Below are 57,671 nucleotides of genomic sequence, written 5' to 3'. Positions count from 1 at the left end.
AAATATAGGAAGCAACAAACTAAACTTACTTACTATGGATACGCCTAATAAAATAAATATTAAACGTAATACCATGGCTCCTATAACACCATATAGTAATACCCGTTCCTGATATTCCTCTCTTATTTTAAAACTTGAAAACACCATTAAAAACAAAAATAAATTGTCTAAACTTAATGACATTTCAACTATATATCCACCAAAGTATTCAATAGCTGCCTTTTCACCCTTTGTATAAAATATAAAAATATTAAATAATATTGATAGTATTATCCAAAAAACTAAATTAAGTAAATATCTTTTTGTTTTCAAATTAAATCCCTCCATACATAGTACTCTCTGGCAAATAAAATAACAGAACAAAATTAAACTCTATATTTAGTTCGATGTCATTCGTCCCCTGAATGAGTTCGATTAAATTCAGCTGAAATATAAAATCTCACCTGAAAAGTTTCACTTTATGTTTTAGACAAGATGGTAATTTTTGCTCATAGCCAGTTATTAACGAAAATTTCCACCACAGTATGACATAATCTAGACAAGCATATTAGTCTGTTATTTTTTGATTGTGCCTAAATTATGTATATTAATATTTATTCTGTTATATCCTTACTTAATAAAATTTTTCAATTAAATACCTTTATTATTGCTCTATGCTCAAATTTAATTTATTTTAGTAAATATTTTTAATGTAGTGATTTAATTAGAACTTATATACTAATTTTTATTCTATTATTAAAATATCTTTAGAACTATAAACAAAAAAGACATTACTAGAATCATTATTCTAATAATGTCTTTTTCTACTTATAATCTATTTAGTTTAATGCTTCAATTCTAACTTTAACAGCTTCAAGCATTTCAACATATTTTACTCTCTTTTCTTTTTCTGCCTCTATAACTACTGCAGGAGCCTTAGCTACAAATCCTTGATTTCCTAGCTTTTTATCTATTCTATCAATTTCACCTTCTAATTTCTTTAACTCTTTATTTAATCTATCTAATTCTTTTTCTTTATCTACTAAATCTAAAAGTGGCATAAATAGCTCTCCACCTTTAACTACTAAAGATACAGCATTTGTTGGAACATTGTTCTTATCAGCTATAAATTCAACTTCTGAAGCTGAAGCTAATTTTTCAATATATATACTTCCTGCATTAAATGCTTTTTTCGCATCTTCTGCTATATAGCAAATTACTTTAGCCTTTCTTGAAGGGGGTACATTCATTTCAGCTCTTACATTTCTTAAACCTTTTATAGCTTCAATTACAAATGCCATATCATTTTCAGCTTCTTTATTTACTAAAGCTTGATTAAACTTAGGCCAAGCTGAAGTAGTAATTGTTTCTTCATCACTTAAATGAGTGAAAATTTCTTCTGTTATAAATGGCATAGCTGGGTGTAATAATTTCAATCCTGTAATTAAAACAGTATTTAATACATTGTAAGCTATTCCCTTAGATTTTTCATCCTCACCATAGAATACTGGTTTCACAAGTTCTATATACCAATCGCAGAATTCAGTCCACATAAAGTCATAAACTTTTTGCATAGCAATTCCAAGTTCATATTTTTCCATATTTTCTGTAACTTCTTTAACTAAAGTATTCATTTCAGATAAAATCCACTTGTCTGCTAAAGAATATTCTTTGTTATCTTTATACTTATTCATTATATCCTTATCAAGGTTCATCATAACAAATCTTGAAGCATTCCAAATCTTATTAGCAAAGTTTCTTGAAGATTCAACTCTTTCAGGATAATATCTCATATCATTTCCTGGAGCATTACCAGTCGCTATCATAAATCTTAAAGCATCAGCTCCATAAGTATCTATAACTTCTAATGGATTTACACCATTTCCTAAAGATTTACTCATTTTTCTACCTTCTGAATCCCTTATAAGACCATGAATAAGTACTGTATCAAATGGAGTTTCATCCATACAATGAAGTCCTGAGAATATCATTCTTGCAACCCAGAAGAATATAATATCATGCCCAGTAACTAATGTACTTGTTGGATAGAAATAGTCTAAATCTTCTGTTTTATGTGGCCAACCAAGTGTTGAGAAAGGCCATAATGCTGAAGAGAACCATGTATCAAGTACATCATTATCTTGTTTTAAGTTAGTACTTCTACATTTAGTACATGATTTTGGAGCATCTTCAAGTACCATCATTTCGCCACAATCTTGACAGTAGTAAACAGGAATTCTATGTCCCCACCATAATTGCCTTGAAATACACCAATCTTGAATATTTTCCATCCAGTTAAAGTATATCTTATCAAATCTTTCAGGAACAAATTTGGTTTTTCCACTCTTAACTACTTCTATAGCAGGCTTTGCTAGTTGTTCCATCTTAACATACCATTGTTTAGATATTATTGGTTCTACAGTAGTTCCACATCTGTCGTGAGTACCAACATTGTGAGCATGGTCTTTGATTTTAACTAAAAGACCTAATTCTTCTAAATCTTTAACAATAACTTTTCTTGCTTCATATCTATCTAATCCTTGATACTTACCACCTAAATTATTAATAACTCCTTTATCATCCATAACTCTTATGATTTCAAGGTTGTGTCGCTTTCCTACTTCAAAGTCATTAGGATCATGAGCTGGAGTCATTTTTACTGCACCAGTTCCAAATTCTAAATCAACATAGTCATCTCCAACTATAGGAATTTCCCTGTTTACTAATGGAAGCATTACAGTTTTACCAATAAGATGCTTATATCTTTCATCATTAGGATTAACAGCAACACCACTATCTCCAAGTAATGTTTCAGGTCTTGTTGTTGCAATTTCTATTACTCCAGAACCATCCGTTAATGGATAGTTAATGTGCCAGAAATTACCTGATTGTTCTTCATATTCAATTTCTGCATCTGACAATGCAGTTTGACAATGAGTACACCAGTTAGTAATTCTATTTCCTTGATAAATTAAACCTTCATTATAAAGCTTAACAAATACGTGTTTTACAGCAGCACTAAGATTTTCATCCATTGTAAAAGCTTCTCTTGTAAAGTCAGCTGATACCCCAAGTCTTTTAACTTGATTTCTAATTCTTGCTCTGTATTCATCACTCCATTCCCAAACCTTTTCAAGGAATGCTTCTCTTCCCATTTCTTTTTTATCTAAGCCTTGTTTAGCTAATTCATTAGCTACTTTAACTTCGGTTGCAATAGATGCATGATCTTCTCCTGGTAACCATAATGTACAATATCCTTGCATTCTCTTAAATCTAATAAGCATATCTTGAAGAGTATCATCAAATGCATGACCTAAGTGAAGCTCACCAGTTATATTTGGTGGCGGCATAATTATTGTATAAGGCTTTTTGTTTTTATCTATTACTGGTGTGAAATAGCCTTTTTCTTCCCAATTTTTATAAATCCTATCTTCAAATTCTTTTGGATTATAAGTAGTTGATATGTTTTTAATTTCTGACATTTTCATTCCTCCAAGTTAATTCAGTTAATAGTTAACAGTGAACAATTAACAGTTTGAAAATAATATTTTTTAATTGTTCATGTTGTATCTTGAAAGATACAACTTATTAACTATTTATTGAAATTTATTTTAATTATAAATTTTTACATTAGTAATTTAAAATTTCATATAATTCTTTTATGAATTTAGAAACTCAGCAAGTTTTATTCATAACTGCTGACTGTTAATTGATAACCGTTAAAATGAAACCCGACTCACATACGTTCGCTGGGGGCTTTCGAATAACCAAATACAAGATTTGGATTCTCAACGCCAAAAAAGAGCCTTCATCACAAAAAGGACGAAGACTCGCGGTACCACCTTTATTTCCACATAAGCACACATACAGTCATATTTTTTGCTTTAATGGACTCTTAATTTGAATAACGATTTAGACAAACCGTCTTTAGCTACTATTAATTTCACTAAAGAAGCTCAAAAGCTACCTTCAAAACCTTCAACATAAGGGTTTCCAGCAATCCCCTCTCTCTTACTAGCTCTTTTAATAAAAAAACTGTACTTCTCAACTCATTTGTGTGAGTTTCCTATAATGTCTCCGGATTTTTACTCCTCTTTTTCATTGCTTTTAATATATCAATAATATGAAACTCGACTCACATACGTTCGCTGAGTAAGTTCAAGTGGCCAAATTAAAATTTGGACTTTCACTTATAATATCTTATTGTATAAATTTTGTCAATAATAGATTTTTTATTCTAGTTACATTTACTTTTATCATATATTCTATTATAATCAGCTTTTTATTGTTATTTGAAATATATGATCAAAATCTTTTCTTAATTCATTTTTCTAATGTTTTGAAAGATGGATTATATTGTTTTAATTTTTAAAGTTCCTATAGTTAAATTATTTATATCAGATTGTAAATAATTCACTTTTTAGTTAATTAATACATAGTTTCCGTATTTTATTTATATCCATCAAATAAAGCTTCAATTTTAGATTTAATTTCATTTTCAATGGTCATATTAATTTTTCCAACTTCATTTTCTAGATTATCAACTTTACCTTCCATATTATCAAATCTAGTTTCTAAAGTATCAAATCTTTCATTAACATCAGATTTCATACTTTGAAATTCAGAATACATCTTAGTAAGCAACTCAAACATTTCATTATTATCTGCCACAAATACCATCTCCTTTTGCTTTAGTAAATCATATGTTAAATTATATATTGCTTGCAAAAACATTATACTCAATTTTACTAGACTTATTACAACATTGATTTAGTTACAAGCGTTAATATAATCTATTATGTAATTATTACCAAATACAATAAATAATTTACGTATTTATGTTCTCATTATTTTGTTAATATGCCTTACTATTTTCTTTCATATTTCTATCCTATTTTTACAATGACCTTATAATATGAAATTTAAATTTCAGAAAAGGTTCATATTATTTCATGTGTATAAAAATATTCCTAATATCAATATAAGTTTCCTCTTGAATACACTTATTTTCTATAATAATTTATTAAACAGCCAGATAAAATAATATCTCTTTCTTCTTTAGATAGCCCTTTAAGTTGAAGGGTTAAATCTTTCTTGCCATGATTATTAATAAGTTTTGCAGTTACTTCCTCTTTTCCCTCAAAAATATCATCTTTAATTCCTTCAATCACTATATAATTTATTAAAATTTATATTTTCTGATGAATCAATTGTAAAAGGTAACATTTCCCAATTAATTAGATTGCTTCTGTATCTCTTAGTTGCATATTCAAAGGCAATATTAGCACTTCCCCCTAAAACTATCTCCTGGTTTTCTTGCAATATAGCGAATTATTTAAATAGTAATAATCTCTTTACTCGATAATTAAAGGAGTGTATGATTTTGAATTATGACTTTTATAAAACCTTTGTAACTCTTTCAGAAACTAATAATTTTTCTAAAACAGCTAAAAAACTAAATATTGTACAATCAACAGTATCGACTAGAATACAAGAATTAGAAAAATATTTGCAAACTACTCTACTTGAAAGGACAAATAAAACAGTTTCTTTAACTCAAGCAGGGTTTAATTTTTTTCCTTTATGAAATTACTAAATGAAGCTATTTATACTAATATTTTATTTGAATCTTAATTTCTTATACAAATAGCGAAATAATTGTATCTAAAACTTAGAACTATTAATTTTAATACATATAAAACTTTAGTCTATTTCATAATTGCATTTTATGCAGCTTAACTCGTAACTTTATACATTTTTACAATTTCATATACTAAAGTAATAAATATTGTACCTATAAAAAGAAATAATATTTCACTGTTTACTCCATTGACCTTACCCAATGCAGTTTGAACATTTTCCCATATTAAGAGACTAAATAAAAATGAAATTTCTAAATCTATTAAAAGCATTAGTTGTTTACCAATTTTATATAATGATTCTACATTTTTTTCTGTAATAGACACTGGATAATTATAATATTTAGGTACTTTACTTAACACTGCTAATAATATATGAAGGCTTATAGTAATTATTATAATGATAAACAAACTGCTTTTACTTCCAAAATCATCTGGAACTCCAGAAAATCCAAAATGAGTTGGAATAATTTCTGGGATTTCACTCCAAACCATTTTTAAATATACTAATACAAATATTATTGGAACCGTTGCTATTAAGATTATAACTTTATCTTTCCATGTTAATGAAATATTTAAATCAGGTCTTTTTTTATGATTCAAAGAGTTCACCCCATTCTATTATTAAAAATATATCATATTGATTAAAATTCACATAATTTTGCTTCTATTAACAATATATTAATATTATCTATAGCATTTTTTTACAGCTTCCAGCAATCTATATAACGCTTCTTCTAATATCTTTTTAGGACATGCTAAATTTATTCTTTCAAAACCTTGTCCTCCGGTTCCAAATATATATCCTTCATTTAGGAACAATTGTGCTTCCAGTTTCATAAACTTTTCTAAAGCTAAATGGTCATTTTCTAATTCTCTGAAATCTAACCATTGAAGATATGTACCTTCTAAATTTATAACTTTAACTTGTGATAAATTTTTCTTCATGAAATTCTCTACAAGTTTTTTATTTTCATCTAATACTTTTATAAGTTCATCAAGCCATTCTTCACATTCATTATACGCAATTTCACAAGCTTTATATCCAAAAATATTTAATACTGAATAATCTCCATAAGCCTTTCTATGTTCATGTATAATTTTCTTTCTAATATCCCAATTCGAAATAATTATGTTAGAGACTTGTAAACCTGCTAAATTAAATGTTTTACTTGGAGCTGTACAAATCACTGAATTATTTGCAAATTCTTCTGATATGTTAGCCAAAACAGTGTGTTTAAATTCAGGCATTATTAAATCAAAGTGAATTTCATCTGATACCATAATTACGTCATTATCTATGCATATTCTTCCAATTCTATTTAATTCATCTTCTGTCCAAACACGTCCAACTGGATTATGTGGGCTGCATAATATCAATACCTTTGTATTTTCTAATTTTGCTTTTTCTTCAAAATCTTCAAAATTAATTTCATAATGACCATTTGAAAGAACTAATTCTGTGCTAACGACCTTTCTCTTATTCTTTTCAATAGCTTTATAAAAAGGATAATATACTGGAGTCATAATAAGTATTCCATCATTTTCTTCCGTAAGTGCTCTAACAATAGTAAATAAAGCCGGGACTACTCCTGGAAATTCAACTATCCATTCTTTATTTATCTTCCAATCATGTCTTTTTTCCATCCAACCACATACTGCTTTGCAGTATTCATATGTAGGTTCCGTATATCCTAAAATACTTGAATTTATATATTTTTTAAGTCCTTCAACAATTTGAGGCGGACTTTTAAATTCCATATCTGCAACTGAAAATGGTACTATATTGTCACTAATATTAGCATTAACCTTTTGCATTAAATTCCACTTACTCGAACCTACATTCTTTCTTGATATCAAGCTTTCAAAATCATATTTCATTAGTCTTTCTCCTAATCTTCTTGCAATTTAGTTATCTGACATATTCATTATATCAATCCTCTATTTAATTTCAACTTTTCAGTTAAATTAAGCTGCCGTTGCGCATTTTTATGTAGATTGTTTTATAATATAATATATATTCAACTTTACATATGTATCTATATTCCTATAAAAATAGATACATAGTTAAATATTCATAGCAAAATCAAGGCTTTAAAGGTAATATATGTAATTTAACTATTGCTTAAAACTATGCAAATGCCAACTTGAAGTCCTGCTATCAAATCGAAATGTTGTGGAATGATTTTGATTGCACTTAGTAAATTCCCAATTGTGCTTTGCACTCCTTTTATATGCGAAAAGTTCCAATTGTGCTTCCCACTCCTTTTATATGTGCATATTTTTTATCATTTTAAGTTTAAATTTGGGGGTATATTTTAATATAATCCCTAAAAAATTATAGATGAGATTATCAACTTATAGTACTTAATATTTTAGAATACTGCATCAACCTATTTTAAGCCAATCTAAGAAATGCTTCAAAAAAATAAATGCAACAACACTCATTTATACTACTACATTTCAATTTACTCATATATAACTAACAAATTGGAATTTGACTCCTTTGTGATATCCGAATAATCTGCAGAATCAGTTATGCAAAAAACACCATCTAACGCCAAACTTGTCAATAAAATTTGCACACAATGGACTAAAATGGCAAGAACCTAAGGGAAATAAGATTTCACTTCCCTCTTTAAATATCTTATAAGCCTGTTTAACCATATCCTCATTTCCTTCACCGTAATAAAGTCAAAGCTCTACATTGTATTGCCTATAATCCTTTTATCCATGCCATCATTTTCCTTTTCATGCTGTACTTCCTTTACCACATTTAAACAATCTTATATTTCAAATTCCTGCTTACAAATCGGAATTTGTCTAATTAGCAACTTAATTTGTATATTACCTATATTCAATAAAGTACCTTTAAGCTTGTTTTTTAGCTATATAAAGAGAATTTATTAATTTGCTGTTATACTCATGATCTAATATTACATTGAGAACTTCGGAATATATTATTCAATTATATACGCACTTATAATTTCTCCATAGTAAGCTGTGTGAAAATCCCTGTTTGCACCATGAAAGGAGCTTTCAACATCTTGGGGATAAAATTTATTTTTATTTTCTTCTTTAATCTCGCTCTCATCTTGTTTTTGTTTATATATAACCCTACACTCAAGTGTAAGTGGGATTTCCTTAATAGCTGGAACTAAAATACTATTAGGTGATTCCAGTGTCAAGTTTAGTTCCTTAATTTTATCACTAAAATGACCAGATTTTGTGCCACAAATTCCTAATATCTTTTTATCAAACTCACCAAACGGTACATTTATAGTAAATTCAGGATTCTTTTCAAGTTGATATTTTGTAAAGCGGTTTTCTCTCACGAAAACTGTAAAAATCGGCTTTCCCCATTCTATTCCTAAAGTTCCCCATGAAATGGTCATTGAATTAACTTTATCATCTACCTTTGTTGTTAATAAAATGCCTGTTTTAAGTGCTTTCATAATCACACTGGCATAATCAAATACTTGTATTTCTTTTTTCATAATATTATCCTCCTTGAATATTTGTTGTCTCTATGATAAATTAATATATAATTAGTAGCAAGTATGCACTTTTTTGTTAGATACTATCCAAAAGGAGAGCAAACATGTATAATGAAGCAAATACTAGGCCATTTGCTTATGCAATGTCTTTGCTTTATTGTAAATGTACATACTTATTTTAGCTTTGGAAAAAACAAATTCTGATATATGGTGAGTTAAAACGTTCTCTTGGAATAATTACTTATAAAATGGTCAGTGCACAGTTAAAAGAATTAGACGCATATAATTTAATTGTCCGAAAAGAATATCCTCAAGTTCCTCCAAGGGTAAAATATTTTCTATCTCAAAGAGTTTTAATCATTATGCTTGTTTTGCGATGCTTATATGAATGGTGCTATAATCATATTGATGATTTATAATACTTAACTTTAATTGGAATTTGAAAACCACATAATAATTTACCTAATTATCTCAAATCTGTTTCCTTTGATTCTCTTTTTACTTTCCTAGAGAACTTTTGCTCAAATATTTCTAATTCATTTTCATCAACATCAAAACAAGTATTAAAATCATATATTCCAGAAACATTATTAAGATATCCTTCTTCTAATTCCTTTGCCATAAAATACACAGCTTCATCATCTTCTGACATTCCAGGCAAATAAATACTATATCTGCTAGCAGATTCAAACCCTAAAGGATTATAATAATTATTATTTCCTGTGATAAGCACTGCCTTATAGCCTAATTTTTTCGCTTCATTTAAGGTATATTCTATCATTTTCTTTCCAATACCTTTTCTCTGAAAATCTGGATGAACGCTTATTGGACCAAAGCCAATTACGTCATTGCTCATCTTTCGTTCTAATCCAACGAACATTTTACTATAAACAATATTTCCTACTATCTGATTATTCTCAATCAAAACATAATCTAATTCCTTAATAAAAGAATCCGATTGTCTTAAATTGTGAATGACAAGATGTTCATCGCACCCTGGACGATAGACATTCCAAAATGCATCTCTCGTTAGATTTTCAACTTCATAATAATCCTTTTCATTTTCTAATCGCAGTTCCATATCATACACTCCATATTTTACTTATCTTACTGAATAAAATTGTTAGTTAAATAATAAATTACTATTTATAATACTCAACCTTAAATTGGTTTTCATTTCCTTTTGTCTTTTTATTGTTAGCGACAAAAATACATAGAAAAGTAGCACCTATCTCAATCCAAAATACAATATTTATTTAAAAATCTTCTCTCAAATTACTATTTATCTTTCAATAAATTATAACATATTTTGTAAATGTTACACTGTTCAATTTTTATTATTTAACATTTATCATAACATATTTTTAAAAATTTCACACGTAACATACATATAATGTTTTAAGATATAGCTTAAGTCTAAATAATAAAAATATAACAAGAATTATATAAATACAATTCCCGTTATATTTCAATTATTCACTATAATGCTTCACCTAAGTAAGCTTTTTTAATTTCATCATTGCTAAGTAATTCTTTACCTGAACCACTTAACGTAATTTTTCCAGTCTCCATGATATAACCTATATCAGCTATTTTTAAAGCTGCATTAGCATTTTGTTCTATTAAAAGAACTGTCATACCTTCTTCGTTGATTTTCTTTATGATTCCAAATAATTCTTTTACAACTATTGGAGCAAGTCCGAGTGAAGGTTCATCCATCATTATTAATTTAGGTCTAGACATAAGCGCTCTTCCTATAGCCAGCATTTGCTGCTCACCACCTGAAAGTGTACCTGCTGCCTGCCAAGTTCTTTCTTTAAGACGTGGAAAAAGTGAGTATACATTTTCTAAATCTTCTTCTATTCCTACTTTATCATTTCTTGTATAAGCACCTATTTTTAAATTTTCGAGTACTGTAAGGTCAGCAAAAACTTTTCTACCTTCTGGTACTAGTGCTATGCCTTTTTTAACCATAAGCTCTGTATTAAGCTTTGTTAAATCTGCACCTTCATATTCTATACTTCCGCTCTTTGGTTTAACAAGACCAACTATAGATTTCAAGGTCGTACTTTTACCTGCTCCATTAGCTCCAACTAAAGTTACTATTTTTCCACTTGGCACTTCTAAACTTACACCTTTTAAAGCTTCAATACCGCCATAAGCTACTACTAAATTATCTATTTTAATCATCTTCAGATACCCCCAAATATGCATCGATAACCTTTTTGTCATTTTGTATTTCAGAAGGTGTACCTTCAGCTATAGTAATTCCATATTCAAAAACTTGTATTCTATCTGATAACGTCATAACCATATTCATATGATGTTCTATCATAAATATAGATAAGTTAAACTTTTCTTTTATTTCTTTAATAAAAGCTGTAAGTTCATCTGTTTCAGTAGGATTCATACCTGCTGCTGGTTCATCAAGAAGAAGAAGCTTAGGATTAGTTGCAAGAGCTCTTGCTATTTCAAGCTTTCTTTGCTTTCCATATGGAAGTGAACTAGCTTTTTCATCCATTAAATCTTCAAGTCCTAATTCTTTTAAAAGAGAAATAGACTTTTCAACCATTTCCTTTTCTTCTTTTCTATACTTAGGCAATTTAAACATTGCTTCAAATACATTTGATTTAATATGAACATGATTTGCTATTAATACATTTTCAAGTACAGTTAAATCATTAAACAATCTTATATTTTGGAAAGTTCTAGCTATTCCAGTTTGAGTTATTAAATCTTGTCTCATTCCAGTAACATCTGTGCCATCAAAATGTATTTTACCTTTAGTAGGTGTATAGACATTTGTGATCATATTAAAAGCTGTAGTCTTACCTGCTCCATTAGGTCCAATTAAAGAAACTATTTCACCTTCGTTAATTTCAAGGTTAAAATCATTAACAGCTGTAAGGCCACCAAATTGCATTGTTGCATTTTTTACTTGTAATAATGCCATTATTTATTCCCTCCTTCTTCTAGAGGTTTTTTACTAGAATATTTAAATATTGATTTCCATGAAAATTCCTTTGATCCCATAATTCCATGTCTGAAGAATAATACTATTACCATAAGTAATATAGAGAAAATTACCATTCTAAGACCTGGTATTCCAGAAAAACTGAAAATTCCTAAATCAAATTGCTTTTCCATATCTAAAAATCTTAAAGCTTCTCCAAGTATAGTTACAATGAAAGCTGAAATTACTGTACCAGTAACGCTTCCCATACCTCCAATAACTATGATAAGAAGTATATTAAATGTAAGACTGAATTTAAACATATTAGGATCTATAGTTCCCATTAAGTTTCCAAGTAATCCTCCACCCACTCCAGCAAAGAAAGCACCAACTGCAAAACCTATAGCCTTATGTTTAAATAAGTTTATTCCCATACTTTCTGCTGCTATTTCGTCTTCTCTTATAGATTTTAATGCTCTTCCATAAGAACTGTTTATTAGTGATATAAGAATAATTATAGTTACAATTGCTATACCAAAACTCCAATATAGGTTTGTAGTACGAGGAATCCCTCTAAGCCCTAAAGCACCATTAGTTAGACTTTGCGTATTAGTAATAATTATTCTGATTATTTCTGCAAAACCTAAGGTGGCAATAGCTAAATAATCACCTTTAAGTCTTAAAGCTGGAGCACCAATTAAAAAAGCTAAAAATGCTGATAAAAGTCCTCCTATAATTAATGCTACAACAAATGGCACTGATATATGATTAAATGGTGCCATTAAAGGTTCCATAAAGAAATTTTGAGTTTTAACTTTTTCACTCATTGTAAGTAATGCAGTTGTATAAGCACCTACTGCTATAAATCCTGCATGTCCTAATGAAAATAGTCCAGTAAATCCATTTATTAAGTTTAAACTTAAACCAAGAACTGTATATATTGCACATAAATTTAAAATTCTAATTTTATAAGAATCTAAGCTACCATTTGCAACAAACAAGAGTAAAAAAACAATTGCAATAAGAGCTATATTCAAAAATTTGTTTTTATTGTTCATTTTTACACCTTCTCTGTTAAATTTTTGCCCATTATTCCAGTAGGCTTAAATAATAATATTACTATTAATAATATAAATGCTAATGCATCTCTATATCCAGTTAAACTTGGGAAGAAACCAACTAACATAATTTCAGTCAATCCAAGGACAAAACCTCCAATAACGGCTCCTTTTATATCACCAATACCACCTATAACAGCAGCAATAAAACATTTTAACCCAGGCATCATTCCCATAAGCGCACCTATTTGTGGATATTTAACACACCACATCATAGCCCCAACTCCAGCTAGTCCAGATCCTACAGCAAAGGTAAAAGAAATTATTCTATTTACATTTATGCCCATAAGCCTTGCTGTTTCAACATCTTTTGATGCTGCTCTCATTGCCATACCAACATTAGTATTATTAACTAAATGTAATAAAGCAAATAATAACGCTATTGTAACAATTGGAATTATAAATGTAAGCTTTTGAATAGAAACCCCACCTATAACTACTACGTCTGTAAATAATTTAACATCCGGAAATGCTTTTGGTCTTCCACCAAATAAAACAACTGCTAAATTTTCAAGTAAGAAGGATACCCCAATTGCTGAAATTAAAACAGAAATCTTGGGTGCACCTCTAAGTGGTCTATAAGCTGTAAATTCAATTCCCACTCCTAGTAGTGCTGTTATAGCTATAGCTATTATAAAAGCAAAATACCAAGGAAGTCCAAAGGTAGCTACTCCAAAAAACGCGAAGTAAGCAGCCATCATAAATATATCTCCATGTGCAAAGTTTATAAGCTTTAATATTCCATAAACCATAGTATAACCTATAGCTATAAGTGCATATAAACTTCCCACTGAAATTCCATTTGCTAAGTTTTGCATGAATGTAGTTAAGTCCATATTTTCACCGCCTAATTTAATTTTGTTCTGGTTTTATTGTATCAAGATAAGTAAATTTACCATCTTTAACTACTTTTAAAACCGCATCTTTTACTGCATTATTGTTTTCATCAATTGTAATTACTCCAGCTGCGCCTGGAAAGTTCGTTGTCTTTGCAATTTCATCCCTTATTTTAACGGGATCTGCAGTACCTGCTCTCTTTATAGCATCTAATATCACTATATAAGCATCATAAGATAAAGCTGAAACTGCTGCTGGTTCTTTATTAAATTCTTTTCTATATGCATCTAGGAAAGTCTTTGACTCTGAAGTTATAGGAGTTTCACTTGCAAAGAAAGTTGAGAATACTGTGCCTTCTACTGCTTCTTTACCTATATCTATAAATTCAGGTGTTTCCCAAGTATCTCCCCCTATAATAGGTACTGTTATACCAAGCTGTCTAGCTTGTTTTACTATCATAGCTCCTTCTGTAAAATTACCTGGAGCAAATATTACATCTGGATTATTACTCTTTATATTTGTAAGCTGAGCTGTAAAATCTTGATCTCCTGTATTGTAGTTAGATTTAGCTACAATAGCATTTTTATCTCCTGTAATTTTAATAAATTCATCACTGAAAAATTTACTAATACCTACTGAATAGTCACTAGAAACTTCTTGAAGAAGAGCTACCTTTTTTGCTTGCAATTTACTAGCTGCATATTTTGCCATAACTGTTCCTTGAAAAGGATCTATAAAGCAAACTCTGAAATAATAATCATTACCTGCTGTTACTAGTGGATTTGTACATGATGCTCCAACTGCTGGAACCTGTGCTTCCATTACAATATCCCCTGCTGCCATAGAGTTTCCACTACCCCAGCTTCCTATAATAGCATTAACATGTTCCTGTTCAATAAGGTTTGCTGCTGCGCTTGCAGCTTCAACTTTATCTGACTTATTGTCAGCAAAAACTAATTCTACCTTCTTACCAAGAACTGTTGGATAAAGTTTATTTGCAAGTTTTGCCCCGTCAACTTCAAGCTGACCACCAGCTGCATTTGCCCCTGTCATTGGTTCAAATACTCCAATTTTAATAACATCACTTTCTATATATGCTTTTTTATTTGTTTTAACATTACTGCACCCTGCCAGCATAATCGAGCTTGTCATAGCCAGTACCAAAAGCAAAGAAATTTTCCTTTTCATAAAAATAGCCCTCCCGTTTTATTTCAATTTAATGCGTCATAAAAAGAATCTACTAATACAAAGTGTATTTTTCACTTAGAATATTAAAAAAATCACATCTTAACTCTTGCAGTCACTTTTTTATTCTTTAAATTTCTCCATAAAATTATTTATATTAATTAATAATTTCACTCTATAATTAATAATCTATCAATAGAAATGTTACTTATTGACGAATTCTATAGTATCCTATATTCCTCCATATGTCAACCTACGGAGGACATATGTATTTCTTCATATTTTGTTATTTCCACCTTGAAATACTATTTTAACCTTATATATGTACAATTATGCACAATATTAATTAATCTGTAATTTTTTATATAAAAATTTTAAAACTTCTTTTCTAGATGGAAATGGAACCACTAGCCAAAAAGTTTTTCAATTATATTTATTAATTATTGGGGAATAAACTAATTGATATTAACTTAAAACTTCTACCCTAATATCTATAATTTTCTCATATTATTTTTATAATTTTTCTAAATTGTTAATATATTCAATTAAATTTTCACATTATACTTTATAAATATAATATTATATATGAAATATTATATTTATATTGACTTTTTTTTAATTTACCCACATAATTATTTATAAAATAACAAGTAAATAACTTAGGTAGAGGTGCGAAACTTAATAGTAGTATTATGGAGGTAAGATCAGTGAAGTAATACGAAAGGATTTTTCGCCGAAGTGAATAGCAAATTTCTTTACTGCTGTTTACTGGGCTTATGTAAAATATGCATAAGACTGTCACAATTTATTTTGTGGAGAGCTATTTTCAATAAACATATGCGGATTTCATATATTTATTTATAAATATATTTCGTATTTTATGTCATGAATATGCTTTCATGGCATTTTTTTATTGGTTAAATCTTTATATTATCTTAGTTAATTACTTATGGAATTTTAAAACCATAAGGAGGATAAATAAAATGAGTGAAAAAAATCACGAGTTAAAAAGAGGTTTAAAAGCAAGACATTTAAACATGATTGCTTTAGGAGGTTCTATTGGTACAGGTATATTTGTTGCAATGGGTGATACTCTAGGACAAGCCGGTCCTGGAGGTGCATTATTAGCCTATGGACTTGTAGGTATTATGGTATATTTCTTAATTACAAGTCTTGGAGAAATGGCAACTCATATGCCAATTTCAGGTTCGTTCAGTTCTTATGCAACTAAATTTATTGACCCAGCTCTAGGCTTTGCCCTTGGGTGGAATTATTGGTATAACTGGGCTATTACAATAGCAGCAGAACTGGTTGCTGGTTCTTTAATAATGAAGTATTGGTTACCTGATGTTAGTGGTTTCGTTTGGAGCGTATTATTTTTAGCACTAATAGTAGGATTAAATATTTTATCATCAAAAGCATACGGTGAATCAGAATACTGGTTTGCTGGAATAAAAGTAGTTACTGTTCTTGTATTTTTAGTAATTGGTGTTTTAATGATTTTAGGTATAATGGGTGGCGAAAATGTAGGCTTCCACAATTATGTCATAGAGGATGGACCTTTCCATGGTGGTATAAAATCTATCTTTGCTATATTCTTAATTGCAGGTTTCTCATTCCAAGGAACTGAACTTATAGGAATCGCTGCTGGTGAAAGTGAAAAACCAGAAGAAACTATTCCAAAAGCTATAAAATCAATTTTTTGGAGAATATTAATATTTTATTTAGGTACAATAATTGTTTTAGGTGCTATAATTCCATTTACTAGTGCAACTGTTGATACAAGCCCATTTACAATGGTATTTGAAAGAGCTGGTGTTGCTGGTGCTGCTTCATTAATGAACGCCATTATATTAACTTCAGTATTATCTGCTGGAAATTCTGGTATGTATGCATCAAGCAGAATGTTATTTTCTATGGCTAAAGATGGCATGGCTCCAAAGATATTTGCAAACACTAATAAAAGAGGTGTTCCTGTAAATTCTGTAATTGCAACTACTATAATTGCTTCTGCCTGTTTCTTAACTGGTCTTTATGCAGAAAGTACAGTTTATGTTTGGTTAATTGCTGCATCTGGACTTGCTGGATTTATAGCTTGGGTAGGTATAGCATTATGTCATTATAGATTCAGAAAAGCCTTTGTTTATCAAGGTAAGGATGCATCTGCTTTAAAATATAAAGCTCTATTCTATCCTTTTGGACCTATACTCGCATTACTAATGTGTACAGTCATAATAATAGGTCAAGGTTATTCTTGTATAAAACCTGAAGGAATTGACTGGCAAGGTTTAATTGCTTCTTATATAGGAATTCCATTATTTATTGCATTATATGTAGGCTATAAAGTAAAACATAAAACTAAAATTGTTCCTTTAAGTGAAGTTGATTTAAGCTTCTCTGAAGACATTTCAAGTAGCACTGATAATGATATTGATGGAGAACTTGACTTACCAGAATTAAATTAGTTATAAAGACAGTAGTGAATTTTGTATAAAAAATTTATTACTGTCTTTTTTTGTATGTTATAGGTGTGTATCAAATGGAAAAAGTACAATATGTATTATGAACTCATATGGCAAGTTATTAGAATATTATATGAAAACTTGCAATTAAATACAATTATAATACAATATATGTATGTATTAATACAAAATAGTAAAGTATTTCTCATTATAGATTTTAATTTTATTTAAGTAAGGAGATAAAAAATGAGCAAGTGTGAAAAAACCATAGTAACAGTTTTGGGTATGGTTTACGATGGTAATAAAATATTACTTCAAGACAGAGTTAAAAAAGATTGGTGTGGATTTACGTTTCCATGAGGACATGTTGAAAAAGAAGAATCATTCGTTCAAGCAATTATTCGTAAAATATATGAAGAAACAGGATTAACTATAAGAGAACCTAGATTATGCGGAGTAAAGCAATTTCAAACAGATGAAGATGAACGATATATTGTATTCTTATTTAAGACAGATAAATTTAAAGGAACTTTAACCTCGTCTGATGAAGGAGAAATGAAATGGATTGATAGAGATTCATTAAAAGATTATATGTTAGTAAATGATTTTATGGATTTATTAAAAGTTTTTGACTCAGATTGTTATAGTGAATTCATGTATGAAGGTAACAAATCAGATGATGATTGGTTAATTAGATTATATTAATAATCATAAAAATCCCATTACAAAGCAACTTTATAATCATATTTCATTATATACAAAAATAAATATTTATTACAGTATTTACATTTGAGTATAAAAGGAATAGTATTACTAAATAATATAAAATTCTTATATTAACTCAATAAATTTTGGAGGTAAAATTATGAATTCAACAACCATATCAATCCTAATTTTCGCAGGCCTTGGACTTGCAGGATTATTTTTACTACTGTACGGGATAGGATTCACTAGTATTGGAACTGATGAAGTAGGTATAGTTGAAAAATGGTGGAGTTTAAAAGGTTCTGTTCCATCAGATGGTCTTATTGCCTTAAAGGGTGAAGCCGGCTATCAACCTGAAGTACTTAGAGCTGGAGTACATTTTAAGACACCATTTAAATATAAAGTAAAAAAAGTAAGGCTAGTTACTATTCCTCAAGGTCAAATAGGTTATGTCTTTGCAAGATCTGGAGAAAGCCTTGCTGATGGACAAACTCTTGGAAGAGTCGTTAATGAAAGTAAATCTTTTCAAGATGTGGTTGCCTTTTTAAACAATAACGGCCAAAAAGGTCCTCAAAGACAAATTCTTCGTGAAGGTACTTATGCTTTTAATTTAGCTCAATTTATAATTATTACAAAAGATAAAGTTCATTCAATATTTACTTCAAAAGATGAATCAGCACAAATAGAAACTATGAGAAGTGATTTACTTAAAGTAAATGGATTTCTACCTGTAGTAATATCAAGCTCAAAAAATCTTGAAGAAGATGAATTAGGGAATTCCTTAAGAACTAAAGACACAATTGGAATTGTTACTGTAAATGAAGGGCCTACTCCTGATAATGGAGCCATTATTGCTCCCATAGTTGGTGAAGGTATAACGAACGAATTTTACCATAATAACTTCCAAGAACCAGAAAAATTCCTAGCTGCTAATGGTCGAAAAGGTAAGCAAATGCAAGTATTAACAGATGGTATTTATTTTATAAATAGATTATTCGCAAATGTTGATATAGTTCCCAAAAGTATAATAGATATTGGATATGTTGGTGTAGTTGTAAGTTATTTTGGCGATAAAGGCGAAGATGTATCTGGATCTAGCTACTCACATGGAGAACTTGTTGAGCAAGGCAAGAAAGGTATTTGGAAAGAATCCATGATGCCAGGTAAATATCCATTCAATACTTATGCAGGAAAGATTGTTCCAGTCCCTACTACCAATGTTATATTGAAATGGATTAGCGGCCAATCAGGAGATCATAAATTAGATGATAACTTAAAAGAAATAAGCCTTATAACTAAGGATGCCTTTGAACCAAATTTACCACTTACTGTAGTCTTTAATATTGACTATAGAAAGGCCTCTTCAGTAATTCAAAGATTTGGTGATATTAAAATGCTTATTGAACAATCACTTGATCCTATGATAGCAGGGTATTTTAAAAATATAGGTCAAACTAAGACCTTAATTGAATTGGTTCAAGATAGAAGCTCTATTCAAGAACAAGCTTCAGCAGAAATGAAAGAAAAATTCAAATTATATGACTTAGAGTTACAAGAAGTATTAATTGGTACCCCGGCGGCTTCTACAGCAGATAAGAGAATTGAGCTAATACTAGCACAATTAAGGGACAGGCAGGTTGCTTTAGAAGAAATTAAAACCAATGAAGCTAAACAAAAATCAGCTGAAAAGCAAAGAGAATTAAATGAAGCAATTGCAAAAAGTGCAGCTCAAGCAGCTCTTACACAATCAAGTATTGATATAGAAGTTGCAGATAACAAAGGTAAATCTGAATTAAAATTAGCTGAACAATTAGCGTTGAAAACACAAAAACTCGCTGAAGCTGATAAATATAAAAGAACACAAGAAGCAGATGCTTCAAGATATACAAAAGAAGCTGAAGCTGCTGCTAATGCTAAGGCTACCGAACTAAATGCAGAAGCTAATGCTAAACAAGTACAATTACAAGCCGGTGCTGAAGCCTTCAAACTTGAAAAAGTTGGTACCGCACAAGCATTAAATATTAAAGCTGTTGCAGAAGCTACTGCTGAACAAGAAACAAAGGTTGGTATTGCAAAAGGTACTGCTGCTAAAGCTTTAGTTGATGCCTATGGAGGACCAGAGCTGCAAGTACAACAAAGTGTCTTAACAGCCTTTGCAGAAGCTCTTAAGATAAGTAAATCTCCTCTTGTTCCACAAACAGTAATTATGGGAGGAAGTGATGGAAAAGCCCCTAATGCAATGGAAGGCATTTTAAGCATGATTTTAGCTAATATGACTAGCACAAATGGTTCCGTAGTAAGTTCCTTGGCAAATATGAATAATACTGAAGAGCCAGCTGCAAATGCTAAAGAAGAAATTATCCTTCCAACAAACCAAGAAACTAATTTAAACACTACCATAAATTCTAAAGAATTAGAAAAATAGTCGTTCTAAAGGAAATTGATGGTATTAAAATAAATCAAATCTACGCTAAAGCATTTTATACTTGTACTAATTTAAAAAGTATAACAATTCAAAATAATATTACCCATATTAGCATATCTGCATTTGATGGTTGCAAGAATTTAGAAAATATAATTGTAAATGATGATAATACTAAGTACTCAAGTGTTAATAGAATATTATTAAATAAAACAAAAACTGAATTAATAAGATGCCTTGAAGGAAAAAAAGATAGCGATTATGCAATTCCAGATAGTGTTATTACCTTAGAGTGGTATGCATTTGAAGATTGTTATAGTTTACCAAGCATATCAATCCCAAATAATGTAAAAGGCATAAACAAAGATTCCTTTGAAAAAAAATCTAACACAATATTATATGTAAATATCGAGGAAATGAAACAAGATTTAATTCTAGGTGGTATAGATACCAACAAAATAATAGTAAACTCCTAATCAGAAATATTAACAAAAAGACACCTTTTCACTGGTGTCTTTTCCTTTAGCTAAATTATCAATAAAATTTTTTGTTGTATTTATCCGATAGCTAGCATCCGTAACACTCCCTCGCACTTGCGAACGCAATTATACCAAATTAAAAATATCTGCTTTCTTCTTCAAGTGAGAGATAACCGTTGCACGTTCCTAAATTAGGTGCCCTTGAGGGTATAAGTTCAACTAAGGTTCAGATGGATATTAAACTCCGCCTGAATCAAGTTTCACTTTATGATATAGTTATTTCTCCTACAAAACTTGCACTAAATATTTCTTTAATTTTCTCAGTATCATTTGTTTTTCCGAGTGCCCACATAAGCTTAGTAACTGCTGCTTCTGTAGTCATATCATATCCTTGAAGTACTCCTTTTTCTAATGCTAATTTTCCAGTTTCATAAATTGAAAAATCACTGCGTTCATAAAGGCATTGACTGCATACAACTACACTAATTCCCTTTTCAACTATTTTTTCTAATTTAGATATTAAATCTCTTCTAATAAAATGTAATCCCCCTGCACCAAATGCTTCTATTACTATTCCTCTATAATTCATATTAAGGAGCATATCAAATATTTCTGGATTAAGTCCAGGAGTCAGTTTTATTAAAAATATATCTTTACATATATAATCTTGAAGTTTAAATACTCCACTTACTGGTTTTATAACCTCATGATTTATATGCAAGCCAGCTGAATCTATAATTGCAGCATAAGGAGAATTTACACTTTCAAAGGCATCAAATCCTGTAGTTCTAACCTTTACAGCACGACTTCCTAAAATAACCTTACGATTAAAAGCTAAAAATACTCCTGCAACGCCACTAGCTGCCATGGCAAAAGCACATCGTAAATTTTCAATTCCATCTGTTAAAGGATTAATAAGCGGTAATTGTGAACCTGTTATAACTACAGGAATTGGAACATTTCTTAGCATAAAAGAAAGAGCTGATGATGTATATGCCATAGTATCAGTTCCATGTGTAACTACTATTCCATCATACTCTTCACAATTGTCAAATATGCTATTAGCAATTAGCTTCCATTCTTCTGGCTGTATATTAGAACTATCAAGCTGAAGAATATCTTTTGTTGTAATATTGTAATTTGAAGCAATTCCACCAATTAAAGATAAAATGCTATCACTTTGAATGGCTGGTGCAAGACCATTTTCAGTAGGAGCAGATGCAATAGTTCCTCCTGTGCTTAAAAGTAATATGTTTTTCATAAAATTAATCATCACTTTCTGTTAAAATATTTTTCTTATAACTATAATATCATATAAAAAGTTTATTATTTATAATTTTTCTTTAATTTCTTGTTTCTATTGTATTTTTTCTTTTTCATCTAATACTTTTACCTATTTATTTCAATTTTATCTTGAAATAAGTTATGTTTCTTTATAAAAACAAGTTTTTCAAAAATTACTCATGTAACACTCTTAACTTCTAATCATAATATAAAATTAATAAGGTTTATAGCCATAATAAATACAAGGCGCTTTTCAATGCACGATAATCAAATTTTCTACTGTCCTTATTGCATGGATCAAAACTTTTGTCCTTTCTTTAATGATCAAATTAGAGGTTATGAGAACTATGACGAAATGAGAAATTTTAACAATTATGAAGGTAATAATGAAATTGAAGATCTTAACTTATTTTATAATCAATATTACTTAGATTACAATAGAGCTTCTGAACAAGATATCAATAGAATATTGAACTTGCTTAGTAATAATCAGCCTCAGCTATTTAATGCATTTCAAGGGATAATAGAAAATTACTTTAGAACAATTATTGCCTTTACTTTGGACAATAGTCAAGGATATACAGGAAATATAAATCAAAGAGTTAACAATATTTTTAATGCATTTAGAAGAAGATATAATTCAATTTTTGTAGCTCTAAGTAATTCTGGTATTCCTAACAATGTAATTAATCGAACATTTAGATCCATAATAGAATTTACACTCAGAAATATTTCTAAGCCTCCTGTTCCAACTCCTACACCAGGCAGTCAATGGAGTAGATGGGATGGTGTTTTAAATTTTTCTCCTGCTGTTTCTTGGAGATCTAATAGAACTGACGTATTTGTAAAAGGTACAAATAATGCTTTGTGACACATTTGGCGAGATTAGTGGAAACATTAATTTTTATACTTCAAAATTTTATATTTCAACGTGCAATAAATAAAGCAGAGATTTCCTTAAAATCAGAAAATTTCTGCTTTATAATTTTTAAACACTCAAACAACTATATAGTTTTTATTCTAGAAATTTGTTTTAACCCTGAACTAATTAATATTAGTATAATAATCCAAGCAATTATAGTTAATATTCCTTGAGCAAAAGGAAGTTCGCTACTGTTACTTATTGGCATATCCCAAATTGCATGTAATCCAATTGTTAGAATAAAATATTTTAGAAATTTAATATCCTTAAAATGATTGATTTTTAATCTATCATCTTCCTTTACCATTGCTAATGCTGCTCCAGACATAGCTGTCCAGACAATGTGACCTCCAAATGCTAAAGCGCCTCTAGTATATATTATTCTCATCAATATTGGAATTTGTAATCCATAAGCAAATTCATATCCAGCTGTTTCAAAAACTGCAAATCCTGCACCAACTGCTGCACCTAGTAGAAGTCCATTTAAAATATATTTTCTCTTACTTCCTCGTAAAAAATATGCAGCTACAACAAACTTTGCAGATTCTTCAATAACGCCTATCATAATTGCACCAACATAATCTACTTCTCCTACAAAAATTATACGACTGAATATCATTGTTAAAAGTAAAGAAGATACCCCTCCCCAAAAAAATATTTTAATTACATCAAAAATATTAATATTTCTTGGCGCATTTAATTCCCAAAAGAAAACAAGTAATGAAAAAGGAACTGTCAAAGCACCTATAAATATAATTCCTGGATATGCTAATATATTTTCAAAAATTCTTAATAAAGCTACCAATCCAAGAAACGTCATTGCAAATAAGGCAAATACTCTTGAATATAACCAAGGCTTTGGCCATTTTGAGCAAATTTCACCTTCTTTAGGTGCTGTTTTTACTGTCCCACAAATAAAAGTATTTTCTCTTTCTTCCAAAGTATGTTTCTTAAATACATTTACTACCAAATCAAATAATCTTAAACTTAATTGGTCACTGCTCCTATTTTCTCCATTTGAATTATTTGTACAGCCACAGGATTTATCTTCAGCTTGTGCCGCCACCATTCCTTGAGAGTTTTCATCCTCTTTAGAATTATTTTTATTATCATCAAACTTAAAACCACACACACTGCAAAAATTTGAATTACTAAAAACCTTTTGGCTGCAATTGGGGCAATGCTTTATATTTTCTTCCATATATTTTTCCTCCTTAATTAGCTTTAACTATTTTCCCCAATTTTCTTTTTGTAATTCAAATTTTATATTTGCCAGTCCAATTTATATGATGACAAAAAAATTTATTTTTTTGTAAACTATAAATCTTTTCCACTTTAATGTAGATATTTATATATGATATAATACATATATTACTGTTTTTTATAGGGGGACATCTATGATAGGGACATTACTTTTAAACAGATATAAGTTATTAGAAAAAATTGGTGAAGGTGGCATGGGAATTGTTTATAAAGCAAAATGCACTTTGTTAAATAGATTTGTAGCTGTTAAAATATTAAAAGCAGAATTAAGTGATGATGAAGATTTTATCACTAGGTTTAAAAGAGAAGCTAATTCAATTGCAAGTTTGTCACATACAAACATAGTTAATGTTTATGATGTTGGTTCAGAAAACAATATTAATTTCATAGTTATGGAGTATATTAATGGAAAAACATTAAAGCAGTTAATAAAGGAAAATGTTAGACTTAATTCTTTAAAGACTGTAAATATAGCTTTGCAAATAGCTAAAGCACTGCAATATGCTCACAAAAATAATATAATTCATCGTGATATAAAACCAGATAATATTTTAATCACAGAAGAGAATATAGTTAAGCTGACAGATTTTGGAATAGCAAAAGTTGCAGATGCAGGAACCCTAACTAATTCTAATAAGATTATAGGTTCTGTACATTACTTTTCTCCAGAGCAAGCCAAAGGAAAGTTTGTGGATTGTAGAACTGATATATATGCCTTAGGTATTGTGATGTACGAACTGATTACTGGGCAAGTACCTTTTAACGGAGAAACTTCCATTTCTGTAGCTATTATGCATATTCAAGAGCCTGTTATTCCACCCATTAAAGTCATTACAGATATACCTGAAAATATAAATACAATAATTTTAAAGACCTTGGAGAAAGAACCTACAAACAGATTTCAAACAGCTAAGGAACTTACCAAAGTTTTAAAGGCACTAAAGAAGAATTCTAATTTAGAAGTTAACTTTAATGATAAGACAATATATGCTACAACAGTTATGATGATGAAGCCCGATGTAACATTATGTGATACACAAATTGATTCCACAGTTGTTATTAATAAAGAAACAATCCCAGAAACCATAATAATTAAAAATAACAGAGAAAGTTTATCTAATAATAGTATCATCAAAAATAAAAAGATACTATTAACAGTTGGATTAATTATTTTGGCTATAATTATTGGTATTTTAGGGAAATATATTTCTAAAGATTCTTCTGCAGATGCAGATAAAAAAATAACCTCTGCCGAAAACACTGTTCCAGAAAAAAATGCAACATTACCGAAAGCAGAAGAAAAAAAACTTGTACCTTCACTTATTGGCAAAACTCAAGAGATGGCTGAAAGCGTTATAGTTGATAATGGATTTTTGCTCGGCAATATCACAACTGAATATAGTGATGATTTTTCAAAGGGCTTAGTTATTCGTCAATCACCTATAGTGGATACTTCTTATGATAAAAATGGAAAAATAGATTTAGTTATAAGCCAAGGACAAAAGATTACCCAGGTTGCACCACAAACCAGGGGAAACGGTAACGGTAACGGAAAAGATAAAGAAGACAAAAATAAAAAATCAAAAAGCAATAAATAATCCAATATAATTTGAATCATCTTGTACGTAAATTTTCTTATAAATTTATACAATATAACTTGTGAGTTTGTATTATTAATAATGTTGTATTGCTATATTTTAATATATAGCAATACTAATACTCAACTTTAATTTTCAATTACATTTACACAAAGTTTTTTAATGTCTACTTATCTTGCAATAAAGCCTTTAAATCACAATATCGGAAAAACTAGCTTCAATTCACATACCGCATAAGTTCTAGGTTATCCAATCTTAATTTAACATTGGATTCCATTCCTAAAACTCCGCAATTCATTTTGTAAGTAGTTTTAGTTTACATCTGCAATTTCCTCAAAGCCACCCATGCCACTTACCATTGGACTTGCAACAGCTAGTGGTCAAAGCATCGGATCACTTAATGGTTCATCGCTTGACAACACATAACTGGACAAACTATTTGAGCTGCTAGCTGTACCTGGTAGATTTGTTCCTGAGTTATTATTACCTGTATAATGATCATTTAAATCTGCCGCAGCATTTATTTATACCAATTTTTTTTAATGCTTCTACAGCTTCATTTGCAGCTTTAATTCCACTGAAATAACTTTCTATCTTCATAAAATATACCTCCATTTTAGTTAATTAGTTAAAGGTATTTTTTCACTACGTTTCAATTATTATTCATAAGTATGAAATTTACTACTGTGCATTCTTGATGCTTTGTAACTTGTATATATCCCTATTGAAATTGTTCTTTATATCCTGAAATAAGTAATTTAACAACAGAATTATAACTTTTTATTCCCTCTTCTTGACCTGTTGCTTTTAATAATTTATCGTATGCTTCATTATGCATCTTAGATATTTTTCCCCTATAATTATTCCAATACAAAGCATCATTTTTTAATTCTTTTTTTACATTTTCCGATAGTTCATTATTAATTTTTTTAAATACTTCCAAATTAGAATCATATAAATCATTCATGCAATAAGAATATGCCATTAAATATCCGCTATATTGATATTCATAATTTTTAGAATTAATACAAGCTAAAAAACTTATATAATTTGCTTCATCCTCATTATTAAAACCTCTTACATGACTTAATTCATGGCAAATTGTGCTTGGAATATTAATAGGAGGCATATGATTATTATAGTTAGCTTCAATTGTAAAATCTGTTTCACCTTCCAATAATTGATATGACATTATTTCTGAAAAAATATATGGTTTAGGATTTGGATAAAAACCTTGTAAACTAGGATAAATTATTCCTAAACATTTCATACTATCTATTCCTTCTTGCTTTACATTCTCATCCAATTTCAAAAATCCATATTCATTCTTTTCTATTTTTCCATCTAATTCATTAAGCTTTTCCTTTAGATTCTCACAAAGCTCAATTAACTTTTCTTCCGAACTAGCCTTCATCTTTAATCCTGTAAGTGTAACAAAATCTGATTTAAAAGAATTTACTCCCAAAGTTATCATATTTAAAAATACAAATATTGATATATACATAAAAAAATTAACTGCAGATCTTGTTATTATTTTCTTAACTGAGAGCTTTTTAGTTAAACCTAAGTATATATACATTATTATTCTAATAAAAATAAATATTATAAATACATATAAAATCATCTCATATATAGAAAAAGGAATTAAAGAAAATCCTCGTGCAATTGTATTTAATAAAGTTATATAAATATATTTATAATAAAGGTTAGCAAAATTATCTATATATTGTGCCACAATAAATAGAATCGCACTGATTCCAAGTAATACTCCACTTATTGCTAGTTTATTTTTAATTGATAATTGTTTTTCTCTTACCTCTATCTCCCTCATCTTTATTATACCTTTCATTTTTTATCGTATTTCTATTAATTATTTTTTCATAATGCTATAGTAACATTTTTTATTTCTGAATTCTATCGTAAAGAAAACTACCAATATTTTTTATATCAGCAGTTTGTTATTTTGATATGATTTCTTCAGCATAAAAAATGCTCCCTTTTATGGTAGATAGTTTTCTTATTTTAACTGTCTACCATAGAGAGAGCATATCACAATTAGTGCAACGGCGCCTAATGTTAAAATTATTATAGAACATTTACAAAAATAGTTGACAACTTTTTTTGTAAAGCTAATTTAGTTTAACTTTATCTATTTAAAAATTAAAATCCTGCTTGTTCAGATTTCGCACCTTCTGCCTTCATTTGTTCTATTGCCTCTAAATACACAGTATTATCTTGTGCAATTTTAGCTGCTTGTTCATAACAGTATAATGCTTTATTTAGATCTTCTAAATGACAATAGCAAGCTGCTAATTTATTTATTAAATCGCAATTTTTTCTGTAAATTTTTAGTGACATTTTATAATATCTTGCTGCTGTTTTATAATTAAGGCTATATTTATCTCTTTCAGTAAATTCTACTATATTTTCTCTATTTAAATATATGTTTCCTATACATTCGTAAGCTACACCTATTAAAGGTAAATGAGCTTCCTTTTCTTTATCTGAAAGACCCTTTTCACCTTTTCTAAGATGCTTTAATGCATTTTCAACATCATTTAATTCCGCATATGAAAGTCCCATATATATATGAGCTAAAGAGTCATCTGAACCTGTATTAGACACATATATTTCAAATGCCTCAACTGCTTCTTTAATTTTATTCGCATTTCTATTGATTAAGCCTTTTACAAAATATGAATAATAATTTTTTTCATTAAATTCTAATGCCTTTTCAACAAAGTACATTGCTTTATCTATTTTTCCTTTCTTAAGATCTCCTAATGCAAGGTCGCTTAAAACTGCTGACAATTGTCTCTCATTTGTTATTGTGCCACCTTTTACATTTATTTTGTTTTCAGTTAAGAATTGATTTATCTTATCTTGCACGTTCTCCATTTTGTTCCTCACCTTTACTTTAATATTGTCTACTTTTTAACTTATTTTGATATTAATAGTTAACACCCATAATATGATATCACTTCTTCAAAAAGAAGATATTTATAACACATATCTGTTGAAAACCTAATATAAAGTTTATTATATATAAGTTCTAATTAATTTTCTACAGTAAAACTATATACAGTAATAGAAGTATGTGTAGTCTGTTTATTAGAATATATATTTCTTCATATAATAAATTTACTTACATTTTATCTTAACATAAAAATCAAAGTTAGAAAATAATTCTTATAAAATCTTCACAATAAATAATCTAAAAATTAGTTTTTTTGATTCTCAAAAATTTTTTAACTACGGTAAAATGAAAAAAGATGCTTTAGATTTTCAAGCTGTAGCTGGCAATAAAGAAGCTAAAGAAAGTTTAATGTATAAACTAGTTATATAATAAATGGTAAAAGTTGTTTAATGGGATAGTATATAGTTTTATATAAAAACGAAACTTTTTACTATCCCATAATATTTTAAGAACAATTAAATTTCTGCATGAAATTTTATAGTTTTATTGCTGTAACTCTTACCTGCTGTTTCTGTAATACTTTTAATGTTAAATTTACTACTGCTTTTTCTGTGAGTTGAGTAAACATTAGTTCTATAGGAATTGTACCACTCAAGGTTGGGCCTGTGTGAATATCAACTTCAGCAATATCCGCTCTTACTAATTCAGTAAAAGGTTTATCATTAAAGAATTTGGTGACGAAAGAACTCTGATCGCAAGAATTATGTCCAATCACTGGATCTGAGCAAACATTACAACCTTGAAGCCCATCTGCAAAAAATTCTAATTCACTTGGAGTCGTATTCTCAACAAAAATCGGTGATCTAAGGAAAGTAATTCTTGTAGTTAAATTAAAAGGTACTTCAACTGTACAGTGTCTTATATCTCCACAAACATTTGGAGTTCCAGCTATAGTACAAGTTTGAGTTGCATACTCAATATTCTTTCTTATAAAACCTGCTATAAATATTATTCCAGTACCAAGTGGATCATCTTGACAAAATGAAACAATACGGGATTCGGTTAAAAATACGTTATTTTTAATTCGTTTAATTTCCATAACTGCTTCATCTAATGTGATAGTCGCTTCGACAAGAATCATTGTATTTGTTTCTGCCAATACAACTGGAATCTTAACAAATACAGGTCCAGGTGTAATAACAGTAGGAGTTACAGAAATTTGTTCAGTTAGTGATTCTACTTGATCAGTAGCAATTTCACATGAATCAACACTTTCACGACAAGCTTCTACATACTCAGAAACATTTGTATTTTCTTTATTTAATCCTTCATTATCATTATTAATTTCTAAAGAACCATAGGCATTGTTTTTTATGTTATTGTCATTTATCTTATTATCTTCTATACTATCAGTTTTAATATTATCTTCTTCTAAGAATTCTTCATACTGTTTTCTCTTAATTGGATTATAATATTGTCTTGAATAGTATATTCTTATCATAACTTCTCCTCCACTTAAGAATTTAATAAATTTAAGTATATAAGCTTCCATAAAATCAATTCAATTACAATATCGATTTTAAATTATTAGCTTTATATTGTTTTTTTATTTTTTAATATCAATTGAAGATAGGTTATATTAGTATATTGATTTTCTAGTAATAATTACAGTTTGTTCTATCTTATACACCAATATTTATCTTCTCCTAAAAACAGACCTAAAACCTATCTTCGTAAGCTTTAGGTCTGCACCATAGTAATTAATTTGTAATTCAGCAAACGTACTTTATATTTAATCTTTAATTAAATCTCTAGATTTAAATTTTTTTATTATACTATTGCTGTAACTCTTACTTGTTGTTTTTGTAATACTTTTAGTGTTAAATTTACTACTACTTTTTCTGTAAGTTTAGTAAACTTTTGTTCTGTAGGAGTTTTGCAGCTGGAAGTTGTATTTGTGTTAATATCAATTTCAGTAATATCTGCTCTTACTAATTCAGTAAAAGGTTTTTCATTGAAAAATTCTGTGTCGAAAGAACTACGATCGCAAGGATTACGTCCGATTACTGGATCTGAACACACATCGCAACCTTGAAGTTTATCTGTAAAAAATTCTAATTCACTTGTAATTCTATTTTCAATAAAAATCGGTGGTCTAAGGAAAGTAATTCTTGTAGTGAAATTAAAAGGCACTTCAACTGTACAGTGTCTTATATCTCCACAAACATTTGAAGTTCTGGCTGTAGTACAAGTTTGAGTTGCAAACTCAATATTCTTTCTTATAAAACCTTCTATAAATAGTATTCCAGTCCCAAATCGCCCATCTTGAGAAAATGGAATAATACGGGATTGAGTTAAAAATACATTCTTTTTAATTCGTTTAATTTCTATAGCTTCTTGGTCCAATTTGATAGTAGCTTCAACAGGAATAGTTATATTTGTCTCTGCCAATACAACTGGAATCTTAACAAATACAGGTCCAGGTGCAATAACAATAGGAGTTACAGCAACTTGTTCAGTTAGTGATTCTACTTGAGATTTAACGATAGCACAAGGCTCAGCACTTTCACGAGAATAATCTACACTCTTAGAATAATTTGTATTTTCTTTATAATCATTCATTAATAATGTTCCCTCCATTTTATCTAATGTTAATGATTTCTAATATATATACTATACAAACTTCTCCTTTTTTGTGCACTGATAAATGATTTAATTTATCATAATTTGATGACTGTTTTGTACAAATCCTCTCTTTCATCAATAATCAAGCCATTCTTATTCTTTAACATAATTAAATATTTCTTCTAAAGATATATTGTAATCTTTAGAAAAAACACTGGATTTCTTTTATCATTATTATCAATTGTCTCTGTAAAATTGTTGTTTCTCATTTTATCTTGAAGTACATGTGCTTTTAAATATGTACTTTCTATCAGCTATCTAGTTACATTATATCTATAACTTTTCATACTACAGATATAAAGACTACATATTATTGACCTATTGTCGCAGATAGTTTCTGCGTTTATTTCTGTTATATGCTCTTTTAATAGAAATGTCTAGTTTGGGACAAGAAGAAGGTGTAGTAGTAATGCTACAGGTAGATCAGACATGCTAGATTTGATAGACATATAGAATGCGCTTATTACTCCATAATTTTAGCTGGACATGAGAAAAAGGAAAGAAGTTATCTTAAGAAAAATAATAAGAGCTATTTAACAGGACAGTATATAGTTCTATATAAAAGCAAAACTATATACTGTCCCATAATATTTGAAGAACAATTAAATTTTTGCTTAGAAATTATTTTCTTAACTTAACTGTTATAAATTCACATCTAAAAACTTTATATTTTGAAATTTTATCTTTTTATTAATATAAATACTTAATTTCATTTCTATCTTATTAGAATTATTGACACTAAAACCCAGAAAATTGTCTGAGTTTTTAATTTTAAATAATTTTAAATAACATGAAATTACATAAAAAATCTTCATATAATATATTTAACTTCTTTATTGCTAAATAGCTCTTCTATCTCCTTTATAAAAAATTGCTTTATTTCATATTGTTTTTTTATATTTTAACATCAATTTAGGATAGGTTATATTAGCATATTGCTGTAACTCTTACCTGTTGTTTTTGTAATACTTTTAGTGTTAAATTTACTACTACTTTTTCTGTAAGTTTAGTAAACTTTTGTTCTGTAGGAGTTTTGCAACTGGAAGTTGTATTTGTGTTAATATCAATTTCAGTAATATCTGCTCTTACTAATTCAGTAAAAGGTTTTTCATTAAAGAATTCAGTAACAAAAGAACTACGATCGCAAGGATTACGTCCAATCACTGGATCTGAACAAACATCGCAGCCTTGAAGTTCATCTGTAAAAAATTCTAATTCACTTGGAGTAGTATTTTCAATAAAAATCGGTGGTCTAAGGAAAGTAATTCTTGTAGTGAAATTAAAAGGTACTTCAACTGTACAGTGTCTTATATCTCCACAAATATTTGGAGTTCTGGCTGTAGTACAAGTTTGAGTTGCAAACTCAATATTCTTTCTTATAAAACCTTCTATAAATAGTATTCCAGTCCCAAATCGCCCATCTTGAGAAAATGGAATAATACGGGATTGAGTTAAAAATACATTCTTTTTAATTCGTTTAATTTCTATAGCTGCTTGGTCCAATTTGATAGTAGCTTCAACAGGAATAGTTATATTTGTCTCTGCCAATACAACTGGAATCTTAACAAATACAGGTCCAGGTTCAATAACAGTAGGATTTACAGCAACTTGTTCAGTTAGTGATTCTACTTGAGATTTAACGATAGCACAACGCTCAACACTTTCACGAGAATATTCTGCACTCTTAGAACAATTTGTATTTCCTTTATCGTCACTCATTATAATGTTCCCTCCATTTTTTCTAATGTGAATGCTTTGTAATATATTATATACAAACTTCTCCTTTTTGTGCGCTGATAAATGATTTAATTTATCATAATTTGGTGACTGTTTTTGTACAAATCCTCTCTTTAAGCCATCCTTCTTCTTCAACATAATTAAATATTTCTTCCAAAGATATATTGTAATATTTAACAGAAACTGTTGAATTTCTTTTATAATTACTAACAATTGTCTCTATAAAATTGTTGTTTCTCATTTTATATTGAAGTACTAGTGTTTTTTTATATCTGCTTCCTACAGCTCTCTAATTACACTATATCTATAACTTTTCGTACTACAGATATAAAGACTACATATTATTGGTCTATTTCCGTGGATAGTTCCTGCACTTATTTCTGTTATATGCTCTTTTAACAGAAATGTCTGATTTAGGACAAGAAGAAAGTATAATAGTAATTGGTACTATAAATAAATTAGATATGCTAGATAAGGCTCTTTTAAGATTAGTTAGATTTTATAGATATATTGAAGTATCGCTTTCAGATATTACTGCTAGAGAAAAAATTCTATTTTTATATTTAAAAAATAAGCCTTATGAAAATTTTCATATAAAAAATATTGAAAAAAACTATATACTTCTCAGGCGCAAAATTAAAAAGTTTAATAAATGAAAGTGCTATTTTAGCTCATAAATGATAATAATAATTCTATCACTTCCGCTCATACAAAAAGTGAATACTCCATAACTTTAGCTGTACATGAAAAAGAAAGAAGTTATCTTAAAGCCTCTTACTGCATATCATGAGTCGGGACATGGATTAATTGGTATATTGCTACTTCCACAGGACAAGCTTTATAAGACGACAATTATACCAACTATTAAAGTCCTGAAGGTTATACATTAACTATTCTTGAGGATACTAGCTACCATATAAAAAAAATAAAATCAAAATTTCACTTTTAGGTAGAGCTTTGGAAAAAATTATCTTTAGAAAAGATAAAATTTCTACTGAAGCAAATGAAAATATTTCTCAATCTACTGATATTGCAACTGAATATGATATGGGGCAAGCATTAAGATTTATAAAACTTTCAATTGCTTATTACCTATATAGTAGCTATGTAAATTATGTTATTGAAGAATGTTTAAATAATAATTTCCTGTTTATAAAATATAAGACTATGTATTTGTATTAGTTTCATATTAAGAATCTGATCTTTTTAGATATTCATTATTTATTTTCTTGAAAGTAACATAGTATGCAATAATGAGTGGAACACATGCCCCCAACCAAGCTAAAGGATTAGATAAACATACTCCTAAAAATCCTAATGGCCTTGATAATATAATTGCCGCAAATGATCTCATAATTAATTCCATTATTCCTGCTACTGTTGGAATAAAACTTTGACCTAACCCTTGAAGTGTATATCTATATATAAAAAGCAATGAAAGTAGGAAATAAAATATTCCATTAGAAGTTAAATAAGTTTGTGATAATGAAATAACTTCTTTTTGATCATATCCAACAAACATTCCTGTAAGAAAATGCCCTGCAAATATATTTATAAGTCCTACTACAATACTAAATGCAACTGATATAATAGCACATTGCTTCACACCTTGTCTTATTCTATCGATTTTTTTAGCTCCAAAATTTTGAGCTGTATAAGTCGCCATTGTTATGCCAAAAGACATCATAGGCTGAATTGCAATACTGTCAATTTTTTGAGCTGCTGTATATGCAGCTACAGCGGTTGCTCCAAGGCTATTAAGTGAAAATTGAAGTATAATAGCTCCAATTGCTATTATAGATGCTTGAAAACCCATTGGTAGTGAAATATTTATATGATCTAAGAAAACTTCTTTTGATATTTTCAAATCACTCTTTTTTAATCTGAGTATTGGTAAATTTCTTTTTATGTGCCACATACATAATAAAGCCGAAACTCCTTGCGCTATAACAGTTGCACATGCTGCTCCTGTAACTCCCATCTTAAATATTAAAATAAAAGCAAACTCTAGAACTACATTTAAAATACACGCCCATATTAAATATATTAGAGGTGTTCTACTATCTCCTAAGCCACGAATAATATTTGAAAAAAAATTAAAAAACATAGATGTTATTATTCCAAGGAATATAACAAATACAAAACGATACGCATCATCTATAATTTCTGGTGGTGTATTCATTAATACTAATATAGGTCTAGCAAAAATTGTACTTATAATTGTAAGAACTATAGTTACTATCATACTAATTATTATACCAGCAACGTAACTTTCTTTAACACCCTTTGTATCCTCTGCGCCAAATTTCTGTGCTGTAATAATTGAAAGACCTGCTGTTAAACCTTGAGCAAATCCTAAAATCAAAAACATTATACTCCCCGTGCAGCCAACAGCTGCTAAAGCATTAACACCTATCGTTCGTCCAACAATAAATGTATCAGCTATACTATAAAACTGCTGAAAAATATTCCCTATTAATAAAGGAATAGTAAACAGCAATATTAACTTAGCCGGATTCCCTTTTGTTAAATTTCTAGTGACAGTCATTAAAATTTTTCCTCCTTATTAAAAATATCTCCAAGTTTTATTTATTAAATAGCTAACGTGTTACATTAACCTTAATAAGACTATTACACTTTCTTCTCTTCTTTAACATGTTAATTACTATTTAATACAAGACAAAATATGTAAATTCATAAAATAATTTAGTAGCTATTCTTCTAATTATTTTATCTAAAACAAGATCATCTAAACTTAAAGTACAATACTATAATACTACTTCTAGTTAACTCTAAGTCAAGAGAAATAACGAATTCTAGCAAAATAACCTAATATGTCCCTTACTGTCAATATGCATGTTAGGTCTTAAAAATCTTTATTTAATTTCTTTATAACCGAATTTTACATACTTTGAATAAAATTTACTTGGAATCATTTCTTTATAAATATTTTGCAATTCTTCATAAATAATTGAGTCATATAGCTCAATATTACTTAAACACATAATAGAATAATTAACATTAAATAATTCACATAAAACATTTGTCATTTTCATTCCATTTTTCTTATAAAAATCTATTCTTCTTTTGCGAATTATTTTTTCTGCTTCAGTATAAGCAGCTTTAATATCTTCAACTTCTACTATGATTCCACTATAATTTTTAAAGTTTTCCTTTAAAATACTTAGAAATTTACTTCCAATCCCTTTATTTCTGTATTTTTTACATACTGAATAATAGTCAAGCAGCAAATATGACTTTGAAGTATTAAAAAATGCATAAGCTAATAATTCTTCACTATCATATAAACCATAACATTTATAAATTTTTCTCTTAATAAGCTTTTGTATAGCATCAATTGGCTTTAGTTCTTCTGTAGGGAAATCCACTATCATATGTTTATTATATATAAATTCAACTTCTCCACTACTTAATTGCTTTAAATCCATTTCTATCATCCTATCATTAATTTCTATAATAATATATTTAATTATATCATACATCTTTTATCTTCCCTTCAACCTATTTATGAAAATCATTTTACAAATATAATTATTAATTCTCAATAGTACAATTTAATCACTTATTAAGAATTCAATTAATTATTAAGAGATATAGCAAACTAAGTACTTTATATGATAATATTAAAATTAGTTAATTAGGAAAGGCGATGATCATGTGAAAAGTGGAATTGAATTAATAAATGATATTGATAATTGTGTTTTAGAAAATGGAAATATTGCATTTTGGTGGCTTGGACAATTAGGATATGTTATTAAAATAGGTGAAACAGTTATTTATTTAGATGCATTTTTATATGCAGACTTTCCTAATAGAAACATTCCTCCTTTATTAAAACCAGAAGAAATCAAAAATGCAGATTTTATAATTGGTACTCATGATCATGATGACCATATAGATAGAAAAGTTTGGCATCAACTATCACTTAGTTCACCAAATGCAAAGTTTATAGTTCCCAAGCTACTTGTTGATAATCTTTCGAATAGCTTAAACATTCCAAGAAATCGTTTTATAGGTCTTGATGATGGTTTATCTATCTCAGAAAAAGGATTAAAAATAACTGGGATTCCATCCGCTCATGAATTTTTAGATCAAGATCCTGACTCTGGATGTTATCCATATTTAGGATATGTCATTGAAGGCAACGGATGTACCCTTTACCATTCAGGTGATACCTGCTTATATGAAGATATTTATTCCAACTTAAAGAAATGGAATAAGTTTGATGTCATGTTTATTCCCATAAACGGCAGAGATGGAAAAAGGTATCGTGAAAACTTCATAGGAAATATTACATATCAAGAGGCGGTAGATCTAGCAGGTTCTATTAAACCAAAACTTGTTGTTCCTGGTCACTATGAAATGTTTAGCAATAATAGTGAAGACCCATCATTATTTTCAGATTATATTGAAGCAAAATATCCAAACATTAACTACTGGATTGGTGACCATGGGCAAATGGTTAATATTTCTAATTATATCAATACAAAAAGTTTATAAGGAATTTTATTCTTTTGTAAACTACTATTTATTGATCTACTTACAATTTTTACCACCAGAAACCTTTTAACCATTTATTTTCTGTAAAAGCGGCAGCTGTTGAAGCTGCCGTGCCATTTCATTTTGTTATTGATGTTGTGTGACAATCCTATCTATCTATCTATCTATCTATCTATCTATCTATCTATCTATCTATCTATCTCTGCTTATTTGCTTAATTTCACAAAATGTAATTTGTGTTATCTCAAATTTTAATAACTATTTATTGATAGATTTCTTCCCTTTACTCATAGAATTTTCTAATATAGATAAAGTATCTTCTATTTATTTCCTAAGATCTCTTTTAAATATTCAGTTAATGATTTTGCTGCTCTTTCATGTGATAAGATTCCTGGATGACTTCTTGCTCCAACTGTTTCTTCTGTTGTATTTGGAAGTTGGAACACTGAAGTTTTTATATCTCCTGTTTTCTTAATATATTTATCTACTGCTCTATAAATTGCTGGCATCATTGGTATACCAAGCATTCCATATATCCAAACTATATGTGCCTTTTTATTATATCTTCTAATTTTAACAAGAAAATTTAAAACTGACTCTTCAAAGGAATTTAAATCTTCTTCATTAAATGTACCATCTTCATTTAGTCTTTGCTTATAAATTTTTCCGTTCTTTTCATCTTTCCATTCTGGTGAATAAAAAGCTCCTGCATCATTTGTTCCAAGATTGACTACCACAATATCTGGCTGCCAAGACTCAAAATTATTTTCTTTAAAGGCTCCTAATGCCTTATTTTTTTTGCCTGTGAGAAGCCCACAAATTTTTTCATAATATTCAGGAATATTTGAATTTGGATTATTATCCCAGCTTGTGAGTACTCCCCATCCACTTTGAGAAATAATTCTATGTTCTGCATTCATGGCTTCTGATGTCATTGCAGTATAATTGTTCACTCCACTAAACCACATAGAAATCCAATCTTCTTCTTGTTTAGCTCCTATTGCTCCTTCTCCTGAAGTAATGCTGTCACCTATAAATTCAATTTTATATGGCTTTTCTTCAATAGGTAAAAATTGTCCATCAAACTTCACTGCATGTATCTGCATAAGAGTACTAGGATCTTCACTCATAGCTTGCACATCTCTAACCACACGAATATTCTTTACAACGCTTTCATTCATTCCCCTAAATACGCAAAGCCATTGTTTCCCTCCAGTTAACATTTGTCTGCTTACAGGTACAGAATTAATAACTATGCTGATCCAAGGCTCATATATATCATAATCAGACTCTACCTCAATCCAAAGTTCAGATCCCTTAGCATTTAATTCTATACCACTTCCTGTCCAAAACAATGTTAAGGGCGAAAGACACTCCGTTGTTCTACCATGAACCTTTAAATTTTCCATATCAGATAATTTATATACTTTTAGCTTTTCATTTTCTTTCATTATCTTTTCCTCCCTGCATATTTATAATAAAAAACAATCTAACTTAAAACTAGCTAATTACATTTGCAATTTCTTTAAGTTATAAAACTCACCTTTTTTCTCCATAAGCTCATCATAAGTTCCAAACTCTTGTAATCCGCCATTTCCAATAACTGCAATCTTATCTGAATTTTTTATTGTAGACAATCTATGAGCAACTATTAAAGTCGTTCTATCTTTTACCAAATTTTCAATTGATTCTTGTATCTTCTTCTCTGAAACACTATCTAAAGCAGATGTAGCTTCATCAAGAATTAATATTTTAGGATTTCTTACAAATGCTCTTGCTATGGAAATTCTCTGGCGTTGTCCACCAGAAAGATTTTTTCCATGTTCAGTAATTTTTGTATCTAACCCTTCTGGGAGAGACTCTATTAACTCCTCTAAGTTTGCTGCTTTAATTATTTTATTTAATTCTTCCTCTGAAATATCATTTGTTCCATAAATAATATTTTCGCGAATAGTATGAGAAAATAAAATAGCATTTTGAGGCACAACTGCAATATGGGAACGATAACTTTGTAAATTAAAACCTTTAATATCTTGATTATCAATTAAAACTTGTCCTCCTGTAGCTTGAAAAAATCCGATTACAAGATTTAAAATTGTTGACTTTCCAGCTCCTGAAGCTCCAACAAAAGCTATTTTCTCTCCAGGACTTATAGAAAAATTCAAATTTTTCAAAACTGGAATCTTACTGTCCTTATATTTAAAATTAACATCTTTAAATATAATCTCTCCCTTTATATTCTTAAGCTTCTTTTTCTTACGATTATTTTCTACATCATGGCAAAGCAAAATATCTCCAACTGAGGCTACAGATTCTAAACCTTTTGCAATAGTAGGTAATAATGTAATACCTCCAGAAATCTGTGCCACTATAGATCCAAAATAAGTCTGATACAATACAACTTCACCTATTGTAATATATCCCTTAACTGCTATATATCCTGTAAATCCAAGACAAATTATCTGAAAAACTTGAAATGCTACCCAGCTTATAGACGAAAAATATGCTTGAATAAGATCTAGTTTTAATCCCTTCTTAGCTACACTTATCAATTGATTATCTATCTTTTTTGCTTCCTGTTTTTCTAATCCATGCGCTCTTGTAACTGGAATTAATTCTACCATTTCCATTACACGAACAGAAGTTTCTTCCATCTCTTTTCTATAATCACTATTATATCTCTTAATCTTTCCACTAAAAACAGCTATAATAATTACTGCTACAGGTATAGTTGCAATAAAAAATGCAAATACGGTTAAACTCTTAAAAATAACAACTCCTAAAGCTACTACTATATTTAATACAATACCTAAGATAGTTATAAAAACCTGAGATGATAAATTTTCAATCTGCTCTACATCCCGTATAATTTTTGATTGTACTCTTCCTGACTGCATTTCATTATAATATGCAATAGAAAGCTGTTGCAGCTTTTTTACAAGAGAACTTCTAAGGTCTCTTTCCACGCTTCTTATAGTTTTAGCATACAGCACTGTATGTATATAATTAGTTAATATATTTTGAAATACCATAATAAGAATTACAATAATATTAATTATAATTACATGAATTGCATTTGTATCTTTGTCCGTTGCTGCATTAATAATGTTTGCACTTACAATTGGCAGCACCCATACAGGAGAACTTTTCAATAAGAAAAAAATAATTGAAAGGAACAAATTTAAATAATGTCCTTTATATAATCCAACAAAGGTCTTTAAAGTATGATTTTCATTTTGTTTAAAAATTTTTAAAAGTGCTTCTTCTTTTGGTTCTAGTCTATCACTTTCTTTATTTTCTATTTCTGTCACTTTTTCACCACCACATCTATTTTTATTAATTATGACTTTTATACAGCTCATCATATTTCTTTATTAGATACCAGATCACATTTTTTCTCTTAGTTAACCTTCCGTCACCATATCATAATACTTCTTTATAACTTTTTCTGCTGGTTTTCCATATACTTCATAGCCTTTATTACTTTCAGCACTATTTAATGAATACTGCTTACATGACCAATCCCACATTGCAAATCCATATACCCATTTGTGCTTAAGTGAAGCTTCAAACATAGTCTTATACCACTCTGCCTGCTCATTTAAATCAACCCTGCCTTCAACACTCCAGTCATTAGGAACTGCTGAAGAACCTTTCGTAGACATGCAGCCAGCTTCTGCAAAGAAAAATGGCTTATTAAATTTATGAACAACTTCTTCAATACGATCTAATTCCGTCTCCCAATCAGAAAGAGGATAATATCCGCTTGAAGAAATAACATCGATGCAGTCCCACCATTTCACATTATGCTCTTGATATTTATCTGTATTATAAGATACCAGCCCATGATATACCTCTCTAATATCTGAAATTAGCTTACGCCATTCTTTTTCTCTATGCTCTGACATAACCATTTCGCACCCTGCAATAAACATTTCGCAGCCTGTTCTTTCAGCAATACTTGCATAATGTAATTGAAAATTAGTATACGACTCAAACCACTTGCTCCACTTTGGTTCACAATGAACATCTTCATCAAAAAAATTAATATGAGCTCTCCACGTTCCATTTTTACAATTTGCAGTTGGCTTAAGTGCTACTCTAAGACCTATTTTTTTAGCATAAGCTATTATCTCTTCCAATTCTTTATCTGATACAGTTGAGTTAGAAGTATAACAAATCTCTTCTGATTGTGGAGTATCCTGCAAACCATTAGGTACAAATATAACAAAATTAACTCCAACTCTTTCCTTTAAATTGTCCAAACTTTTATAAGCTTCTTTTTTTGTATAACTACCTTTTTTAGCAAAAGGTGCAAATGTAAAACCTTTAATAAAATTCAAAAAAAACATTCCTTTCATTTTTATTTAGCTATATATCCTGCAAATAGAAATCCACATAATCTATACACTTCAAAGTCTATAAACAAATCGTTTTGCAGCATATACACATAATTCCTGATTTAAATTTTAGAAATTCTGCAAGAAAAGTAAATGTACCAAAGGTGAGAATCAAAATTTTACATTTTGGTTTTTGAGCTTTCACCTAGTGACTTTTATATTAATTTAGCAGAACTTCCTTTTTAGATCTTTTATATTGGGAAACATGAACTTTCCTTTGGTCTTTCCTCCTTAACTGTTAGCTCTTAACTGCTAACTTAATTAACTATATCAATTTTATTTTTCATCTGATATAATACAATTGTTTAAAAATAGAATAAATCTATTTTGCGGAGGCCTATTATGAATTATTTATTTGAAGAAATAAACGTTTTAACTTCACCTTACGAAGCCTTTTTATGCGATACAAATCGCGATGGTTTCCCAATCAAAGCCCATTGGCATTATTATATGGAAATTATTTTAATGCTTGAAGGAACTGCAATAATAAATTGTAATAATAAAGAATATGTATTAGAATCCGGAGATTTAATTTTATTCCATCCTCAAGCAATACATTCAATTTTTACATCATCTCCTGAACCATTAAAATATGATGTACTTAAATTTGATATAAATAATCTTCATATAAATAGTAGCTATACACCAAAACTTAGTGCAATTTTCAAATATTCAATAGATGATTCCTGTGCACCTATTTACCTTACCTCAACAAACTTTAAACATTTTTCATTAGATAATTTATTTAATAGCTGTATTGAAGAAATAATAACTAAAGATTATGGTTATGATATTCAGCTTCAAGCTTTAATCTCATCCTTATTGATTGAAATTCTTAGAATATGGAGGCAAAATGGATTTGATACAAATAACATTGCTTTAATTCCTTATGATACAGATTCATTGCACACTATCTTACAATATATTGATGAACATTCACACGAATCCTTAAAGGTAGAAGCCCTTGCTGAAAAATGCCACATGAGTTATTCATACTTTGCAAAAAACTTTCATGAACTATATGGTCAATCCTGCAAGGACTATATTGAATTTATAAGATTAAGTAAAGTTAAAGATTTACTCCTATTTACAAACTTTGACCTTAACTACATAAGTCAAGAAACTGGCTTTTCAGATTGTAGCCACTTAATACGCACCTTTAAGAAAAAAACAGGCATAACGCCAAAAAAGTTTCGCATACAACACCTTAAATAAATTTCATTAATATAATTAAACTGAGGCTTTCTAAATTCAAGAAAACCTCAACTTTAATTTAAGAAAAAACATTTGTAAGATTTAAATTTTCTACTGTTGACTTTATTTCATCTTTATCAGTAGTATACAATCCTAAAGTCTTCATTCTCTCAAAGTAATCTGCACCGGAGAATGTGTATCTTTCACTTAGCTTCCCTTCTTTAACCTTATCATTTGCATACGCAATGATATCTCCTGTAACAAGCTTTCTTGATAATTCTAACAAAGGTCTCTTTTTTAAATATTGTACTGCATTATATCCTGCTAAAGTTCCAGTCGTCATAGCTTCAGTATGTCCCACAAAAAATCCAGATTTTTCACCACCACAAAATAAATTCTCTATTTTATCTACTTGCATTGAATTGCTCCTAGGAGCCGATGATAAATATCTAATCGAGTTACCATTCCCTCCCGCTAACGGATCTAAATATACTACATCTTCTAAGCCTTTAATTTTTCTTAATTTATCTATTGGATAATGAGAAGTCATAAGCTTTACATGTCCAGTATCTAATAGTATAATATTTTCTCCAAACTCTAAAGTTGCATATTGCTGACATACCTTTTGCTCTAATTTCTCTAAATGTATATCTTCTTTCGGAATTTTAATAACCACAACACCATCTTTCTCTAAAGCATAAACTATATCCCTTGATAAAAACTCTTTGGAAAACTCACAAGAACCACTCATTGCACCTTTCATACCATTTGCTCTTTCTCCAATTAAATCATTTACGCCTGCTTTTTCACTTATACTTACTCTCCCACCAAAGCTAGGACATCTTAATGTACACATTACACATCCGTTGCCATATTTTACGCAGTTAGGCATTGACCCTGTAGACCCTGTCGTTTCTATGAAAACATCCCCTATTATAGCTTCTTTATTGGGTAGTATAACTGCTTTCACTTTATTTTTTTCCATTTCCACATCTATTATTCTACTCTTAAAAAAGAGCTTTACTCCTGACTTAAGCAAATGTCTTCTAATAATTGGTTCAGCCCTTCCTACATCACATAACCAAGCATGTTTATGCCCTGGAAAATCTATATTCCTATGAATAGATATAGAATCCATAATTTTAATAAAATCACCAGCACCAAGGTTTATTAATTCTTCTGCTGCAGTGAATCTTCCATTATTTCTCATTATCCCACCAACATTACCCACTCCAAGTAATAAATCTGTTCTTTCATATAGCTCAACTTCCACTCCTAGCTTTGCTACTTCCAGTGCGGCAGCACACCCTGCCCATCCCCCACCTATAATTATCACTTTCATTAATATACTCCTTTAATTATAGTTATCTCTACTTTATATACTATTCAATTACTTTGCTAAGTTGAGTGTTCTCATAAACTTGATTAATAACAAAGATAGAAATTAAAAATAACTTTTATTAAAATAAACGCACTTGAAGAGTAGGCATTTTCAATTACCTACCCTGCAAGAACTTCTTCTGTTACCTATCTATTTTGACTCACATGGATATATATAATTGCTTATAGTACAAGCTCTTAATTTACAAGGGTCAAATTCATTGTCATCAGGAATTACAAACACTAATTTACGTTCAATAGTTCCGCATGAATCCTCACAATTTTCATTTTTTCTATATGCCATTGTAATAAAACCCTTAAACGCAAGTATTCTATTACATTCATCATATATAATGGATGCAACCGCTACTTTTTTGTCTGGACATACATTGTTTATTTTAATTCGTACAGTTAACAATTTTGCACCATGTTTTTCTATATCCACTGGTTCAGCCTTGATAGTATCACATAACTCACATGAACATTTAGTGCACTTTTCATATTTACCCATTTAGTTCAACTCCTATTTGCATATAAATTTAATATAAAATAATGTTTACTAACGTTGATTTGGCCATTTATAATTCTTATACATACATATATCATTAAAATATCTTTTCAACATAAAGTTTATAAGTTGATATATGTTCTCCTAAATCACATTAGCATCTTAATTATCTTTATTATAAATTCACAATAGTTTTATTAATAGGCTTGTTATAGATTGTATATTTCTAAGATATTCTAAAATAAATATTTTTGTGAACAAAATCAATCAAATCTAGATACATGTTTATTTATAATTAAAAGTAGCCTAGCATGCATCTTCTATAAAGTACATGCTAGGTCACTCCAATTTTTATTAATATTGTATAAAATATTCTCTCTATATTGTTTGCTTTGCAGATGTAATTGTTATTTCTAACACTCTACTTAAAAATGGGAATTTATTTTTCATCATATCAAATTCAGAACCTGATTCAACAAATTTAGCTGTTCCTTCAATTAAGAATCCTGCTCCCATATATTGATGTCCCATAACTTCTTTGCTACCTAAAGTGACCTTAACTTTATTATTTACTTCTATATTTTTTTGAGTTTTTCTCATTCCTGCTGCTGGTAGTAATAATCTACCATCTTCAGTAACATTAAGATATGAGTTCCAAGTATTAACCACATGAGCTTCATTATTACTGGAAGATACAATGGCTACTACCCCTTCATGTGAAATAACTTCAAGTAATTTCTCGTTTATCATTTATATTCCTCCTCTGAAATTTTATTAATTTATTTATGTACATATCTTTGAAAAGGCTTTATTTATTGTAAATTGACTTTTCATTAATGTAATTATACAATCAAAGTGTAATCATAAAAAGTGCCACTTTATATGATTTTTTAGGATACAGTTTATAAGGAGATTGTTATTAAAATGATTATTTTAAATACTGATTCAAAACATCCTTTATATTTACAAATCTACGATCAATTAAAAAAACAAATAATTTCAGGAGAAATTCCAAAAGGTAAAAAACTTCCTTCAACAAGAAAACTCTCAACCATATTAAATGTAAGTAGAAATACTGTTGAAAGTGCTTATATGCAACTTTCTTCTGAAGGATATGCTTCAAGAAAAGCCCGTAGTGGCTTTATTGTCCTAAAATTGGATAATTCCATAATATCAAAACTGAAAAAAGAAGATATTAAAACATGTAAAAATTTCCCTCTCCATTTAGATTATATAGATACTACTCATAACACTTATTATAAGTATAATTTTGAATATGGGAAACTTAGTGCCCCAGATTTTCCTTTACGTACGTGGAAAAGAATATCAAATAAATGTTTATCAACCATAAGCGCTGAAGATATGATATCATATAGTGCAAGTAAAGGTGAACTTGAATTACAAATAGAAATTATGAATTATTTAAGAAAATCAAGAGGTGTATCTTGTAGTCCTGAGCAAATCATTATCTCTTCTGGCAGTGACCACTCCCTCAGCTTACTCTGCCAGCTATTTAGAAGAGATTTTGATAAAATAGCCTTAGAAGACCCCGGGTATATTGGCGCAAAGGATATTTTTATTAATAACGGATATAATGTTATCCCAATCAACTTACAAGAAGATGGAATAAATCTTGATGAATTAGAAAATAGTTTAGCAAAAATAGTATATATAACACCTTCACATCAATTTCCAATGGGAGATGTGATGCCTATTGCAAAAAGATTAAAACTTCTAGATTGGGGCATGAGAAACAATGGAATTATTATTGAAGATGATTATGATAGTGAATTAAGATATAATTCAAAACCAATTCCATCAATCCAAAGTATTGATTCCAATGGCTCTGTAATATATATAGGTACATTTTCAAAAGCTTTATCTCCTAGTTTGCGCTTAAGTTATATGGTATTACCGAAAGTATGGCTTGATAAATATAATGAGCGTTTTAAAACGTATCAAGTATCAACCCCCATAATACTACAAAAAATTATTCACCAATTTATGCATTTAGGCCACTTTGATAGACATTTACGTAAAATATCTCTTATAAATAAAAGGAAACATGATACCCTAATTCATGCAATTCAAGAATTCATGGGTGACAAGGTTATTATTCATGCTAAAAATGCAGGTATACATATTTTATTAGAATTAAAAGATGGATTAACTGAAAAAGAACTAATAACAAAAGCTAAAAATCGTGGTATTAAGGTTTATCCTGTATCTACATTTTGGATAAGAAAAGATAAATATCCTAATAATATGGTTCTACTTGGTTTTGGCGGGATGTCTGAAAATGATATTTTTGAAGGTATACGCCTGCTTAAGGAAGCATGGTTTATCAGTTAACTTGTTTATATCTTTGTAAAGTAGGAAAAGTAGATAATTTTGTGTAAAAAACTGTCTACTTTTCTGATTGCTGATATAATTGCTTTTTTAAGCTCTGTTATTTTGAAATTTCCTAATTAAAACTAAAACAGAGCATCGCTTCTGATTAAGCTTTAATCATTTTACGACACTCCTACGATAAATTTAATTAACTATTTAATCTAATAATTCTATTAACCTTTTCTTTCTCACCCTTCAAATAATATACTATATTTTCACATGATATTCTTTGCAATTCTCTCATGGATGTTTCTGAATAAAAGGCTGCATGAGGTGTTATAATGACATTCTCTCTTCCTACTAATTTATTTTTTTCTAAATTAGGATTTTCCTCGGCTAGCACATCTAAACCTGCTCCCCTAATTAAATTTTTTTCAAGTGCTATAAGTAAGTCCTTCTCATTAAAACTACTTCCACGACCTGTATTTATAAAAATAGGGGATTTCTTCATTTTGTTAAATTCATTAATTGTAAAGAAGTTATTGTTAGTACTATTTTGATTCATATGATTAGAAACAATATCTGCATTTTTCCATACATATTCAGAATCAACTAACCTTACATTAAGAGCTTTAGCCTCCTCAGTTTTTACATAAGGATCTACAGCAACAACTTGCATTCCAAAGGCAAGTGCTCTCTTTGCAACAGCTTTTCCTATTTTCCCAAAACCAAATATTCCAAGAGTTTGCCCTTCTATTCTTTGAAGGTTATTGATTGATTGATATTTCCATATTCCTTTTTTATCTATATCATTTATATAATGCTTAATTCCTCTACTTAGAGATAAAATTAGTGACATAGTGTGTTCAGCAACTTCTTGGGTGCAGTATTCCCCCATATGACAAACTGCAATATTCTTTTTAGCTGCTTCTTCTAAATCTACACAATCATATCCTACTGCATTAATAGATATACATTTCAAATTCTTACATCTATTAATGACTGTTTTATTAATATCTAGAAATGCTGTAAGTATTGCATCACCATCCTTAATAACTTCTAAAAATTCATTTTGGTCACTATTATATTCATATATAACAATCTCAACATCCTTAAGTCCCTCTGATAGAATATTTTTTTCATATTCAAGATTTCTTTCTAGCACATCTTTATAGTCTGTAATTACTATTTTCATCAATTCCACCACCTTTATTTATTTCATTTACCTATACAAATCGGTAGAAGTTCTGAAAGAATTTTATCTGTTATCTTAATTACTTTATCCATTTCTTCATCCGTCCCAATTGTTATTCTTACATAGTCATCTATCTTCGGTTGCTTGTAATATCGAGTTAGCACTCCTTTTTCTCTTAATGATTTATGGTATTCTTCTCCACTAATTAGATTATGGGTCACAAATATAAAATTAGTTTTAGATGGAATTACTATAAATCCTAATTTTCTAAATTCAACACTTATTCTTTCTCTTGTAGCAACGACCTTGTTCTTACATTCTTCAAAATATTTCTTATCTTTTACTGATTCAACTCCAGCAACTAATGATAGTCCATTAATGTTATATGGGCTAAAAGAGAACTTTATTTTATTTAAATCATCAATGATTTCTTTGGATGCAAGTGCAAAACCTAAACGAGCACCGGCCAAATTACGTGATTTAGAAAAAGTTTGAACTACTATTAAGTTTGGATATTTATCAAGTAAGCTTATACATGATTTACTTCCGAAGTCCACATATGCTTCATCTATTATAACTACTCTATCTTTATTAGTCTTTAAGATTAATTCTATTTCCTGATGAGTAAGAATTAATCCTGTAGGCGCATTTGGATTAGCAATTATTATATTCCGTCCACAATTTATATAATTATTAATATCAATTGAAAAATCATCTTTTAAAGGTATTTCAATTGCATCTATATTAAAAGATTTTGAGTATACCTTATAAAATCCATAAGTTATATTTGGAAAACACGCTTTTCTTTCTTCATCAAAGAAGGCTAAGAAACAAAATCCCAAAACTTCATCTGATCCATTTCCTACAAATACTTGTTCAGACCTTATATTATAGAACTTAGCAAGTTCATCTACTAGTATTTTTGCATCTGGATCTGAATAAAGGTTTAATCCCTCTACTGCTTTTTTATTTACTACTTCCATTACCTTTGGTGCTGGCGGATATGGTGATTCGTTTGTATTTAATTTAATACATTCCCTATTCTTTGGTTGTTCTCCTGGAACATATGGTTCTAAATTACATAATTTTTTACTTAAAAATTTACTCATCTAAAGTCCCCCAATTACTAAACTAAATTTTATGCTTTAATTAAATTAAATTACCAATTTAATTTAATTAAAATTATTAACTTATCCCTTAAAATTTAGATATTCTCTTTGTTTAAAACTTCATCTATTATTTGTATTGCTTTATCTATATCTTTTTTTTCTATTATTGTTGGTGCAATAAAACGTATAACATTTTTATTGCATCCACAAGATAATAATAGAAGTCCTAAATCTAATGCTCTTTCTATTATTTTCTTTGTTAATTCTGTATTAGGATTTTTATCTTTATCAACTATTTCAATTGCAAGCATTAATCCCAATCCTCTAACTTCACCAATAACCTTATGTTTATCCTTTAATTCCATTAATTTCTCTTTAAAATATCCACCCATCTTAGCACAGTTTTCAAGCGCTCCATTTTCAAGCACATCTATTGTTGCAAGCGCTGCTGCACAAGCTACTGGATTTCCTCCAAATGTTCCGCCATGTGCTCCAGCAGCCCATTTTTCCATATACTCTTTCTTTGCTATCACTGCACTTAATGGAAAACCTTATGCTATTGCTTTAGCTGTTGTAAATATATCTGGCTTTACTTCAAAATGTTCCTGTGCAAACATCTTTCCTGTTCTTCCAAAACCAGTTTGAACTTCATCAAAAATAAGCATTATTCCATATTTATTACAAATTTCTCTAACATACTTTACAAATTCTACTGTAGGTACTATATATCCACCTTCTCCTTGTATTGGTTCCATAATTATTGCAGCTACACTATATGGATCGATAAGTTGCTTAAACATATCCTGAAATTGTTCAAAATATTCTTCTGGACACTCCTTTCCATTTTCCTTATATGGTGTCCTAAAAATATATGGATATTCAGCAAAATACACACTTGGAAGTAGCCCTTCATAATTTTTTCTGTATGCTGAATTTGAAGAAGTAATCGAAGTTGTACCTATTGTTCTTCCATGAAAAGATCCTTTAAATGCAATAACTGCTGGTCTCTTTGTAATATATTTTGCAAGCTTCAATGCTCCTTCGTTAGCTTCTGCTCCACTGTTACTGAAATATACCATTGTATCTCCACCAGTAATTTCAACGAGCTTTTCTGCAAGTTTCACGTAAGACTCATAATATACAACATTATGGCCTCCATGAATTAATATTTTTACTTGCTGCACTGCTGCTTCAACTACTTTGGGATGATTATGACCTATATTGCAGACAGCTACACCACTTGCAAAATCAAGTATTTCTCTCCCATCTTCAGTTGTCAAATAACAGCCTTCACCTTTTACAATTCCAAGATCAGTTGCTCTCCCCGCAACTGGTGGCATTACTTTTTGACATCTTTCAAATAAAGTACTCATATTATTTATCCTCCAATAAATTATCACATTTTTAATTTTGATTTCAGTTTTAATTAACTAATCATCTTCTGTAACTAGTCTTTCTCTATATTAAAAAGTAGTTTTTTAATGTTTTCATGACAAGATCTGGCAAAATCTTAAATGTGTACGGCATATATACACGTTCAGTCCATTTATGAGCATCTTTTCCGTAGCATCCATAATTAATTGCTGGTATATTAAGTTTTTTTATTTTTTGTAAAGGAACATTATAAAGTTTTTTATATTCTGGGAAATTTCCAATTAATATATCTATTGATTCATTATCATCATCTATTTTCAAATAGCTGCTATCAGTTAGGCTTGGGAAGAATTGCATTACCTCAAATTCTTCACTGCTCTTTTCACTAAACTCTTTAACTATTTTTAAAATTTCATTATAAGTTTTCTTTTCTTCTACTATTTCATCTTTCAAAGTATTATGTGGGCAATATGGAGCAGCAAAGAATATTACTATTGTAGGAATTTTTATTCCAGCAATTGAACATAATTTTTTTGTTATTTCCAATGGAATTTCACGTTTGTCCATATTTCCACTTATACATTTATTGGTTATTTCTTCAATATATGTGTCAATATTTCCCTGGAACTTTTTTTTAGATATCTTATAAACTTCATCATATTCTAGAACTTGAGTTATATATTCTATTTCCTTATAATTTACTTTTGTTAGTTTACAGTAATTTTTATATTTTTCATTAATATCCTTTAACACATTGCTTAAAGCCTTTTGAGCTATTTCCCTAAGTTTTATTAAAATTTCTTTTATCGATAAGTTATGAATAAAGTAATTAAAATAAACAAATGAAGTAAATGATGTTTGAACATTATATTGTGGTTTTAAATCTTTCATTTTTAATACCGATGGTGGAAGTGTATATTCGTTTTTATATCCATCACAGAACTCTGAATTTAAATTAATTAGCTTAACAAGTTCTGCTGCAACCATAGAAGAATCAAATCCTTCAAAACATTGGGCCACATGAGTTTCTTTTCCTTGAATATAAAAGCAAGGTAGTATTTTTCCAACTGCTCCTGTATAAACATATTTTTTTGTGTCTCCAGGATAAAGTGGGCATATATAATCATTATTTATAGCAATAAGATAGTTTAAATTTTCTTTTTCTTTCAGTTCTTCTAATACCTCCAAACCTTCGATTATTCCTGTGTGGAGATTTTCTTCAACTGGGTTTACAGAAAGCAAAATGTTACCATCTATATCTTTTACTTTTTCGCATAAATGTTTTAAAATCACCATGAAAACTGCAACACCACTCTTCATATCACATGCTCCACGTCCAAATAACCAATCCCCTGAATTTAAATCCTTCTCTACTTCAAGGTCTAACTTCACATTCTTGAGTTTTTTCATTAGCTCATCACAATTGAAAGCAAAATCTTTAAGTTCCCCAAAATCTTCAATACCAACTGTATCCACATGCCCATGAAATATTATAGTTTCTTTGCTATTTCCTTTTTCCCCTTTTATAAGAGCAAATACATTTCTTCTATCTAAAAAATCATTTTTGAGTTTTTGTATAATAACTTGATTAGGATGTCCTTTAAAATATGGTATATCTCTTAAATACGATTCAATAAAACATGAAATATCATGCTCTCCAGAAGTTGTATTTACACTGGCTATACTTACAAGTTTTTTTGTAAGTTCTAATATTTCTTTAAACACCGTTCATCCTCCTTGCTTCTATACAGACTAAAAAATACTGTATACAATATTAACTAAAAAAATTTCTTCATATTCTATATACAATTGCATAAAATTATTTACAACATATATAACCATTTTTATATTCTACTAAGTGGAAATGTCATGCAATGCGGACCACCACCTGCTTTTACTATTTCAGTAATATCAACTTCTATTACATTTATCCCTCTTTTTCTCATTTCTTTATTGGCATAACTGTTTTTCTTTAAGGATATTACTCTTTTATTTCCAAGTGCTTGTACATTACATCCTAATTCAAATATACTTTCTGCTGGCACATCTATGGTTTCAATTCCTTTTTTCTCTATAAGTTTAAGAAAATCTTCTGGGAGAGCATCTCTATAAGCTAATGCAAGTTTTTCATCTATTATATTAAAACATAAATCAAAATGTAAATATTTCTCATCACAAGGTACTCCGATAATTTTGTATCCATACTTTTCCAATTTATCTTGTATTTCTTTAATTCCTTTTATATCACTTCTTGCCACTATTCCAATTGCAATTGTATTATCATCTAAAAATGTGAAATCTCCACCTTCAAATAAACCTTCAGTACATTCTGCAACTATTGGTATTCCTAGTTCAGCCATTTTATTTTTATAAACATCTCTTTCAAAGAAACGTATTTCTTCTCTAAATCTACCTAATATATATCCTTCTTTAATGCACCCACCAAAATCTCTTGCAAATACTGAATTAGTCGTTCTTTGATCTGTGTCTAAAAGAACCACTTCAACTCCATTATCTTCATAAGCTTTTATCATTAACTTATGTTCAGCTTCCATTTTTTCAATATCTAAAGTAGTATTCTGCCATTTTTTTGCTATTTCATTTATAGGAACTGGCTTAAGATAAGTTGGTCTACACATTAATACTTTCTTTAATACACCAGTTGAATTTTTAACATACATGTTTTCCATATTAGCTCCTCCTAAAACTTTCAATAAAATATATTATAAACAAAAAGACAAAGACATGGCTTTCTTTTAATTAATTAGACGCCTTTGTCTTTGTCTTATACTTTTTTCTTTGAAATTTCAGATTGTTTTATGACGTAAAATAACAATGCTAAGTAAAACTGATTCATAAATATTAAAAGTCATATAGGATTTCCTTAATATTTATATTATTCTCATCAGTCAATATTGCTACCCCATTAGTCTAAGAAAATACATCAAATAGTAACCACAACATCATCGTTAAAACTCAAAGCTTTAATATACTTATCCTCCTTGCATTTTGTGGCTTATTTTCACCTTTTACGAATTTAGTATTCTGTATACAATATAATTGTAAAAAAATCTAAAGATTATCATCTTCGACACCTTCATTATAATTTGATTATATTAACACTTATTGCTAATGTCAACCAAATTTTACAATTAATTATATTTCTTCATGTTACATTTTCTATTAAATTTTAAACTAATTTTACACTATTACAACTATAAAATATTTAATAAATTAAGCTTAATCAGTTTAATACAATTATAACTATAAATTTACTTCTTTATTTATGTACAAGCATTCTTTCATTAACATTTTGCAAATGTCTTTTCATTGCTTCACTAGCTAATTCAAATTCTTCCTTTTCAATATAATTAATTATTTCCTTATGCTCTTTATTTGCAATACTTCCATATTTATCAACTGTACCTGATAAAATCAAAAAACGTTTAGTAATTAGATTAGCTTTTTTTATCATATCTCTTAAGAAAGAATTATTTGCATATTCTGCAATTTTTGTATGAAATTCATAATCAAGTTCAATAAAATCTTCATTTCTATGATCTTCTACCATATGCAATTGCTCTATATACCTATTTTTTATTTCTTCAATCTGCTTTTTAGTTATATTATCTTTTAAAAGCAGGACTGCTAGAGATTCTAACGATTCACGAACTAAAGTTATATCTTCTATTTCCTTTTGAGTTATATCTGAAACCACAACATTTTTACTTTGGTTTATTTCAGCAATTTCTTCATAAACAAGCTTAAGTAAAGCTGCCTTAATTGGTGTTCTGCTTATTTGCAATTCTTCAGCTAATTTTTCTTCAGCTAATATTTCACCCGGCTTTAATTTATTAGAAATAATCGCCTCTTTTATTATATCGTATGCTTTATCTGATAATGATTTATCCTTTTTTATAACGCCTAGTTTACCCATAATATTTTCTCCTTCCCGATATCAATCACTGAACACTGTATACATAATACATAAAAAAATTAGAGCTACTTTATAGATGCTCAACTCCATTGTTATTTATATTAGATTTTATTTGACTGTAGGAATATATATACATTTAAATGTTAATTTATACAATTACCAAATTACTGAACTTTATATGGTTTAATATACGTTGTTCTATCATATCATTATAATACATCATGTTTTTTTATGTCAAACATTAGTTTAAAGTTGAGTGATATTTGCTAATTCTTTATTTCTTGAATAAATATGCACAATATTAAATATAATACAATTTAATACCCCACACTTTTTCTAATTTTCAAATTCTTCTCTACATTTTTGAAAGAAATCATAGAAATATCTCACATTTTCTAATTCATTCCACCTACAAACATCAATATCTTTAAAATCAAGATTATATATTTTTGCATCTAAGGTTCTAAGCATAAATGGTGAATGTGTTGCAATAATATATTGATTGTTTAGATATCTTGCACCAAAATTAATTTTTTCAGCTAAAAGTACTTGATTTTGAGGTGATAATGAAACTTCCGGTTCATCTAATAAATATAATGCATCTGTCTGCAATAAATCATCAAATATTTGTAAACTCATTTCACCATTTGAATATTTTTCTTGACCAAATTTCATTCTTTCTATCTGCTCACTCATCTTTGGTGAATGCTTTAATATTTCTAGTTGTTCCTTATTATATCCTCTTTTGGCATATTCATAAACATACCCTTCTCGCAAAATTGCTTCTTGTTGAATTTTCTTAACCTCATACATTATATCTTCACTTTTAATATAGCAACTATTTAAAGGAATCTTATATAATACTTGTCCATTTTCATTTTCGCCAAGTTCATAAATACATTCCTTTACAAAACTTTCGAAATAAGATTTTATTGCATTAACTACAACAACTTCTTCCTTCCCAATTAACTCTAATTTATTAGCGATAATATTTAATAACGAGGATTTTCCACAAGCATTATTCCCATAAAATATTGTGATTTTATCAAAAACAAGGCATTTCTCATTTTTCTTATCAAATACATTATAAGGATATATATTAGGATTAGAAACTTTTTCATTTGATAATTTAAATGTATTTATATAAATCAATTTTGTCACCTTCATCTTTTTATTTTTAATTTACATTATGTTGCAATTTTAATTCTTCAACAAGATTCAATGATCTTAACTAATTTTAATATAGATTATTTTTTGCAACATATATATTTTTATTTTTTTATATACGTATTTATTTCATCAAACTCTCATAGATATGTCCATTGGTTTATATTCTTTTTATGCAAATTTAATGTTACGTTATTTAATAAATCAACTATATGCCTTAAATCATTTTTTCTACTAATATATTTTTATACATAGTTTTAATCTTACCTTCAGTTATGTAGTTTTCCATTAATACATAATATATTGGAGTGCTCTGAGTAGAATAGACATATAGAAAGTACGTTTTTCTTTGATTTCCGTAGAATATTATAAATCACTATTTGTTATTCATAATATTTAAAATAATTCAAATATTAGTAAACTTGTAGTTGTAATTGCCCTACCCAAGAATGATTCAATTATTACGATGCGGCCTTTAGACCAAGGTAGTAATCCTTTTTAAATTCTCTTGGAGAGTTATAGTCTAGAGTTGAATGTAACCTTCTTGAATTATAGAATAACTCTATATATTCAACAACAGTTGTTCTAGCCTCAGCTCTAGTTTTAAATTTTATTCCATACAATTTGTCCTTTTTTAAAGATGCAAAAAATGTCTCAGCGCAGGCATTATCAAAACAACAACCTTTAGCACTCATGCTTTGAAAGAAACTATTTTTTCTTAACAAATCTTGATAATCGTAGGAAGCATAATCGATTAAGAAAAAGGGATTTCTCCCTTTCCCTCATCTAAGAACCGTACGTGAGAGTTTCCAGCTCATACGGCTCAAGCATTTCTTCACCCTTTCGGGCGGCAACAAATGTATGCAGTTTTAT

48 protein-coding genes, 3 pseudogenes, 1 riboswitch and 1 other annotated feature (1 of these 53 running past the window's edge) are annotated in these 57,671 nt (G+C 28.9%); of the genes and pseudogenes, 14 read left to right on the top strand and 37 right to left on the bottom strand.

The genetic code is table 11. The features are described 5' to 3' along the window. From CLPUN_RS11320 to CLPUN_RS27645, 4 genes are all read right to left on the bottom strand, one after another. On the bottom strand, positions 1–312 hold the beginning of the coding sequence (locus tag CLPUN_RS11320) for a TerC/Alx family metal homeostasis membrane protein (protein ID WP_077847380.1). Its footprint begins 522 nt before the window's first position; only the first 312 of its 834 coding nucleotides appear in the window; the start codon lies at positions 310–312; its stop codon lies beyond the left edge, outside the window. A 506-nt stretch (positions 313–818) separates the two neighbouring features. Next, positions 819–3,461: a valine--tRNA ligase gene (locus CLPUN_RS11315; protein ID WP_077847379.1), complete on the bottom strand. Its 2,643-nt coding sequence runs from the start codon at positions 3,459–3,461 to the stop codon at positions 819–821. A gap of 333 nt (positions 3,462–3,794) precedes the next feature. Next, positions 3,795–4,090 (bottom strand) — a binding site (T-box leader). A gap of 338 nt (positions 4,091–4,428) precedes the next feature. Beyond that, entirely contained in the window at positions 4,429–4,650 is a 222-nt protein-coding gene (locus CLPUN_RS11310) for a hypothetical protein (protein ID WP_242954115.1), read from the bottom strand. Positions 4,651–4,982: 332 nt separating this feature from the next. After that, positions 4,983–5,150, bottom strand: a complete 168-nt coding sequence (locus CLPUN_RS27645; RefSeq protein ID WP_158078754.1) for a hypothetical protein — start codon at positions 5,148–5,150, stop codon at positions 4,983–4,985. Positions 5,151–5,362: 212 nt separating this feature from the next. Here CLPUN_RS27645 and CLPUN_RS11305 point away from each other — a divergent pair, with 212 nt between their 5' ends. After that, positions 5,363–5,566: a helix-turn-helix domain-containing protein gene (locus CLPUN_RS11305; RefSeq protein ID WP_077847378.1), complete on the top strand. Its 204-nt coding sequence runs from the start codon at positions 5,363–5,365 to the stop codon at positions 5,564–5,566. A gap of 148 nt (positions 5,567–5,714) precedes the next feature. Here CLPUN_RS11305 and CLPUN_RS11300 read toward each other — a convergent pair whose 3' ends face one another. The 3 genes from CLPUN_RS11300 to CLPUN_RS11290 all read right to left on the bottom strand — a co-directional run bounded on the left by CLPUN_RS11300 (position 5,715) and on the right by CLPUN_RS11290 (position 9,115). Next, positions 5,715–6,221, bottom strand: a complete 507-nt coding sequence (locus CLPUN_RS11300) for a DUF1648 domain-containing protein (RefSeq protein WP_077847377.1) — start codon at positions 6,219–6,221, stop codon at positions 5,715–5,717. A gap of 84 nt (positions 6,222–6,305) precedes the next feature. Then, positions 6,306–7,499, bottom strand: a complete 1,194-nt coding sequence (locus tag CLPUN_RS11295; protein WP_077847376.1) for a MalY/PatB family protein — start codon at positions 7,497–7,499, stop codon at positions 6,306–6,308. Positions 7,500–8,578: 1,079 nt separating this feature from the next. After that, complete coding sequence (locus CLPUN_RS11290) at positions 8,579–9,115, bottom strand: flavin reductase family protein (RefSeq protein WP_077847375.1); 537 nt, start codon at positions 9,113–9,115, stop codon at positions 8,579–8,581. A gap of 197 nt (positions 9,116–9,312) precedes the next feature. Between CLPUN_RS11290 and CLPUN_RS28700 the strand changes: the two genes are divergently transcribed. Continuing rightward, the gene (locus CLPUN_RS28700) at positions 9,313–9,534 is read left to right on the top strand and encodes a winged helix-turn-helix transcriptional regulator (protein ID WP_341424989.1); all 222 of its coding nucleotides are present in this window, start codon (positions 9,313–9,315) and stop codon (positions 9,532–9,534) included. A gap of 47 nt (positions 9,535–9,581) precedes the next feature. On the opposite strand, the gene CLPUN_RS11280 is transcribed toward CLPUN_RS28700, so the two are convergent. From CLPUN_RS11280 to CLPUN_RS11255, 6 genes are all read right to left on the bottom strand, one after another. Then, positions 9,582–10,196 (bottom strand): GNAT family N-acetyltransferase, encoded by a 615-nt coding sequence (locus CLPUN_RS11280; protein WP_077847374.1) that lies wholly within the window; start codon positions 10,194–10,196, stop codon positions 9,582–9,584. 398 nt (positions 10,197–10,594) lie between these two features. Further along, positions 10,595–11,305, bottom strand: coding sequence for an ABC transporter ATP-binding protein (locus tag CLPUN_RS11275; RefSeq protein WP_077847373.1), 711 nt, complete (start codon positions 11,303–11,305; stop codon positions 10,595–10,597). Next, positions 11,298–12,068, bottom strand: a complete 771-nt coding sequence (locus CLPUN_RS11270; protein ID WP_077847372.1) for an ABC transporter ATP-binding protein — start codon at positions 12,066–12,068, stop codon at positions 11,298–11,300. Before CLPUN_RS11270 ends, CLPUN_RS11275 begins: the two co-directional genes overlap by 8 nt. Then, a complete protein-coding gene (locus CLPUN_RS11265) occupies positions 12,068–13,126 on the bottom strand; it encodes a branched-chain amino acid ABC transporter permease (protein ID WP_077847371.1) in 1,059 nt (352 codons plus the stop codon). The genes CLPUN_RS11270 and CLPUN_RS11265 overlap by 1 nt, the downstream gene beginning before the upstream one ends. A gap of 2 nt (positions 13,127–13,128) precedes the next feature. Beyond that, positions 13,129–14,022 carry a branched-chain amino acid ABC transporter permease gene (locus CLPUN_RS11260; protein WP_077847370.1) on the bottom strand — a complete coding sequence of 298 codons (894 nt, stop codon included), beginning with the start codon at positions 14,020–14,022 and terminating at the stop codon, positions 13,129–13,131. Positions 14,023–14,038: 16 nt separating this feature from the next. Continuing rightward, on the bottom strand, positions 14,039–15,211 hold the full coding sequence (locus tag CLPUN_RS11255; RefSeq protein WP_077847369.1) for an ABC transporter substrate-binding protein: 1,173 nt from the start codon (positions 15,209–15,211) through the stop codon (positions 14,039–14,041). Between the two features lie 653 nt (positions 15,212–15,864). Then, positions 15,865–16,039, top strand: a riboswitch (Lysine riboswitch). 152 nt (positions 16,040–16,191) lie between these two features. Between CLPUN_RS11255 and CLPUN_RS11250 the strand changes: the two genes are divergently transcribed. The 4 genes and pseudogenes from CLPUN_RS11250 (at position 16,192) to CLPUN_RS29625 (ending at position 21,273) form a co-directional block, all read left to right on the top strand. Continuing rightward, a complete protein-coding gene (locus tag CLPUN_RS11250) occupies positions 16,192–17,673 on the top strand; it encodes an amino acid permease (protein ID WP_077847368.1) in 1,482 nt (493 codons plus the stop codon). Between the two features lie 369 nt (positions 17,674–18,042). Continuing rightward, positions 18,043–18,375, top strand: a pseudogene (locus tag CLPUN_RS11245) (NUDIX domain-containing protein); the annotation flags it as partial. A 160-nt stretch (positions 18,376–18,535) separates the two neighbouring features. Further along, on the top strand, positions 18,536–20,800 hold the full coding sequence (locus CLPUN_RS11240; RefSeq protein ID WP_077847367.1) for an SPFH domain-containing protein: 2,265 nt from the start codon (positions 18,536–18,538) through the stop codon (positions 20,798–20,800). Next, complete coding sequence (locus CLPUN_RS29625; protein ID WP_423237294.1) at positions 20,788–21,273, top strand: leucine-rich repeat protein; 486 nt, start codon at positions 20,788–20,790, stop codon at positions 21,271–21,273. Before CLPUN_RS11240 ends, CLPUN_RS29625 begins: the two co-directional genes overlap by 13 nt. A 268-nt stretch (positions 21,274–21,541) precedes the next feature. On the opposite strand, the gene CLPUN_RS11230 is transcribed toward CLPUN_RS29625, so the two are convergent. Further along, the gene (locus tag CLPUN_RS11230; RefSeq protein ID WP_077847366.1) at positions 21,542–22,537 is read right to left on the bottom strand and encodes an asparaginase; all 996 of its coding nucleotides are present in this window, start codon (positions 22,535–22,537) and stop codon (positions 21,542–21,544) included. A 315-nt stretch (positions 22,538–22,852) separates the two neighbouring features. Between CLPUN_RS11230 and CLPUN_RS11225 the strand changes: the two genes are divergently transcribed. Beyond that, entirely contained in the window at positions 22,853–23,431 is a 579-nt protein-coding gene (locus CLPUN_RS11225) for a hypothetical protein (RefSeq protein ID WP_158078753.1), read from the top strand. 133 nt (positions 23,432–23,564) lie between these two features. On the opposite strand, the gene CLPUN_RS11220 is transcribed toward CLPUN_RS11225, so the two are convergent. Further along, positions 23,565–24,683: a PrsW family glutamic-type intramembrane protease gene (locus tag CLPUN_RS11220; protein ID WP_077847364.1), complete on the bottom strand. Its 1,119-nt coding sequence runs from the start codon at positions 24,681–24,683 to the stop codon at positions 23,565–23,567. Positions 24,684–24,879: 196 nt separating this feature from the next. Between CLPUN_RS11220 and pknB the strand changes: the two genes are divergently transcribed. Further along, positions 24,880–26,343, top strand: a complete 1,464-nt coding sequence (gene pknB, locus CLPUN_RS11215; RefSeq protein WP_077847363.1) for a Stk1 family PASTA domain-containing Ser/Thr kinase — start codon at positions 24,880–24,882, stop codon at positions 26,341–26,343. Positions 26,344–27,064: 721 nt separating this feature from the next. Here the strand turns inward: pknB and CLPUN_RS11205 are convergent. The 6 genes from CLPUN_RS11205 to CLPUN_RS27640 all read right to left on the bottom strand — a co-directional run bounded on the left by CLPUN_RS11205 (position 27,065) and on the right by CLPUN_RS27640 (position 33,923). Continuing rightward, positions 27,065–28,192: a DUF3810 domain-containing protein gene (locus CLPUN_RS11205; RefSeq protein WP_242954113.1), complete on the bottom strand. Its 1,128-nt coding sequence runs from the start codon at positions 28,190–28,192 to the stop codon at positions 27,065–27,067. Between the two features lie 311 nt (positions 28,193–28,503). Continuing rightward, on the bottom strand, positions 28,504–29,241 hold the full coding sequence (locus tag CLPUN_RS11200; protein ID WP_077847361.1) for a tetratricopeptide repeat protein: 738 nt from the start codon (positions 29,239–29,241) through the stop codon (positions 28,504–28,506). Between the two features lie 554 nt (positions 29,242–29,795). Then, positions 29,796–30,761 carry a CsxC family protein gene (locus tag CLPUN_RS11195; protein ID WP_077847360.1) on the bottom strand — a complete coding sequence of 322 codons (966 nt, stop codon included), beginning with the start codon at positions 30,759–30,761 and terminating at the stop codon, positions 29,796–29,798. Positions 30,762–31,090: 329 nt separating this feature from the next. Further along, positions 31,091–31,882, bottom strand: coding sequence for a CsxC family protein (locus tag CLPUN_RS11190; RefSeq protein ID WP_077847359.1), 792 nt, complete (start codon positions 31,880–31,882; stop codon positions 31,091–31,093). Between the two features lie 990 nt (positions 31,883–32,872). After that, positions 32,873–33,664 (bottom strand): CsxC family protein, encoded by a 792-nt coding sequence (locus tag CLPUN_RS11185; protein ID WP_077847395.1) that lies wholly within the window; start codon positions 33,662–33,664, stop codon positions 32,873–32,875. Positions 33,665–33,758: 94 nt separating this feature from the next. Further along, a complete protein-coding gene (locus CLPUN_RS27640) occupies positions 33,759–33,923 on the bottom strand; it encodes a hypothetical protein (RefSeq protein ID WP_158078752.1) in 165 nt (54 codons plus the stop codon). 163 nt (positions 33,924–34,086) lie between these two features. Here CLPUN_RS27640 and CLPUN_RS28695 point away from each other — a divergent pair, with 163 nt between their 5' ends. From CLPUN_RS28695 to CLPUN_RS28685, 3 genes are all read left to right on the top strand, one after another. Then, positions 34,087–34,338 carry a hypothetical protein gene (locus CLPUN_RS28695; protein WP_242954112.1) on the top strand — a complete coding sequence of 84 codons (252 nt, stop codon included), beginning with the start codon at positions 34,087–34,089 and terminating at the stop codon, positions 34,336–34,338. A gap of 87 nt (positions 34,339–34,425) precedes the next feature. Continuing rightward, complete coding sequence (locus tag CLPUN_RS28690) at positions 34,426–34,572, top strand: hypothetical protein (RefSeq protein WP_242954111.1); 147 nt, start codon at positions 34,426–34,428, stop codon at positions 34,570–34,572. 67 nt (positions 34,573–34,639) lie between these two features. After that, the gene (locus CLPUN_RS28685) at positions 34,640–34,864 is read left to right on the top strand and encodes a hypothetical protein (protein ID WP_242954110.1); all 225 of its coding nucleotides are present in this window, start codon (positions 34,640–34,642) and stop codon (positions 34,862–34,864) included. Positions 34,865–34,871: 7 nt separating this feature from the next. Here the strand turns inward: CLPUN_RS28685 and CLPUN_RS11175 are convergent, their stop codons facing one another. Continuing rightward, entirely contained in the window at positions 34,872–36,230 is a 1,359-nt protein-coding gene (locus tag CLPUN_RS11175; protein WP_077847358.1) for an MATE family efflux transporter, read from the bottom strand. Between the two features lie 328 nt (positions 36,231–36,558). Next, positions 36,559–37,185, bottom strand: coding sequence for a GNAT family protein (locus CLPUN_RS11170; RefSeq protein WP_242954109.1), 627 nt, complete (start codon positions 37,183–37,185; stop codon positions 36,559–36,561). A gap of 175 nt (positions 37,186–37,360) precedes the next feature. Between CLPUN_RS11170 and CLPUN_RS11165 the strand changes: the two genes are divergently transcribed. Next, positions 37,361–38,203, top strand: a complete 843-nt coding sequence (locus tag CLPUN_RS11165) for an MBL fold metallo-hydrolase (protein ID WP_077847357.1) — start codon at positions 37,361–37,363, stop codon at positions 38,201–38,203. Between the two features lie 320 nt (positions 38,204–38,523). Here the strand turns inward: CLPUN_RS11165 and CLPUN_RS11160 are convergent, their stop codons facing one another. From CLPUN_RS11160 to CLPUN_RS11150, 3 genes are read right to left on the bottom strand one after another with little or no spacing between them, the layout of a single operon-like run. After that, positions 38,524–39,654 (bottom strand): SGNH/GDSL hydrolase family protein, encoded by a 1,131-nt coding sequence (locus CLPUN_RS11160; RefSeq protein WP_077847356.1) that lies wholly within the window; start codon positions 39,652–39,654, stop codon positions 38,524–38,526. Between the two features lie 57 nt (positions 39,655–39,711). Further along, the gene (locus tag CLPUN_RS11155) at positions 39,712–41,568 is read right to left on the bottom strand and encodes an ABC transporter ATP-binding protein (RefSeq protein WP_242954108.1); all 1,857 of its coding nucleotides are present in this window, start codon (positions 41,566–41,568) and stop codon (positions 39,712–39,714) included. A gap of 39 nt (positions 41,569–41,607) precedes the next feature. Beyond that, a complete protein-coding gene (locus CLPUN_RS11150) occupies positions 41,608–42,546 on the bottom strand; it encodes a glycoside hydrolase family 113 (RefSeq protein ID WP_077847392.1) in 939 nt (312 codons plus the stop codon). Positions 42,547–42,945: 399 nt separating this feature from the next. Between CLPUN_RS11150 and CLPUN_RS11145 the strand changes: the two genes are divergently transcribed. Then, positions 42,946–43,818 (top strand): AraC family transcriptional regulator, encoded by an 873-nt coding sequence (locus tag CLPUN_RS11145; protein WP_077847354.1) that lies wholly within the window; start codon positions 42,946–42,948, stop codon positions 43,816–43,818. 58 nt (positions 43,819–43,876) lie between these two features. Here the strand turns inward: CLPUN_RS11145 and CLPUN_RS11140 are convergent, their stop codons facing one another. The 3 genes from CLPUN_RS11140 to CLPUN_RS11130 form a co-directional block, all read right to left on the bottom strand. Beyond that, positions 43,877–45,139, bottom strand: coding sequence for an FAD-dependent oxidoreductase (locus CLPUN_RS11140; protein ID WP_077847353.1), 1,263 nt, complete (start codon positions 45,137–45,139; stop codon positions 43,877–43,879). A 189-nt stretch (positions 45,140–45,328) separates the two neighbouring features. Further along, on the bottom strand, positions 45,329–45,688 hold the full coding sequence (locus tag CLPUN_RS11135) for a hypothetical protein (protein ID WP_077847352.1): 360 nt from the start codon (positions 45,686–45,688) through the stop codon (positions 45,329–45,331). 375 nt (positions 45,689–46,063) lie between these two features. Beyond that, a complete protein-coding gene (locus CLPUN_RS11130) occupies positions 46,064–46,435 on the bottom strand; it encodes a pyridoxamine 5'-phosphate oxidase family protein (RefSeq protein WP_077847351.1) in 372 nt (123 codons plus the stop codon). A 174-nt stretch (positions 46,436–46,609) separates the two neighbouring features. On the opposite strand from CLPUN_RS11130, the gene pdxR reads away from it, so the two are divergent. Beyond that, positions 46,610–48,037 carry a MocR-like pyridoxine biosynthesis transcription factor PdxR gene (gene pdxR / locus CLPUN_RS11125; protein WP_077847350.1) on the top strand — a complete coding sequence of 476 codons (1,428 nt, stop codon included), beginning with the start codon at positions 46,610–46,612 and terminating at the stop codon, positions 48,035–48,037. A gap of 187 nt (positions 48,038–48,224) precedes the next feature. On the opposite strand, the gene CLPUN_RS11120 is transcribed toward pdxR, so the two are convergent. The 8 genes and pseudogenes from CLPUN_RS11120 to CLPUN_RS11085 form a co-directional block, all read right to left on the bottom strand. After that, a complete protein-coding gene (locus tag CLPUN_RS11120; RefSeq protein WP_077847349.1) occupies positions 48,225–49,211 on the bottom strand; it encodes an NAD(P)-dependent oxidoreductase in 987 nt (328 codons plus the stop codon). Positions 49,212–49,234: 23 nt separating this feature from the next. Then, positions 49,235–50,320: a histidinol-phosphate transaminase gene (gene hisC, locus CLPUN_RS11115; RefSeq protein ID WP_077847348.1), complete on the bottom strand. Its 1,086-nt coding sequence runs from the start codon at positions 50,318–50,320 to the stop codon at positions 49,235–49,237. A gap of 95 nt (positions 50,321–50,415) precedes the next feature. Further along, a pseudogene (locus CLPUN_RS11110) lies at positions 50,416–51,693 on the bottom strand (aspartate aminotransferase family protein). Between the two features lie 85 nt (positions 51,694–51,778). Next, on the bottom strand, positions 51,779–53,419 hold the full coding sequence (locus tag CLPUN_RS11105) for a M20/M25/M40 family metallo-hydrolase (RefSeq protein ID WP_077847347.1): 1,641 nt from the start codon (positions 53,417–53,419) through the stop codon (positions 51,779–51,781). Positions 53,420–53,538: 119 nt separating this feature from the next. Beyond that, complete coding sequence (locus CLPUN_RS11100; RefSeq protein WP_077847346.1) at positions 53,539–54,384, bottom strand: dimethylarginine dimethylaminohydrolase family protein; 846 nt, start codon at positions 54,382–54,384, stop codon at positions 53,539–53,541. A 590-nt stretch (positions 54,385–54,974) separates the two neighbouring features. Continuing rightward, on the bottom strand, positions 54,975–55,631 hold the full coding sequence (locus CLPUN_RS11095; RefSeq protein ID WP_077847345.1) for a GntR family transcriptional regulator: 657 nt from the start codon (positions 55,629–55,631) through the stop codon (positions 54,975–54,977). Positions 55,632–55,967: 336 nt separating this feature from the next. After that, positions 55,968–56,783, bottom strand: coding sequence for an AAA family ATPase (locus tag CLPUN_RS11090; protein ID WP_077847344.1), 816 nt, complete (start codon positions 56,781–56,783; stop codon positions 55,968–55,970). Positions 56,784–57,259: 476 nt separating this feature from the next. Further along, positions 57,260–57,553, bottom strand: a pseudogene (locus CLPUN_RS11085) (IS3 family transposase); the annotation flags it as partial. Positions 57,554–57,671: the final 118 nt, after the last annotated feature.

It is taken from the genome of Clostridium puniceum, from assembly GCF_002006345.1.
Lineage (GTDB): Bacteria > Bacillota > Clostridia > Clostridiales > Clostridiaceae > Clostridium > Clostridium puniceum.
Note: the sequence above shows the minus strand (reverse complement) of the source record. Positions and strands in the feature narration are given on the sequence as shown.

What these genes read in the sequence shown, in the direction of transcription:
- CLPUN_RS11315 (WP_077847379.1), bottom strand. Translation starts at nt 3,461, where the DNA reads ATGTCAGAAATTAAAAACATATCAACTACTTATAATCCAAAAGAATTT.
- CLPUN_RS11295 (WP_077847376.1), bottom strand. Translation starts at nt 7,499, where the DNA reads ATGAAATATGATTTTGAAAGCTTGATATCAAGAAAGAATGTAGGTTCG.
- CLPUN_RS11290 (WP_077847375.1), bottom strand. Translation starts at nt 9,115, where the DNA reads ATGAAAAAAGAAATACAAGTATTTGATTATGCCAGTGTGATTATGAAA.
- CLPUN_RS11280 (WP_077847374.1), bottom strand. Translation starts at nt 10,196, where the DNA reads ATGGAACTGCGATTAGAAAATGAAAAGGATTATTATGAAGTTGAAAAT.
- CLPUN_RS11275 (WP_077847373.1), bottom strand. Translation starts at nt 11,305, where the DNA reads ATGATTAAAATAGATAATTTAGTAGTAGCTTATGGCGGTATTGAAGCT.
- CLPUN_RS11270 (WP_077847372.1), bottom strand. Translation starts at nt 12,068, where the DNA reads ATGGCATTATTACAAGTAAAAAATGCAACAATGCAATTTGGTGGCCTT.
- CLPUN_RS11265 (WP_077847371.1), bottom strand. Translation starts at nt 13,126, where the DNA reads ATGAACAATAAAAACAAATTTTTGAATATAGCTCTTATTGCAATTGTT.
- CLPUN_RS11260 (WP_077847370.1), bottom strand. Translation starts at nt 14,022, where the DNA reads ATGGACTTAACTACATTCATGCAAAACTTAGCAAATGGAATTTCAGTG.
- CLPUN_RS11255 (WP_077847369.1), bottom strand. Translation starts at nt 15,211, where the DNA reads ATGAAAAGGAAAATTTCTTTGCTTTTGGTACTGGCTATGACAAGCTCG.
- CLPUN_RS11250 (WP_077847368.1), top strand. Translation starts at nt 16,192, where the DNA reads ATGAGTGAAAAAAATCACGAGTTAAAAAGAGGTTTAAAAGCAAGACAT.
- CLPUN_RS11240 (WP_077847367.1), top strand. Translation starts at nt 18,536, where the DNA reads ATGAATTCAACAACCATATCAATCCTAATTTTCGCAGGCCTTGGACTT.
- CLPUN_RS11230 (WP_077847366.1), bottom strand. Translation starts at nt 22,537, where the DNA reads ATGAAAAACATATTACTTTTAAGCACAGGAGGAACTATTGCATCTGCT.
- CLPUN_RS11225 (WP_158078753.1), top strand. Translation starts at nt 22,853, where the DNA reads ATGGATCAAAACTTTTGTCCTTTCTTTAATGATCAAATTAGAGGTTAT.
- CLPUN_RS11220 (WP_077847364.1), bottom strand. Translation starts at nt 24,683, where the DNA reads ATGGAAGAAAATATAAAGCATTGCCCCAATTGCAGCCAAAAGGTTTTT.
- pknB (WP_077847363.1), top strand. Translation starts at nt 24,880, where the DNA reads ATGATAGGGACATTACTTTTAAACAGATATAAGTTATTAGAAAAAATT.
- CLPUN_RS11205 (WP_242954113.1), bottom strand. Translation starts at nt 28,192, where the DNA reads ATGAAAGGTATAATAAAGATGAGGGAGATAGAGGTAAGAGAAAAACAA.
- CLPUN_RS11200 (WP_077847361.1), bottom strand. Translation starts at nt 29,241, where the DNA reads ATGGAGAACGTGCAAGATAAGATAAATCAATTCTTAACTGAAAACAAA.
- CLPUN_RS11195 (WP_077847360.1), bottom strand. Translation starts at nt 30,761, where the DNA reads ATGATAAGAATATACTATTCAAGACAATATTATAATCCAATTAAGAGA.
- CLPUN_RS11190 (WP_077847359.1), bottom strand. Translation starts at nt 31,882, where the DNA reads ATGAATGATTATAAAGAAAATACAAATTATTCTAAGAGTGTAGATTAT.
- CLPUN_RS11185 (WP_077847395.1), bottom strand. Translation starts at nt 33,664, where the DNA reads ATGAGTGACGATAAAGGAAATACAAATTGTTCTAAGAGTGCAGAATAT.
- CLPUN_RS27640 (WP_158078752.1), bottom strand. Translation starts at nt 33,923, where the DNA reads ATGAGAAACAACAATTTTATAGAGACAATTGTTAGTAATTATAAAAGA.
- CLPUN_RS28695 (WP_242954112.1), top strand. Translation starts at nt 34,087, where the DNA reads ATGTCTGATTTAGGACAAGAAGAAAGTATAATAGTAATTGGTACTATA.
- CLPUN_RS28690 (WP_242954111.1), top strand. Translation starts at nt 34,426, where the DNA reads ATGAAAAAGAAAGAAGTTATCTTAAAGCCTCTTACTGCATATCATGAG.
- CLPUN_RS11175 (WP_077847358.1), bottom strand. Translation starts at nt 36,230, where the DNA reads ATGACTGTCACTAGAAATTTAACAAAAGGGAATCCGGCTAAGTTAATA.
- CLPUN_RS11170 (WP_242954109.1), bottom strand. Translation starts at nt 37,185, where the DNA reads ATGTATGATATAATTAAATATATTATTATAGAAATTAATGATAGGATG.
- CLPUN_RS11160 (WP_077847356.1), bottom strand. Translation starts at nt 39,654, where the DNA reads ATGAAAGAAAATGAAAAGCTAAAAGTATATAAATTATCTGATATGGAA.
- CLPUN_RS11155 (WP_242954108.1), bottom strand. Translation starts at nt 41,568, where the DNA reads ATGATGAGCTGTATAAAAGTCATAATTAATAAAAATAGATGTGGTGGT.
- CLPUN_RS11145 (WP_077847354.1), top strand. Translation starts at nt 42,946, where the DNA reads ATGAATTATTTATTTGAAGAAATAAACGTTTTAACTTCACCTTACGAA.
- CLPUN_RS11140 (WP_077847353.1), bottom strand. Translation starts at nt 45,139, where the DNA reads ATGAAAGTGATAATTATAGGTGGGGGATGGGCAGGGTGTGCTGCCGCA.
- CLPUN_RS11135 (WP_077847352.1), bottom strand. Translation starts at nt 45,688, where the DNA reads ATGGGTAAATATGAAAAGTGCACTAAATGTTCATGTGAGTTATGTGAT.
- CLPUN_RS11130 (WP_077847351.1), bottom strand. Translation starts at nt 46,435, where the DNA reads ATGATAAACGAGAAATTACTTGAAGTTATTTCACATGAAGGGGTAGTA.
- pdxR (WP_077847350.1), top strand. Translation starts at nt 46,610, where the DNA reads ATGATTATTTTAAATACTGATTCAAAACATCCTTTATATTTACAAATC.
- CLPUN_RS11120 (WP_077847349.1), bottom strand. Translation starts at nt 49,211, where the DNA reads ATGAAAATAGTAATTACAGACTATAAAGATGTGCTAGAAAGAAATCTT.
- hisC (WP_077847348.1), bottom strand. Translation starts at nt 50,320, where the DNA reads ATGAGTAAATTTTTAAGTAAAAAATTATGTAATTTAGAACCATATGTT.
- CLPUN_RS11100 (WP_077847346.1), bottom strand. Translation starts at nt 54,384, where the DNA reads ATGGAAAACATGTATGTTAAAAATTCAACTGGTGTATTAAAGAAAGTA.
- CLPUN_RS11095 (WP_077847345.1), bottom strand. Translation starts at nt 55,631, where the DNA reads ATGGGTAAACTAGGCGTTATAAAAAAGGATAAATCATTATCAGATAAA.